This is a genomic window from Leptospira fluminis (genome assembly GCF_004771275.1).
Taxonomy (GTDB): domain Bacteria; phylum Spirochaetota; class Leptospiria; order Leptospirales; family Leptospiraceae; genus Leptospira_B; species Leptospira_B fluminis.
In genome coordinates, this window is the sequence record NZ_RQEV01000017.1 from 1 (window position 1) to 57,671 (window position 57,671).

General features: G+C 49.3%; 46 protein-coding genes (1 of these 46 running past the window's edge). 17 read left to right on the forward strand and 29 right to left on the reverse strand.

Going from position 1 to position 57,671, the window contains the following annotated elements:
- Nucleotides 1-719: 719 nt before the first annotated feature.
- Both EHO61_RS15530 and EHO61_RS15535 read left to right on the forward strand, forming a co-directional pair.
- The gene (locus EHO61_RS15530; RefSeq protein WP_135814487.1) at nucleotides 720-2,183 is read left to right on the forward strand and encodes an APC family permease; all 1,464 of its coding nucleotides are present in this window, start codon (nucleotides 720-722) and stop codon (nucleotides 2,181-2,183) included.
- 5 nt (nucleotides 2,184-2,188) lie between these two features.
- On the forward strand, nucleotides 2,189-2,608 hold the full coding sequence (locus EHO61_RS15535; protein WP_135814488.1) for a hypothetical protein: 420 nt from the start codon (nucleotides 2,189-2,191) through the stop codon (nucleotides 2,606-2,608).
- A 6-nt stretch (nucleotides 2,609-2,614) separates the two neighbouring features.
- Here EHO61_RS15535 and EHO61_RS15540 read toward each other — a convergent pair whose 3' ends face one another.
- The 3 genes from EHO61_RS15540 to EHO61_RS15550 form a co-directional block, all read right to left on the reverse strand.
- On the reverse strand, nucleotides 2,615-3,904 hold the full coding sequence (locus EHO61_RS15540; RefSeq protein ID WP_135814489.1) for a phthiocerol/phthiodiolone dimycocerosyl transferase family protein: 1,290 nt from the start codon (nucleotides 3,902-3,904) through the stop codon (nucleotides 2,615-2,617).
- A 26-nt stretch (nucleotides 3,905-3,930) separates the two neighbouring features.
- The gene (locus EHO61_RS15545) at nucleotides 3,931-4,995 is read right to left on the reverse strand and encodes a fatty acid desaturase (RefSeq protein ID WP_135814490.1); all 1,065 of its coding nucleotides are present in this window, start codon (nucleotides 4,993-4,995) and stop codon (nucleotides 3,931-3,933) included.
- 112 nt (nucleotides 4,996-5,107) lie between these two features.
- Nucleotides 5,108-6,247, reverse strand: a complete 1,140-nt coding sequence (locus tag EHO61_RS15550) for a helix-turn-helix domain-containing protein (RefSeq protein WP_135814491.1) — start codon at nucleotides 6,245-6,247, stop codon at nucleotides 5,108-5,110.
- Nucleotides 6,248-6,423: 176 nt separating this feature from the next.
- On the opposite strand from EHO61_RS15550, the gene EHO61_RS15555 reads away from it, so the two are divergent.
- Nucleotides 6,424-7,593: an acyl-CoA dehydrogenase family protein gene (locus tag EHO61_RS15555; protein WP_135814492.1), complete on the forward strand. Its 1,170-nt coding sequence runs from the start codon at nucleotides 6,424-6,426 to the stop codon at nucleotides 7,591-7,593.
- A gap of 11 nt (nucleotides 7,594-7,604) precedes the next feature.
- Here EHO61_RS15555 and EHO61_RS15560 read toward each other — a convergent pair whose 3' ends face one another.
- Nucleotides 7,605-8,309, reverse strand: coding sequence for a Crp/Fnr family transcriptional regulator (locus tag EHO61_RS15560; protein ID WP_135814493.1), 705 nt, complete (start codon nucleotides 8,307-8,309; stop codon nucleotides 7,605-7,607).
- A 214-nt stretch (nucleotides 8,310-8,523) separates the two neighbouring features.
- Between EHO61_RS15560 and EHO61_RS15565 the strand changes: the two genes are divergently transcribed.
- Nucleotides 8,524-9,438, forward strand: a complete 915-nt coding sequence (locus EHO61_RS15565; RefSeq protein WP_246032169.1) for an MBL fold metallo-hydrolase — start codon at nucleotides 8,524-8,526, stop codon at nucleotides 9,436-9,438.
- Nucleotides 9,439-9,464: 26 nt separating this feature from the next.
- On the opposite strand, the gene EHO61_RS15570 is transcribed toward EHO61_RS15565, so the two are convergent.
- Nucleotides 9,465-10,745 carry a glycosyl hydrolase family 18 protein gene (locus tag EHO61_RS15570; RefSeq protein ID WP_167884893.1) on the reverse strand — a complete coding sequence of 427 codons (1,281 nt, stop codon included), beginning with the start codon at nucleotides 10,743-10,745 and terminating at the stop codon, nucleotides 9,465-9,467.
- A gap of 381 nt (nucleotides 10,746-11,126) precedes the next feature.
- On the opposite strand from EHO61_RS15570, the gene EHO61_RS15575 reads away from it, so the two are divergent.
- Both EHO61_RS15575 and EHO61_RS15580 read left to right on the forward strand, forming a co-directional pair.
- A complete protein-coding gene (locus EHO61_RS15575) occupies nucleotides 11,127-11,468 on the forward strand; it encodes a hypothetical protein (protein WP_246032170.1) in 342 nt (113 codons plus the stop codon).
- Between the two features lie 29 nt (nucleotides 11,469-11,497).
- Nucleotides 11,498-13,480: a S8 family serine peptidase gene (locus EHO61_RS15580; protein WP_135814496.1), complete on the forward strand. Its 1,983-nt coding sequence runs from the start codon at nucleotides 11,498-11,500 to the stop codon at nucleotides 13,478-13,480.
- Between the two features lie 44 nt (nucleotides 13,481-13,524).
- Here the strand turns inward: EHO61_RS15580 and EHO61_RS15585 are convergent, their stop codons facing one another.
- The gene (locus tag EHO61_RS15585; protein ID WP_135814497.1) at nucleotides 13,525-13,899 is read right to left on the reverse strand and encodes a hypothetical protein; all 375 of its coding nucleotides are present in this window, start codon (nucleotides 13,897-13,899) and stop codon (nucleotides 13,525-13,527) included.
- A gap of 135 nt (nucleotides 13,900-14,034) precedes the next feature.
- Between EHO61_RS15585 and bcp the strand changes: the two genes are divergently transcribed.
- The 3 genes from bcp to EHO61_RS15600 all read left to right on the forward strand — a co-directional run bounded on the left by bcp (nucleotide 14,035) and on the right by EHO61_RS15600 (nucleotide 16,816).
- Nucleotides 14,035-14,514 carry a thioredoxin-dependent thiol peroxidase gene (gene bcp, locus EHO61_RS15590; protein ID WP_135814498.1) on the forward strand — a complete coding sequence of 160 codons (480 nt, stop codon included), beginning with the start codon at nucleotides 14,035-14,037 and terminating at the stop codon, nucleotides 14,512-14,514.
- Nucleotides 14,511-15,998: a leucyl aminopeptidase family protein gene (locus EHO61_RS15595; protein ID WP_135814499.1), complete on the forward strand. Its 1,488-nt coding sequence runs from the start codon at nucleotides 14,511-14,513 to the stop codon at nucleotides 15,996-15,998. Before bcp ends, EHO61_RS15595 begins: the two co-directional genes overlap by 4 nt.
- A 194-nt stretch (nucleotides 15,999-16,192) precedes the next feature.
- Nucleotides 16,193-16,816, forward strand: a complete 624-nt coding sequence (locus tag EHO61_RS15600) for a lytic transglycosylase domain-containing protein (protein WP_135814500.1) — start codon at nucleotides 16,193-16,195, stop codon at nucleotides 16,814-16,816.
- 9 nt (nucleotides 16,817-16,825) lie between these two features.
- Here the strand turns inward: EHO61_RS15600 and EHO61_RS15605 are convergent, their stop codons facing one another.
- The 3 genes from EHO61_RS15605 to EHO61_RS15615 form a co-directional block, all read right to left on the reverse strand.
- Nucleotides 16,826-17,683, reverse strand: a complete 858-nt coding sequence (locus tag EHO61_RS15605; RefSeq protein WP_135814501.1) for an MBL fold metallo-hydrolase — start codon at nucleotides 17,681-17,683, stop codon at nucleotides 16,826-16,828.
- Between the two features lie 79 nt (nucleotides 17,684-17,762).
- The gene (locus EHO61_RS15610; RefSeq protein ID WP_135814502.1) at nucleotides 17,763-18,623 is read right to left on the reverse strand and encodes a substrate-binding periplasmic protein; all 861 of its coding nucleotides are present in this window, start codon (nucleotides 18,621-18,623) and stop codon (nucleotides 17,763-17,765) included.
- A gap of 80 nt (nucleotides 18,624-18,703) precedes the next feature.
- Complete coding sequence (locus tag EHO61_RS15615) at nucleotides 18,704-20,668, reverse strand: acetoacetate--CoA ligase (RefSeq protein ID WP_135814503.1); 1,965 nt, start codon at nucleotides 20,666-20,668, stop codon at nucleotides 18,704-18,706.
- 87 nt (nucleotides 20,669-20,755) lie between these two features.
- On the opposite strand from EHO61_RS15615, the gene EHO61_RS15620 reads away from it, so the two are divergent.
- Entirely contained in the window at nucleotides 20,756-21,181 is a 426-nt protein-coding gene (locus tag EHO61_RS15620; RefSeq protein WP_246032171.1) for a hypothetical protein, read from the forward strand.
- 20 nt (nucleotides 21,182-21,201) lie between these two features.
- Here EHO61_RS15620 and EHO61_RS15625 read toward each other — a convergent pair whose 3' ends face one another.
- Complete coding sequence (locus EHO61_RS15625; protein WP_135814504.1) at nucleotides 21,202-21,609, reverse strand: 6-carboxytetrahydropterin synthase; 408 nt, start codon at nucleotides 21,607-21,609, stop codon at nucleotides 21,202-21,204.
- Between the two features lie 67 nt (nucleotides 21,610-21,676).
- Here EHO61_RS15625 and EHO61_RS15630 point away from each other — a divergent pair, with 67 nt between their 5' ends.
- On the forward strand, nucleotides 21,677-21,901 hold the full coding sequence (locus tag EHO61_RS15630) for a DUF1858 domain-containing protein (protein ID WP_135767907.1): 225 nt from the start codon (nucleotides 21,677-21,679) through the stop codon (nucleotides 21,899-21,901).
- A gap of 184 nt (nucleotides 21,902-22,085) precedes the next feature.
- On the opposite strand, the gene EHO61_RS15635 is transcribed toward EHO61_RS15630, so the two are convergent.
- The 8 genes from EHO61_RS15635 to EHO61_RS15670 form a co-directional block, all read right to left on the reverse strand.
- Nucleotides 22,086-22,604, reverse strand: coding sequence for an NADPH-dependent FMN reductase (locus EHO61_RS15635; protein WP_135814505.1), 519 nt, complete (start codon nucleotides 22,602-22,604; stop codon nucleotides 22,086-22,088).
- 216 nt (nucleotides 22,605-22,820) lie between these two features.
- Entirely contained in the window at nucleotides 22,821-24,557 is a 1,737-nt protein-coding gene (locus tag EHO61_RS15640; protein ID WP_246032172.1) for an FG-GAP-like repeat-containing protein, read from the reverse strand.
- A 480-nt stretch (nucleotides 24,558-25,037) separates the two neighbouring features.
- Nucleotides 25,038-25,829, reverse strand: coding sequence for a hypothetical protein (locus EHO61_RS15645; protein ID WP_135814507.1), 792 nt, complete (start codon nucleotides 25,827-25,829; stop codon nucleotides 25,038-25,040).
- Nucleotides 25,830-25,900: 71 nt separating this feature from the next.
- Nucleotides 25,901-27,421, reverse strand: a complete 1,521-nt coding sequence (gene rodA / locus EHO61_RS15650; protein WP_135814508.1) for a rod shape-determining protein RodA — start codon at nucleotides 27,419-27,421, stop codon at nucleotides 25,901-25,903.
- Nucleotides 27,408-29,354 (reverse strand): penicillin-binding protein 2, encoded by a 1,947-nt coding sequence (mrdA, locus tag EHO61_RS15655; RefSeq protein ID WP_135814509.1) that lies wholly within the window; start codon nucleotides 29,352-29,354, stop codon nucleotides 27,408-27,410. Before mrdA ends, rodA begins: the two co-directional genes overlap by 14 nt.
- On the reverse strand, nucleotides 29,355-29,858 hold the full coding sequence (gene mreD / locus EHO61_RS15660; RefSeq protein ID WP_135814510.1) for a rod shape-determining protein MreD: 504 nt from the start codon (nucleotides 29,856-29,858) through the stop codon (nucleotides 29,355-29,357).
- On the reverse strand, nucleotides 29,855-30,970 hold the full coding sequence (gene mreC, locus EHO61_RS15665; RefSeq protein WP_135814511.1) for a rod shape-determining protein MreC: 1,116 nt from the start codon (nucleotides 30,968-30,970) through the stop codon (nucleotides 29,855-29,857). Before mreC ends, mreD begins: the two co-directional genes overlap by 4 nt.
- 62 nt (nucleotides 30,971-31,032) lie before the next feature.
- Nucleotides 31,033-32,055 (reverse strand): rod shape-determining protein, encoded by a 1,023-nt coding sequence (locus EHO61_RS15670; RefSeq protein ID WP_010413872.1) that lies wholly within the window; start codon nucleotides 32,053-32,055, stop codon nucleotides 31,033-31,035.
- A 190-nt stretch (nucleotides 32,056-32,245) separates the two neighbouring features.
- Here EHO61_RS15670 and EHO61_RS15675 point away from each other — a divergent pair, with 190 nt between their 5' ends.
- On the forward strand, nucleotides 32,246-33,799 hold the full coding sequence (locus EHO61_RS15675; protein ID WP_135814631.1) for a Ppx/GppA phosphatase family protein: 1,554 nt from the start codon (nucleotides 32,246-32,248) through the stop codon (nucleotides 33,797-33,799).
- 8 nt (nucleotides 33,800-33,807) lie between these two features.
- On the opposite strand, the gene EHO61_RS15680 is transcribed toward EHO61_RS15675, so the two are convergent.
- The 6 genes from EHO61_RS15680 to EHO61_RS15705 form a co-directional block, all read right to left on the reverse strand.
- Nucleotides 33,808-34,209: a DUF6941 family protein gene (locus EHO61_RS15680; RefSeq protein ID WP_135814512.1), complete on the reverse strand. Its 402-nt coding sequence runs from the start codon at nucleotides 34,207-34,209 to the stop codon at nucleotides 33,808-33,810.
- Nucleotides 34,210-34,270: 61 nt separating this feature from the next.
- Nucleotides 34,271-37,042, reverse strand: a complete 2,772-nt coding sequence (locus EHO61_RS15685) for a 2-oxoglutarate dehydrogenase E1 component (protein ID WP_135814513.1) — start codon at nucleotides 37,040-37,042, stop codon at nucleotides 34,271-34,273.
- A gap of 12 nt (nucleotides 37,043-37,054) precedes the next feature.
- Entirely contained in the window at nucleotides 37,055-38,458 is a 1,404-nt protein-coding gene (gene lpdA / locus EHO61_RS15690; protein WP_135814514.1) for a dihydrolipoyl dehydrogenase, read from the reverse strand.
- A gap of 12 nt (nucleotides 38,459-38,470) precedes the next feature.
- Complete coding sequence (gene odhB / locus EHO61_RS15695; RefSeq protein ID WP_135814515.1) at nucleotides 38,471-39,703, reverse strand: 2-oxoglutarate dehydrogenase complex dihydrolipoyllysine-residue succinyltransferase; 1,233 nt, start codon at nucleotides 39,701-39,703, stop codon at nucleotides 38,471-38,473.
- A gap of 205 nt (nucleotides 39,704-39,908) precedes the next feature.
- Nucleotides 39,909-42,368, reverse strand: a complete 2,460-nt coding sequence (locus tag EHO61_RS15700) for a penicillin-binding protein 1A (RefSeq protein ID WP_135814516.1) — start codon at nucleotides 42,366-42,368, stop codon at nucleotides 39,909-39,911.
- Nucleotides 42,365-43,318 carry an MBL fold metallo-hydrolase gene (locus tag EHO61_RS15705; RefSeq protein WP_135814517.1) on the reverse strand — a complete coding sequence of 318 codons (954 nt, stop codon included), beginning with the start codon at nucleotides 43,316-43,318 and terminating at the stop codon, nucleotides 42,365-42,367. The genes EHO61_RS15700 and EHO61_RS15705 overlap by 4 nt, the downstream gene beginning before the upstream one ends.
- 101 nt (nucleotides 43,319-43,419) lie before the next feature.
- Here EHO61_RS15705 and EHO61_RS15710 point away from each other — a divergent pair, with 101 nt between their 5' ends.
- The 3 genes from EHO61_RS15710 to glyA are packed head-to-tail and all read left to right on the forward strand — an operon-like array spanning nucleotide 43,420 to nucleotide 46,390.
- Nucleotides 43,420-44,259, forward strand: a complete 840-nt coding sequence (locus EHO61_RS15710) for a rhomboid family intramembrane serine protease (protein ID WP_135814518.1) — start codon at nucleotides 43,420-43,422, stop codon at nucleotides 44,257-44,259.
- A complete protein-coding gene (locus tag EHO61_RS15715; RefSeq protein WP_135814519.1) occupies nucleotides 44,252-45,109 on the forward strand; it encodes a lipoate--protein ligase family protein in 858 nt (285 codons plus the stop codon). The genes EHO61_RS15710 and EHO61_RS15715 overlap by 8 nt, the downstream gene beginning before the upstream one ends.
- A 33-nt stretch (nucleotides 45,110-45,142) precedes the next feature.
- A complete protein-coding gene (glyA, locus tag EHO61_RS15720; protein WP_135814520.1) occupies nucleotides 45,143-46,390 on the forward strand; it encodes a serine hydroxymethyltransferase in 1,248 nt (415 codons plus the stop codon).
- Nucleotides 46,391-46,466: 76 nt separating this feature from the next.
- Here glyA and EHO61_RS17265 read toward each other — a convergent pair whose 3' ends face one another.
- The 3 genes from EHO61_RS17265 to EHO61_RS15730 form a co-directional block, all read right to left on the reverse strand.
- Nucleotides 46,467-46,634 carry a hypothetical protein gene (locus EHO61_RS17265; RefSeq protein WP_167880181.1) on the reverse strand — a complete coding sequence of 56 codons (168 nt, stop codon included), beginning with the start codon at nucleotides 46,632-46,634 and terminating at the stop codon, nucleotides 46,467-46,469.
- A 331-nt stretch (nucleotides 46,635-46,965) separates the two neighbouring features.
- On the reverse strand, nucleotides 46,966-47,706 hold the full coding sequence (locus EHO61_RS15725) for a LytR/AlgR family response regulator transcription factor (RefSeq protein WP_135814521.1): 741 nt from the start codon (nucleotides 47,704-47,706) through the stop codon (nucleotides 46,966-46,968).
- Between the two features lie 2 nt (nucleotides 47,707-47,708).
- Complete coding sequence (locus tag EHO61_RS15730; protein ID WP_210415355.1) at nucleotides 47,709-48,749, reverse strand: sensor histidine kinase; 1,041 nt, start codon at nucleotides 48,747-48,749, stop codon at nucleotides 47,709-47,711.
- Nucleotides 48,750-48,990: 241 nt separating this feature from the next.
- Between EHO61_RS15730 and EHO61_RS15735 the strand changes: the two genes are divergently transcribed.
- Both EHO61_RS15735 and EHO61_RS15740 read left to right on the forward strand, forming a co-directional pair.
- The gene (locus tag EHO61_RS15735; protein ID WP_135814633.1) at nucleotides 48,991-50,412 is read left to right on the forward strand and encodes a hypothetical protein; all 1,422 of its coding nucleotides are present in this window, start codon (nucleotides 48,991-48,993) and stop codon (nucleotides 50,410-50,412) included.
- A gap of 13 nt (nucleotides 50,413-50,425) precedes the next feature.
- Nucleotides 50,426-51,166, forward strand: a complete 741-nt coding sequence (locus EHO61_RS15740) for a FecR family protein (RefSeq protein ID WP_135814522.1) — start codon at nucleotides 50,426-50,428, stop codon at nucleotides 51,164-51,166.
- Between the two features lie 38 nt (nucleotides 51,167-51,204).
- Here EHO61_RS15740 and EHO61_RS15745 read toward each other — a convergent pair whose 3' ends face one another.
- Together EHO61_RS15745 and EHO61_RS15750 are read right to left on the reverse strand one after the other, a co-directional pair.
- A complete protein-coding gene (locus EHO61_RS15745; RefSeq protein WP_135814523.1) occupies nucleotides 51,205-54,279 on the reverse strand; it encodes an Ig-like domain-containing domain in 3,075 nt (1,024 codons plus the stop codon).
- A gap of 17 nt (nucleotides 54,280-54,296) precedes the next feature.
- On the reverse strand, nucleotides 54,297-57,671 hold the 3' portion of the coding sequence (locus tag EHO61_RS15750; protein WP_246032174.1) for a hypothetical protein. Its footprint extends 330 nt past the window's final position; only the last 3,375 of its 3,705 coding nucleotides appear in the window; its start codon lies off the right edge, out of view; its stop codon occupies nucleotides 54,297-54,299.

Genomic DNA, 57,671 nt, shown 5'->3' on the forward strand with positions numbered 1-57,671 from the left:
GAACTCTAAATCCCCGATCTTAATCTCAGCTTTTTAATTTCTCATTCGCAGTTATAATTGTTGTTAAGGAACTTTCTCTTTTCCCGAAAATTGCCAGACTCCGAAGGGCAAATTGCCCGTCTTTACCTGACGTTTCAGTTACATCGCAATGTTATTGCGACCGAGAAGACCAAAATACAAAATTAGCCCGCGGGGTCAAACCCTTTTTATACAAATTTTACCAAAAACCTCGAACCAAGGGAAAATTAATATGTGACATAATTTTACGATCTCCACAAGAGGATCTATTTGCGCGATTCAAAATACAGTATTATATTATAATAACATAAAGTTCAGCATAGCAAGAACGTCATAAGCGAACATGAATTTGCAGGAGAAAGGATTGGGCGACGGGACTAGGTGGTGCTAGTGGGGAAATTTGAAGGCCCCCGCCCAGGTTCGGGTGGAGGCGGTGGGCTCGTGGGCCAATTGTCGTCCGTTGCTCTATCATAAAAAGTTCCTTTCTGCAACTTCTTTTTTCCACTCCTTCTTGTGGGGACCTCCTGCAAGAATTTGCCCGAAAACTTTCTTGTCGAATTGAGAAATTTCTGATAAGCGATGAAGCGTGCGCAAAGGTGCGAAGGGGTACCACCGCACCGGCCCCCACCCAGAGCAGGGTGGGGCCCCCAAAAATTCCTTGTGGAAGGACCCAAAACGGGCATTGTGACCAAAACCCTTCGATGAAACTCAGTCGCTCTCTTAATCTTTACGATTCGATCTCACTGATGTTCAGCTCTATGGTAGGTCCCGGAGTATTCATAACTACGGGATACATCCTGAGCCAGACTCCGAATCCGAATATGGTGCTTCTTTGCTGGATTTTAGGGGGTTTGCTGGCCGTAGCAGGCGCAATGAGCTATGCGAAATCCGCGAGCATTTTTCCGTTTGCCGGAGGAGATTACGTTTATCTAAAAGAGGCGTATTCGCCGATCGTGGCGTTTTCAAGCGGATGGCTGGCTCTTTCCGTAAATTTCTCCGCATCCATATCCTTATCCGCCATAGCGTTTTCCAAAATGCTCTTTTCCCTTCTCGATCCGAGCTTGGACGTATATTTTTTCGAGGCGAAATTCCTCGGAATCACTTTCTCCATCGGAAACGCCCAACTTTTGGGAATGTCCGCGATTCTATTTTTTACGATCGTTAATTTTTTCGGAATCGCCATCGCGTCACGGATCCAAAATCTCTTTACTACTCTAAAAATCTTAGGCCTCGCCCTTTTTGTGGTTCTGGGATTTACATTCGGAAATTATAATCTTGATCACTTCACATCGTTTCCTCTGCTCCCGAATGAGCCGAAAGAATGGGGCTTTTTGCTGGCGGGCGTAATTCCGGTGACGTTCTCTTATCTAGGTTGGAACATGATCACCTACGTCGCCGAAGAGGTAAAAAAGCCGGAAAAAAACATTTATAAAGCCGTATTGATCTCCTGTACATTGGTAACTTTGCTTTATGTGCTGATCAATTTTTTGTATTTAAGCTCCGCTCCGACCTCCGTACTTACCGGAGATGAAAAGATAGGAGTGACCGCCGCAGGATTTCTGTTCGGACAGGAAGTCACTTATTTGGTCACCGCCTTCATCTGCTGGGTCTTCATGGGCGGAATTTCCGCATATATCATCGGCGGCTCCAGGATCTATTTCGCGATGGCGCGGGACGGTTACTTCTTTCCAAGCATGTCCAAACTCCACCCGAAGTACGAAAGCCCGTACATGTCTTTAGCTTTTCAATGTGGATATGCCTGTCTCTTCTCCTTGGTAAAGGAAATAGAGTCCCTCCTATATCTGATCACTTGCTCCACCCTACTTTTAGCGACGATCACGGCTTATACTCCGATCATATTCGAAAAGCGGAATTTTATAACGACATTCAAAATTCCGGGCTACCCGTATTCCACTTATCTTTACATAGCTTCGAACGTCGTGATCATCGCCGTACTCGTTTGGAGCAAACCCGCAGAAGCGCTCTGGGGAATAGGATTCACGCTCCTGTCCGTTCCCATGTATTTTTATTTCAAATCCGCCAAGAGAATTTCCGCAAGTCCGCTTCCTCCCCCCGTCTTCGATCCCCTACCCTCCGATCGGCAAATTTCTTCCCTTCTCCCGGAAAATGAACCGGTGCCTCTCGCCGGCGGAGAAAGAGTCTAGTTCGTGTGGTCTCGCTCGGAGCAAAATCAAGGCTTCGCATCCATGCCTATCTAGGAATCCTATCCGTCCTTTTGTTAACCGCAAAAGCCGTACTGTCCGTTTTGCCAGGATTCGGATTGGGAGAAGCTCTTCCTCTTTCGATCGGAAGACTCGGCGGGATCTTCGGCGCTCTTGCGTTTTTATCCGGCGGCGGCTTGGGAAAATTTCTTTCCGATCAAAGATCGAAGACCGCCGAAATCCATATGATTCTTATGCTGGCCGGATTAGCTCTACAAGTCTCTTCGCTGGCCGAGGAGCATCCTCACCCTCTTGCCGTTTTTGCCTCTTGGATCGGTTTGGCCGCGATGGGCATCGGATGGATTTACGGCAGAAGAATCTTCGATAGGACTAAGATACGTTTTCCTTGGGAATCCAGGGAAAAATGATCAGACTTAGTAAGAATACTTCAAAAGACAGCGATGAAAATTCGATACGTATCTGCGGATTTCCTCCGGTTCCCAGCGATTGGAATCATAGTTAATATTCAAGGTTAAGCGATCTCGGAACGTAGTCGCGGTGATGAATAGGGTCTGATTCAAGGAAGGATGGACCGTAAAGGAAATTTCCTTCAAATCCAAACCTCGAATTTCGGCAGGAGGAAGAACTCCGAGATTGCTCAGTACGCTCGTTTGCGGGATCCTTGACATTAAACTCGCGAAAATGCGCAAGCCGTCCTCCCTTTGTAAAAATTGTTCGGGCGGAGGGAGAAGTTCGTAAAATGCCCTCCCCTCCTTTCGGCTCAAACGATCGACCAGATCTTCTTTGATCCGTTTTGCCAGGGACCAAAAAGGAGTCCCTATCTTCAACTGCGTCGTCAATAGAGTGATATACAAACCCAGCGCCGAATCCGGAACGGATCTGCTTAGATACGGACGAAGATCGGCGGGAGTCGAAAGATTCAAAATTCCTGAAATATCGGAAGGAAAGAAATCGTAAAAGGAGTAAATTTGCGCCGCACCCAAGATACCGTGGAGAGAAATCCCCTTCTCCCTTCCTTTCGAAACCAACGCGCGAATCTCCTCCGAATCCAACCGGAAGTCCAGGATCTTCGGCTCCGGTTCTCCGAGCCTACGGGAAAAACGAGGCAAGCACACGGGTTTTTCCTCCAGCATCCTTTCCTTGGCTCTTCCTTCTGCGGAATAAAGATCCATCAAAGAAGGATGGTGATCCTGGGAACAATTCCCGCTCTTCTCCTTGGATACGGCAGCTTGCAAAACCTCCGACAGAAATCGACATCCCGAACGTCCGTCCGAAATGCTATGATGAAACACCAGAGCGAATACCCAATTCCGCTTTTCATCCGACTCATAAAAGATCGCACGAATCAAAGGAGCTTCTCCCGAGCGGAATCCGCGCATCGATTCTTTAGCGAGTCGGGTTTTCCAATCCGGAGAAATAGATTGCACCGAAAGAGGAATCTTAGATTCCGGAGTGGAAACAAAACAAAGATGGGGATCGACCCCGTACTTCCTCTCGATACCTACCCGAGCAAGCGGATGCCTTGCCTGGACGGAATCCAATCCGGACCGGATGTTTTCAGCGTTCAAATCTCCGACTCCCAGGGCCATACAGGCGAAGTTCATGGAAGATACATGATCGTATAACCAGAAGTTCGCCTCCGCATGGTCCAAGGACCGCACGAAGTCGCTGCGGGTTTTTTCAGGATCCGAAACGCTCAGCATAGGGAAATTTTCCTTTTTCGGAAAATTTACGCCGGTTCCAAAAATCCTACCGGATCTTTTTCGTATCTGTTCCCGTGAAGCATACTTTCGAAATCGTTAAATCGAATGCCGTATCTTTTCAAAACGGGCTTGAGATAAGGAGCGACCATCTGTCTCAGATAAAACGGCTGACTTACCACGAAATGATGGATTCCATGGGTGGCGCCGAAATTGAAACAAAAAAGGTGCAAAGGAAGAACCCACCAGGAATCCAAAACCTGCGTTTGCTGGTACAAGCCTTTTACGTCTCCGTAATAGTGCATGTTCGAAGATACGATCTGAATAGATGTTTGTCGTAACCAGCAGGGAATCAGATAAACCACTGCGGCCGTATTCAGGAAAGAATGAAGACTCTGGACCCAACCGCTTTCTTTTAGCGGATTTCCCAGAAGCCAATTCAATCCGGAAAATAAACCCCATATCAAAAAAGAATACCAAAGCAGTAGAAAAATCGAACGGAACGGTCCTTTGATCGGCGATGCCTTGATCTTCTTCAGATAATGGATCGCATCCTTACGGATCCGAGGCCCTTGCAATACCACGGCCATGATCGGGTCGACCATGACCAAGAACCTTCTCCAACCGAAAGGCATACCGTTGCTGATAAAGCGCTCCTCTATATCTTCCCTATTTCCGGAGAGTTTGTGATGGAGAAGATGGATTTCCTTTCGGAACCACGGATTGACGGTGTTCGCCCGAAAAAGCCAAACCACCCAAAACAGGAAATTCTGCATCCTAGGATTTTCCTTAAAATACAAGCTATGAATGAGATCGTGCTCCATCTCGTGCAAAAAGGAGGCCAGAATTCCGTTACCTATGATACAGACCCAAAACGGAATCAAGCCGGCGACATATAACCCGCCCAATACGATCATACCGAAAGCGGATCCGATCGTGATTCCGAATCCGATCTCGTTTTGGTATTTTAGAAAACCCAATTTTTGCCGGACTTGGGAATCCGTCCTTCGGATCCATTTTATGATCCTCTTCGCTTTTTCCTTATCGTTAAATCCGTCGACTGGACGATTCCTTTGTAACGCCACTACCGCCATGCGCGTCTCCTTTCAATTCGCTCACAGACACTATTGCACGAAAAAGTGCGTCCGTCGTTCCATTCTATAAACCGATACCGAAAATCCGGTTCCGATTGATAATACGGTTCTCTTAGGTAGTTTCTTTTTCCCGAAATTCGGACGGAGGAAGTCCGATTTCCTTTAAAAAAGCCCGATGGAAGGAGGTTTTACTTCGGAAGCCCACTTCGTATCCGATGTCCAAAATCGATCGATTTTTATCCTTCTTTAAAAGTTCGCAAGCTTCCCGAATTCTGTATTCGTTTACGAAGGCGGAAAAATTCTTTCCCATTTCCTGGTTGATCAACTCGGAAAGTTGGTGGGAAGAAAGCGCCATCTCCTCCGCGAGAGAGGCCAAGCTCAATTCCTCGTCTCGGTACAACCGATCTACTTCCATCGCAACTCTAAGATTTTCCCTCAAGGTTTGCAGATCCATTCCCTGCAATAGGGAGCGGGAGTATTTGCGTATCGCATCCCGCGCGACCTGTTGCAAATTCTGAAAGTAAGCGGGATATTTCCGACCGATCAGATAGGAAACGCAAAGACTCAAGGTCATCATATTCGCGCTCACCAATAGGAACAGAGGATTCTTTCCCCAAAGATACAGCGCTCCGACGGTATGATTTGCGATCGTAGCGAGAAGGATATATAACAACACCCTGGTCGTCCATTCTTCCCGGAGAACGGCGACTTTGAAAAGAATCCGGATTCCTTTAAGAAGTCCTAATATATAGCCGGCCAGAACCGCGAACGGGGCGTAAAAAATCAGATCTAAACTCGTCGATCGGGAAACGAAACGCTCGAATCCGTTTACCAGAGACTCCGAATCCGAAACGCAGATAGCGGCATACAAAACCCAAAACGCGACGGGAAGAAGAAAATGCTTTTTATCCAAACCGAAAAAGGATTCTTCCACTTCCGAATCCCGTATGATCCTGTGGATTCCGTAAAGCGCCGGACCAATGGATCCGAGAGCGGGAATATGCAGTAAAACGAATCTAGGAGAAAAGCGATAAAGGCCCGAAACCATTGCCAGTCCCGAACCCACCAGGATTCCCAAAAATAGAAACAAGAGGGACAGTAGCCGATTCAAAGCCGACTTGCGTTCCAAAACGCATTGACCCACGCAGAGTAGAAAACCCAAATACGTTCCGAATACCGCAAAAGAGACCAATCCCCAGGAAACATACTCGCTTCCGAATCGAGGAATGGTAAGGGACAGTACGGACTGCATGCAAAGTGTTATCCAACGACCCGGGAAGTTGTCAACCATCCTAAATCCGTAAACCGGAGGAAAAAGCCGTTCATCGTCCGAAAAAAAGGATCTATCCGAACGACATTCGGAAGACGGAATTCTTGTTGAAGGAAACGGATCCCTCTCGACTCTGGACCCGATTCGAGAGGACATTCATGGATTTTAAATTAACAAAGAATGAACAAGAGTTCATTGAATCGTTTCGAACGTTTTGCAAAAAGGAAATCGCACCGTTTGCGGAAGAGGCGGACAAAAAGAAGGAAATCCCCCGCTCTCATTTCGAAAAATTGGCGCAGGCCGGCTACCTCGGTCTTTTGCACGAAGAGGAATACGGAGGACAAGGCGCGGGAATTTTCTTAAGCACGTTGGCAATGGAGGTCGTTTCGGAATATTGCGGTAGCACGTTTTTCAGCGTAGGTGCGTCCGCCGGTTTGTTCGGTCTTCCTCTAAAACATTTCGGAACAGCGGATCAGAAAAGAAAGTACCTCCCGGACATCATCTCGGGGAAAAAAATCGGATCCTTAGGAATCACGGAGCCCGATTCGGGTTCCGACGTTTCGGCAGTCTCCTCCTTAGCAAGACTGACTTCGAAAGGGAAGTACCTACTTTCCGGACAGAAGACGTACATCACGAATGCCCCGGTCGCGGACTATTGTCTTGTCTTGGCGAGAGTTCAGGACGAGAGCGGACAGGAAAAAGGTCTTACTCATTTTATCGTGGATTTACATTCCAAGGGAGTAAGCCGCTCCGCCGCCATGGACAAGATGGGCCTGAGAGGCTCTCCTACCGGCGCTCTGTTTCTGGAGGAGGTGGAAGCTACCGAAGATGATATCCTAGGAAAATTAGGCAAAGGTTTTCGACAAACCATGCAGACTTTCAATGCGGAAAGATTGTCCTTATCTTCCTACTCCCTCGGAGTCATGAAGGCCTGCCTGGACGAGTCCAAGACCTTTTCCTCCACAAGAAAAAGTTTCGGGAAAAGCATTTCCCAACACCAAGGAGTCGCGTTCCTGTTGGCGGAAATGTACGCGAAACTGGAGGCCTCCAAATGGTTCACCTACAGTGTCGCCTGGGAAATGGAAGAAAGCGACTTGCAAGGAAAAGGGAACATGAGTTTATCCGGAAGATGTGCGGCCTGCAAATTATTCGCCACGACCTCGGCGAGAGAAGTAACGAATCTCGCGGTGCAAATTCACGGAGGCGCCGGATTTATGGACGAATACAAAGTTTCCAGATTGTACAGGGACGTAAGATTGGGGGAAATCGGCGGCGGAACCAGCGAGATCCAAAAATTGATCATTTCCAAGAGCATTCTAAAAGAATAATGCACTTTCTTCTATTTGTATCCTTCTTCGGAAACGGAATGCAACGCGATCGGGTCCAGGATTTCGATCCGATTCCTGTACCCGGTGATAAGGCCTTCCTGCTTTAGATTTCTCAACTCCCTAACCACCACTTCACGTACCGTTCCGATCGAGTCCGCAAGATTTTGTTGGGACAAAGTCACCGATAGGAACGGAGGATTTTCTCCACTCGTAGCGTTCACCAACAGATGACGTGCGAGCCTTTGCCTAACGCTTGTAAAACTTACGCCGTATAATTCCCGCAACGCCGCATACGTTCTTCTGGCACATTCTTTCGCGAATGTCCAGGCGAGTTCGGGGGATCGTTTTCCGTACTTTCTCAAATCCTCGAACGACAACGCCAAGATTTCGGAATCGGTCAAGGCCTGTACGAAAGTCTCTTCCGGTTGTCCGATCTTCTCTTCTTCGCTTAAAGCGCCTACGATTCCCATCATATCTCCCCTCTTCGTATAACGAACCGTGATTTGTCTTCCGGATTCCGCAAACAGGTACATCCTAAAAAAACCGGAAACGACGAGCCCTGCATATTCCGGATCGCCGACTTTTCTTTCCACAATCTGTCCCGCTTTGAATCTTACGGTAATTCCTCTTTCGATCAACGGTAGATACGTTTCCTTTTCCAAAGAGAAAAAGATGCTAGATTCCAAAGCTTGCAGAACTTCTTTCGGAAATTTCATTCTGTTTCACATTCCTTTTCGTATTTTTTCCGAACCGGTGGAACAAAAGTCCCAGGCGTTTTTCCGGAGTCCGTGTATCTTTCCTTTATACGATCGGAAATAGATATATTCCGAACTACAGAGGTTTCAAATGCCGAACGGTTTTCAAAAGAAGGTCGGGAGTACACTGGTCCTTGCCTGTCTATTCAGTTCAAATTGCTTTTTGGCGGCTCCTATGAAAAAGGAAGCCGACGCTTGGAGTCGTCCCAAATCGGATCGAAAATTCGGAAATTGGGAAGAAGTTTTTTCCCGGCCGACCCGCTTGGAAGTCATCGCGTTCCTGACCGGGTACGTATTCACGGGTCCTTCCATCTTAATCGATCGGGAAAATCCCAAAACGCCGGAGGATCAAAAGCGGGAACAATGGGTGCCCGCACTGAGCTATCTGGTCAAACATCCGGAAAACGGGTATTTTCTTTTGGATTCCGGAGTTCCGAGCATCGACTCCGAAAATCGTTGCGATTTCAGCCTGATCGGACCTTTATTCAATGCGCCGTGCCGTTCCGAAAAAGGGAGGGATTCCGCAGGTCAGTTGGATGCATTAAAAATTTCGAATCAACAGTTGAATTTCGTTCTGGTATCCCATTTGCACTGGGACCATATCGGAGGAATGGAGGCGCTTAGAAAAAGAGGACCGGTACGGGTATTGATTTCCGAAGAAGAGGCCGAGGACGCAAGTCGCGCCTTCGGAGTCTTTCACGGATATTCTTCCAAGGCGCTTTCCTTCGATTTCGATCTCTCCATCCTAAAAAAGGATCAGTTCTTCGAAATGCCGATTTTGGGTTCCGTTCACGATCTTTACGGAGACGGTTCCGTTTGGATTATCGCCGCCCACGGGCACACGGAGGGAGAACTTGCGGTCCTTTTAAACGCCTCAAGCGGCCCCATATTGTTCACGTTCGATTCTTCCCACCTAAAAGCCGGATTCGAAAACGAAATCCCTCCGGGGGCGACGGTGGACAAGAAAAAGAGCGTGGATATCATTCGTAGAATGAATCTTTTTTCCAAGACCTTTCCGCAGGTAAAGGTCGTTTACGGGCACGAACCCACCCAATGGAAAAAAGAGCCTACGATCAGTTTAGCAAAATAAGAATTTCGTAATTGAACTATAGTATCTCAGGGGGAAGGCGATTCTTCGGATCCTTCCCCCAATTTTTCCTCCAGATATCGATGGATTTCCGGATCGTTATCCTCTATCAACTGCCAAAAGGAAAATCCCCTAATTTTATATTTTTCTAATATATTCATCTTTTTCTCGAAGGATGTCCGATTCATGTAAAAAGCGACGCGATCGCAACCTCCCAGTCTATACCATAAGGAAGGGTCCGTGTAAACATGACCTTCGTGGCGATACAAATACGGGCGAAGATAGATCCAATCTCCCGCTTTTGCCTGGCTATGATAGATTTTTAATACGTCCGTCGGCTGCTCCATCCTAGGATTCCAATGTTCCCGGATAAACTTCGCTCGGGAATAATATACGGACTTGGAAGGAAGATCGCAATTCAACGGCCAGTCGTATCCGTACGTAGGAATCGCCATATAGAGTTTGTTCGCAGGGATCCTCTCCACGGCGTATTGTAGGATCTTATCGATCCACCAATCCGGAGCTTGCGGACCGGGTCCGGGAAATCCGTTTTTTCTAGGATGCAATTCGTAGGCCATTATCTTGACCTTGTCCGCGGTCCGTCCTAAAAATCCGTAGTCGTGAGTCAATTGGCCGCGATAGGCTTCGTAATAATCGACTTCTATCGGGGCTTTGAGGCCCGGACAAGCGAAACGTGTCTTTTGCTCCGCAACCGTTTTAGGATGTATGGAAACCGAAAGTAGTTTCTTTCTTTTGTGCAGCTCCTCTTTGAGAAGGACCAAAAATTCCTCGAAGGCCTCCTTCTTTTCGCAGGTCATGCCCTCGTAATCTATATCGATTCCGTCGTACCCGTATTTCTCCACTTCGCTTATTATATTTCGTATATGTAAATCCCGGACTTTTACGTTTCCGGCCAGGCCTATGGCGTCCGATATCTTTTCGAAATCGTTTTCCCATCGAAAAATCGTGGGAATGATGAGCGTATTCGGAGAGGCAAGCCGGAACCACATCATTCTCTCCGAGATTTCCTCCGGCTTCCATACGGACACGATCCTTCCGGTATTATTCCGTCCGCCTTCCAAATTGTACAAAAACGGATGCAGCTCGTCGTAGAGTCGTATGTATTTGAGCATGGCCCAAAAATCCTGGGACCAAGTCGAAGCGTAGATCCTGGTTTCTTTCTCTTTTTCGATTTTTCTGCCTTCCTCCCCAAGCTTTCGCTCTCGGAGGAAGTAGTAACCGCCCGCAAGTAGCAATACCAGGAGAAAAGCGGTGTAGTAGAATGGCTTACGCGTTAAGATCCGTTTCAAGAGAAGGTTATTGTTTTTGAAAAAACCGTATAGTGGCAACAAGAAAGGAGACTTCGCCCTTCTATCCGGGGGGACAGATTTTTTTGATTCGAGAGGAATTCGCCCGGCATTTCCCAAGGAGAACTAGCAAATCATTTACAGTAAAAAATTTTCTAAACTAATTGAATATTTTTGACCTCCGTTTTTCTGTGGCTTTACGGTGCCAATCCGGACATCTTTATGACTTATCGGATGTTTCCATAAGAGTTCGGAAAAGCGCCGTTGAAAAACGAAGTATCGAATCGAAAGAAACGATCAGGAGCGACAATGTTCATAGCGCGGGGCCTTTTTCTATTTTTATTCCTAATTTTCTCCCAGTGTTCCGGTGGGGGAGGTGGCGGAATGAATCCATTGATCTTCCTCTTGATGGGGTCCGGTTCGAAGACCGGAAGTATCGGAACGGGAGCCCCGCGAAACGTTCTCGTAAGCTGGCAAGCCAATCGCGAAAAATCCGTGAATTCGGCCGGAGGCGGTTATAAAGCGTGCTACGGAATCAATCCTTCTTACCAAGCAGCGACTGCCATTTGCTCCACGGTTCCATATGCAAGCGGATCTGCCGCTCCGACATCCGCTACCCTTTCCATTCCGGGCGGAAGCCACGTTTATATCTATGTTTTCGGGTATTCCACCCTCAACCCGAACGGAACTCCTGCGGCAACTCCGACGACGGTTTCAGTAAATTAAGTCTTTAGAGATTTTCAAAAGGTTTGAATATGAATATTAAAAATCGCGCTTTCGTCACTACCCTTCTCCTTCTCGTTCTCGGGCTTTTCTTCGTCGCCCAAAAGACCATTCCCAAATTAATCGATCGAGCCAAAAAACCCAAATATGTTCCGGGCGAAGTCATCGTTCGGTTCAAGCCCGGAGTCTCCGCCGGTGCGATGGCCCTCCAAAAAGGAGGTAAGCTCCTTTCTAACCTCGGCCATGCAAGAACCGCACACATTCAACTTCCTCAGAATCAATCGGTCGAAGACGCGGTTACCTCTTGGCAAAACGATCCGAATGTGGAATTTGCCGAGCCGAATTACATCTACCAAACCCAATCGCCGAACGACTCTTCTTATGGCAGCTTGTGGGGGCTCAAGAACACCGCCCAAACACTTACTGCGGGAAGCGCGGTGACTCCGGAATTTTATACGGATACTGTCGGAAACCCGACCGCAAATCCCGGAACATCCGGTAAGGACATCAGTGCGGAATCCGCATGGACCCTCCAGACGGACTGTAGTTCCGTAATCGTCGCCGTAGTGGATACCGGAATCAACTACAATCACCAGGATTTAGTGAACGAAATGTGGAGTCCAAGCGGGTCCTGTTTGGATGAAAACGGTGGTACCACCACCACAGGCGGATCCTGTCCGAATCACGGATGGAACTATGCAGGAACACGGACCGCGAACGATCCGATGGACTATACCGGTCACGGAACCCATGTTGCCGGAACCATAGGGGCCCAAGGAAACAATGCGGTAGGAACCGTCGGCGTCTGCCAAACAAGCAAATTGATGGCGGTCCGAGTCCTGGACGAAACCGGATCCGGTTCGACTTCGAATATCATTAACGGAATCAATTTTGCGGTCAACAACGGAGCCAAAGTCATCAACATGAGCCTCGGCGGAGCGGGATACAGTGCCTCCTTCTATTCCGCCATTCAGAACGCCCAAAACCACGACGTTGTCGTAGTCGTTGCAGCCGGCAATTCCGGACTAGACCATTCGGGAACTACCAATGGGATTTCCAACGCAACCTACCCTTGCGACTACGGTCTCCCGAATCTGATCTGTGTAGCGGCGTTAGATCAAAATTACAATATTACGAATTTCTCCGATTACAATACTGCCGGCTCCTCTGCTTCGACGGTGGCAGTGGGGGCTCCCGGAGCCAACATCCTGAGCACATGGCCGGGAAACGGTGCGGTATTCTCCCAATCGACTGCCGGCCAGGATTTTTCCACTTGGACCACCGGCGGAACGGATTGGAGAGTCAAAAGTTGCACGGTCGGAGGAAAAACATATTCTAATCTTATAATGTTCACTTCTTCGGTAGATACTTCCGACGCCTGCAACTTCTGGTCCGGCACTTCCTATTACCGGGAAACATCCACCGGAAATAGTCTCTACAAGACGTTTAGCCTACCTTTCACTCCCGTAGCGGTCACGTTGAGCCTGGACTATTTCGAATCCTTACTCGCAGGCGACTACTTCAATATCTATGCCGGAACAAACAACGGTTCCTTCCCGGCCACTCCGGTAAAAGCGAACAACGGAGTTACGGGAATGGATCCGGAGAGTCCCACATATAATATCTCTTCCGTTTGTACCACGACGACCTGTACGATCGGATTGAATTTCACTTCTTCCGGAAACCAAACGTACTCCTGCTCCGGAGGATGCGGAACTTTCGGTCTCGGAATCGGATTGGATTATTATAGCTTAACCGTACTCGGAAACGATACGACCCATTACAGCATTCTAAACGGTACATCCATGGCATCTCCTCACGTCGCCGGAATCGCTGCCTTGGCAAGAGCCTACAACACGAAATACACCTATGCGGATACGGTCAATGCCGTCCTATACGGAGGAACTGCCAACTCATCCTTGCAAGGAAAAACGAAGACCGGAAATTCCGCGAATGCTTACGGAACCCTGACCTACATCAATGCTCCGAGTGGAATTACCGCGACGGTACAATAGCTCTCAATTGCAACGGCGCTTTTCTTTAAAGATAAGCGCCGGGACTAGGGAGAAATCCCTTGTTTTTTCAGAATGTCCAAAGCGGTTTGTTTCAAGAGCGGGTGCACCGTGAAATCTTCCGGATCGAGAGCCTTAGTCTGAGTTTGGGGAAGTTTGAACTTATCCTGCCCGATCCATTCGGAGAGTGCCCATAACATGCGCTGGAAGATTTCGTCGATTCTCTTTTGATAACCCGCTTTTTTATAATATCCGTAAGCGAGAATCGGGAGTTTTTTCTCGAACATGAAATAATCCCCCAAGCGGATCAACCCGTCCTTATATTCCGTCTTCAAAAAGCATTCCCGGGCCTTCCGGATATCCCCTTCGTTAAAGGCCTGGTTGCCTTCTCGTATGAGTTCCATCCGCTCTTTAGGATCCATACTTAGAATATCGTCCGAAAAAAAAGTTTCGCAATCGATTTTTCCTCGGCTTTCCGCACCCGGAGCGGATCCTGGGGGAAACGCCTGCCGACGAATACCGTCCCCCGCAGGCAAAAATAGGGATACGAGAATCGAATGAACGAACTGAAAGAGGGCGGCAAAGCCCCCGCCTTTACGGGAACCGACGAGTCCGGACAAAAAAAGGACCTCAAAAACCTCATAGGGGAAAAAGGACTCGTACTGTATTTTTATCCTAGAGATTTGACTCCCGGATGCACGACCGAGGCTTGCGATTTTCGGGACAACTTTTCCCGCATCAAAAAGCAAGGATTTCAGATAGTCGGGGTCTCCAAGGATTCGATCAAGTCCCACCAGAAATTTATTGAAAAGCAGGAACTCAACTTTACTTTGATCTCCGACGAAGACGGGAGTATCTGCGAAAAATACGGGGTCTGGCAACTGAAGAAGTTCATGGGCCGCGAGTCGATGGGAATCGTAAGAACCACCTTTCTGATCGGCCCAGACCTGAAGATCTTGAAAATATATCCGAAGGTGAGCGTGAAAGGGCACGTAGATCAGATACTAGCGGACATTAAAGCGTTGGAGAAAAAATGAAATTAGAGAAATCCAAGATACAGTTTTCGATCGGAAAGAACCCGTCCAAGAATTTCTATAAAATCGTTCTTGTGGCCAAGGACCACCTGCCCAAGGAACTGGAAACGAAATTTCCCGACCAAATCAAATCCTCTATCTTCTCGGGAGAACCGGGACAATCTCTAACGGACGAATCGGACCGGACGATTTACCTGGGCGTCGGAGAATCCGCAAAAGCGAGCATCCGTGGAGTGGCCCAGTATTTCTTTTCCTTCGGAGAAAAACTCCGTAAATGGGATAGCGTAGGATTAGAGATCAAAGTTCCCCGCTTTCTCACCAAAAACCTTTCTCCTGCCGGACTAGTCTATCAGATCGCGAATTCCTTGGATTTAGGTGCGTTTCCCTTAAACGTACTGACTAAGGACTTTAAGGAAAAGAAACCGAAATTCGGCCCGGTAACCTTCCTGATCGAAGATCCGGGTGCGGAAAAGGCGGCCGCCCAAGGGCTGGAAAAATCCAAGGCGGTGAGTAAATACGTCAACGGCTGCCGGTTCATTTCCCACCTCCCCGCAAATCATTTCACTCCCGAGGAATTCGTTTCCCGTTCCAAAGAAATCGCAAAGGAAAACGGCCTGAAGATCACCGTCTTCGACGAACCCCAACTGAAGAAGGAAAAAATGGGAGGGATCTTGGCGGTTTCTCAAGGGTCCGACAAAAAACCGAAGATGATCCTTCTGGAATACCATCCGGCAAAACCGAAGACGAAAAAGAAACTGGCCTTGATCGGAAAAGGTCTCACCTTCGATTCGGGCGGAATCAGCATAAAACCGGCCCAAGACATGCACGAAATGAAATACGATATGTGCGGAGCCGCTGCGGTCATCCACGCCATCGGAGCCATTTCCGAGCTGGGCTTAGGTGTTCCAGTCATCGCAGCGATCGGTGTCGCCGAAAATATGCCGGATGCAGCCGCGGTAAAACCGGGAGACGTTTATACCGCCCACAACGGTCTGACTGTGGAAGTCCAAAATACGGACGCGGAAGGACGCCTTGTCCTAGGTGATGTACTATCCTATGTGGGAAAAAAATTCAAACCGGACTATATGGTGGACTTGGCTACTTTGACTGGAGCCATCATCATTTCTCTCGGCCATGAAGCGGCAGGAGTCATGAGTAACTCCGAAAAACTCCGGGAATTGATCGACGAAGCGTCTCATAGTTCCGAGGAAAGAACTTGGAACCTTCCCCTTTGGGACGAATACGGAGAAGACCTCAAAAGCGATATCGCCGACTTGCGAAACGTCGCCGGCCGCCCGGGAGGAAGTCTTTCCGCAGGAAAATACCTGGAACGCTTCGTGGATTCCGGAATCGAGTGGGCCCATATCGACATAGCCGGGACCGCCTGGAGGAAAAAAGCCTCCGGAACCCAGATCGGTAACGGCCCCAGCGGATATGGAGTCCGTTTGCTCGTGGACCTAGTGGAAAAACTGGAAAAACACAAGTAGAACGGATTTTAGCCCTGAGTGAAACTCCGATTTCGCTCAGGGTTCCTTCTACTTTCGTACAGATTCGTCCTTCCTTTAAGACATAAGAGGAAAACCGACCCTCAGTCTATTTTTAAGAATCCGCTTGCCTCTTGGTGCGGTGCAAAAAGAATGGTCCCTGGATAGTGCAATGCACCATTCAAGGACGTTCATTTATGAACCAGCCTAAGATTCGAAAACGACACATTTTCATTGCCGCCCTTCCCCTACTCTACCAATCACTGGCGGCGCCCATCGCCGGGTCCCTCACCGAGAGTTGGAATGCCAGAAGGACCAAAACCGAAGCCCAGTATGTAAAAGAATACATTCTGGAGCAAAGACCTTCCATCCCTGTTTCAGAATTGGACCTATTGACCAAGACCGTACTGCTCGAAAGCGCGAAAATCAAGGATTCCGCCTGCGGAATGAGCTGCGGCGAAGGGGAAAAAATCGGCTTATTGCTCGGACTCATCTGGGTAGAATCCGAATTTCACAAAAAAGCCCGGTCCAAGAAAAACGCAAGGGGCTATATGCAGGTCATGCCTGCGACCGGAGCCTGGATCGGTTCCCTGGAAGGCCGCAAAATACGCGAATCCGAACTTTTCGAAACGGAAGTGAACCTCTCTCTCGGCGTCGGCTACCTGAACCACCTTCTAGACAACCTAGACGGAGACGTCCGGAAGGCCCTGCTCGCCTATAATGCCGGCCCGGCTGCCGTCAAAAAATGGGGCGGGGTGAAACAATACGCGGAAGACGTATTCACCGTTCAATCGGAATACATGGGTTTCCGCGGACGTTAAAGTCGAAATTCACATCCAATCGATGCATTTCCGGAGTAGATGAGAAGTCTCCTCCGGAGTTCCGTGGAAGGGATTCCCGTGCCCCGGCAAGACCCATTCGAAGGAAAGTCCCGCCAGGGATTCCATGGATGATTTCTGTTCCTCCCAAGAATACCAACAAACCCCTCGAAACGCGATCAAACGTTTTCGTACGGGGTCATAGGCCAAATGATCTCCCGTAAATAAAAATGCATTCGAGTAGAGAAGGACGGTATGCCCCTTGGTGTGTCCGGGAGTCGGAAAAATCGTAAGGTCTTCCGCCAACCGAAACGGATCCCGTCCTGCGATCGTTATTTCCGGATTGCCCACGGCATCCGCATCGTCCTCGTGGATGATCCGTTCGCATCCGAAATCCTCGTGAAATTTCCCGTGATCCGCTACGTCGTCCCGGTGCGTAAGATAATGGTATCTGATTCCTCCCAAGGATCGGATTTTTTCCGCAAGAGAGGGAACGTACCTGGGAGAATCCACGAGCACGTTTCCTTCCGGCCGAAGGATCAGATAGGAAAAAGCTCCGAAGGAGGACTTGGAATGATAACCGCAGTGATACACGTTTCCGTGAATCCTTGCGGGAAAGGAATCCTTTGCGGAAGTCAGATCGTCCCTTTCCATCGTTCCGATAGAAGTTGTAGGACAGGAAACAAGCGCCTGCAATGCTCGAAAGGACTCCTCGGAATTCGAAGGTTGGTTTCGTACATAGGAGGCTCCTCCCTTTTCGGAAAAAACTTCCGGCGCCAAAATCCTACAGGTTTCGCAATCGATGCAGGAGGAATCCACATAAAAATTTCCCGGAACGTTTTCCGATCTTCTTTTCGTCAGGCTCGCCATATCTCTTAGACGGAGACCGGGCGACGATCGGAAATGGAAACGCCGAAACATAGAATCCGGCGGAATCTACGAAAAAATCCTACCGTACCCAATCTCCCGAATTAAAATATTTATCTTCGAGAGCTTTTAGATCTCCCTTTCTCTTCAATTCCGAGATAAAAAATTCGAAATTTCTCAAATAGACCAGGTCCGATTTGGGCAACAAGGCCGCGATATGATCCTCTTGCACCGCTTCCAACAAAGGACGATAACTGGACGCGACAGACGGTTGCAACAGAAGAATTCCCTTGATATGATACGCCTCCGCTACCAAACAATTCGCCGTGCCTTCCCGTACCGCCTTCCAGGCTCCGTCCAAACTACCGTATGTGAAGATTCTGGAATTCGGAAACGCGCGCAGCATGTATTCGTGACTCCCGGAAAAGGCCCGCACCGCAAAACTCACCCCGGTTAGATCACCGAGGTCCTTAATACTTCTGAAATATTGTGTGGTAATAATATTCCCTTCCGGCGGAGGAGGAAGAACCGATTTTCGAACCAGTGCCGAAGGTGTGGAAACCAGATACGGTTTACTAAGTTGAATCACTTTCGAGCGTTCTAAGGTGGTGGTTACTCCCGATAGAGCCAGGTCCGCTTCCCCTTTTTGAACCGCTTCCGCAAAATCCTCGAACTCCGGTTTCGGAATAAAAACGTATTTTACCCCCAGGAAATCGGCGTATCTCTTTCCCAATTCCGCATCGAACCCGGGAAAACCGTCTTTTGGGTGGTCTATATAAAAAGGGGCAAAGGTCCGATTTCCGGTCACCCGCAATTCGCCCCGCTTTTGTATGTCCAGCAATCTGGAGTCGGTAGAATCGCCTTGCGCCGCCAAAGAAACCGAGAACAGAAACAAAAAAAAAGTAACGAAGAGGCGAAACGGTTTAGAAAGATAGAAACTCATTCCGAAAAGAGCCCGCTTTTTCCTAACATTCTAATTCCGATTACATCAATGCACAAGGGAAAAACGTCTTCCACAAACGATCAATCTACCTGCAACTCCGGTAGGTTCGCGAAGAATTCCAGGCATTCCGGATTTACCAAAGCGTCCTTATTCGGTACATTCTCGCCCTGAACGGTTCTTTTTACCGCAATCTCCACCTTCTTCATATTTCTAGTATAGGGAATATCGGGAACCGCCAGGACCTTCGCAGGAACGTGACGCGGAGAAACCTTCTCCTTGATCTCCTTTCTTATGAAAGTTTCGAATTCGGCAGTAAGCTCCTTACCCGGAAGCATTTTCAGGAATAGAATCACCCTGACGTCGTCCTTCCAGTCCTGACCGATTACGACCGAATCCGCAATTTCGCCTATCGTTTCCAGTAGAGTGTACAAATCAGCCGTCCCGATCCTGACTCCTCCCGGATTCAGAGTCGCGTCGGATCTCCCGTAGACGACCATTCCGCCTTCTTCGGTGATCTCCGCAAAATCTCCGTGACGCCAAACCTCCGGAAATACGTCGAAATAAGCTGAACCGTACTTTTTGCCGTCGGGATCGTTCCAAAATTCCAAAGGCATGGAAGGAAAAGGTTCGGTGCAAACCAATTCGCCTTTCCCTTTCCGCATAGGTTTACCGCTATCATCGAATATTTTAACGGACATACCGAGACCTATGCATTGTAATTCTCCGGCGCGCACCGGTAAATTAGGATTTCCTAATGCAAAACATCCGTTCAGATCCGTTCCTCCGGAAATAGAGGAAAGTCTCAGATCCTTTTTCCAGGACTCGTAAACGTATCGAAATCCGTAGGCCGGCAGAGGGGATCCTGTGGAAAGCACCGCACGTAACTTGGATAAATCCTGCGTCGGTCGAAAACCCTCCTTTTCCAGACTTAGGATGTATTTCGCACCGACTCCGAAAACATCCGTTTGCAGCCCGGAAATCGTTCGAAACAAAACTCCGGGATCGGGATAAAACGGATTTCCGTCGAAAAGTTGGATCGTCGCTCCGATGGAAAGGGAACTTACCAACCAATTCCACATCATCCAACCGCAAGTAGTGTAGTAAAAGATACGATCGTCGGGCCGAAGATCCGTATGAAGGGCCAGCTCCTTCCAATGATTCAAAAAAACCCCGGGTCCCTGCACCATGCATTTCGGCAACCCGGTGGTTCCGGAAGAATACATGATATAAACCGGATGATCGAAGGGCAATTGTTCGAATCTAGGTTGTGTTCCTTGAAAACTACGTTCCGCGTCCGTGAGGGAAATCGAATTAGCCGGAAAATCGTCCATTTTGGGGGAATTCGAACGGACTTCGAGGGAAGGATAACAGGACACGAGGACGGCTTTGAGGTCGGGGAGTTCCTTGGTAATTTCCTTAACGATTCCTGCTAAAGGAAGGCTCTTTCCCTTGAATTCGTAACGGTCGGTAGTCACGAGAACCGTCGGGCGGATCTGGCCGAAACGGTCCAAAACCCCTTTGGCGCCGAAATCCGGGGAACAGGAGGACCAAACCGCCCCGATGGAAGTCGTCGCCAACATGGAAACCACGGTGTCCGGAACGTTAGGCATCAGGCCGGCGACCCTGTCTCCCGGCGACACTCCGAGGGAACGAAGATACTCCGCAAGAGAACCGACGCGGCCCCGAAGCTCGGAGAAAGTCATTTTCGTTCCGACTCCGCTTTCCCCGGTATATTGGATGGCGACACCTTCGTCTTCCCTTCGCAAAAGATTTTCCGCAAAGTTCAACCTTGCTCCCGTAAAAAACCGGGATTCACGGAATGTCCTTCCTCTACGGAACGCTTCCTCGTACGATTTGGAATGGAGAACGGGAGCATACTCCCAGAGCAATTCCCAAAAGCGAGGAAACTCTCTTACGGACCATGAATGCAAATCCCGATAGTCCGCGAATTTGCTTCCGACTTTTTCCTCCACAAAGGACTGAAAGCGGGTCATTCGAGAGGTCCGGATTTGCTCCGGATCGGATTGCCAAAGCGGTCGATTCATCTTTGGCATTGAATGCTTGAGAAAAATCCCGACAAGGTCAACAGGAATTTAGTTGAGCACCCAAGGTGAAAATCATAAGTATGTGACGTGGACCATTCCTCACCCGACTTTTGGATCCGTTTCGATCTTCCTACGATCCTGTTTTTAGCCGCGAGTATCCTGTATGCCGGCCACGGTTTTCTGCACCAATTGATCGTCGGAGGAGCGATTTCCGCGTTTCAACATCCGGACGAAAGACAATCCAGATTGATTTTGATGATTTGGATCGCTACCGGCGGATTCATGAGTTTTCTGGGACTATTGCCCGCCACCTTAATTCTACTTTTCGGCGCGGACCCCGCTCCCGTAAGAGCTGCGCTTTGGACTAACTTCATCGCGCTGGGATTTTTGGCCTTTCATTCGATCGTGTGCGGAATCCAGTATCTTCCGAAGCCTCTGCGCATCGGTTTTTATTTCACCTCGGCGTTCGCCGTCTGCCATCTATTGTTTCTGGTTACCTACGGAAAATTTTAAGCGAATCGGAAAACTTCCGATCAACCTTCCGAGGGCTCGAAAAAAGCCAGGTTCTCGGGACCTTCGTGTATTACGATCCGATCCACTTTTCCCGAGGATGCGTGCACGCTATCTTTGATGTGATGATAAAACCATCTGGCCATATTCTCGGAAGTGGGATTCGTACGGGTAAAATCGGCGTGCTGGTTGATCAGGATATGGTCCAGCTCGGATACGAGTTCCCGAAGCCTTTTTTTAGAGGTCAAGAAATCGAAACTAATACCGTCCTCTCCGATATTCCTTTTTCCGGAAAGATAGACTTCCACCTTAAAGGAATGCCCGTGAATCGGCTCGTCCGAACCGTCCGGGAAGTATTTGTATAAAAAATGAGAGGATTCGAATCTTTCTTCGATCCTGATATAGAACTTGCCCGTTTCCTGAAAAAACATGGTATTGACTAAGGATCCGGGAGTCTATATATTGGAAGGAAACCCGTACTAATAGGAGAATTTCCGTATGTCGGAAGCGGTCAAGCCAAGATTTTATAAGGAAATGACGGTGGGCGAAGCGATTGCTCTCCATCCGGAAGCAGGTCTAGTATTTTCCAGCTACCATTTGGGCGGCTGTTCCCACTGCTCGATCAACGAATTGGAAACCATCGAACAGGTTTGCATGGGGTATGGCGTCGAAGTGGAAGTGCTGATCGAAAGCCTGAACAATTTACTCGAAGACGAGGAATAAATCTCCGGAATGGGGCGGCCCCGCCGCTTCGCTCCGGTCACGCTACTCCGGGCTGCGCTATCGCTTCGGTCGCGGCCTTTCCGTCCATCTCTCACAAACAGCCTTCCGTCCCCGCGACTGCTTTGCACCCTACGTATCGTTGCCGCGTCCTGCCAAAGAACTTCTTTTCTAAATTTCAAATTGCCTATATACGAGTCCGTGGAGCTTCGAACAGGGATTCCAAGATATCTCGGACTCCGTTGGACCAAATCCCCGGGTCGTCGTCCAAAGAAAGCGGCTGCTGTTCGACAACATGTGCATTCATCGCGCGCAGAGTTTCCGACAAAGACCGGAGGGCAAAGGTTCCTCGGGACCGGATCGCATACGCGTTCGTAACCCCGACAGGTTTGTCTACAAGCTCTCCGGATCCGACCACCCAATCCAAAGCATTCTTCAAGACTCCGGGAACACCGTGTCCGTATTCGGGACAGGCGAAAATCACGGCGTCCGCTCTTTGAAGATGGTTACGCCAATCCTCCAAATGCTTCGAGCTCTCCTGCAATTCCGCTTCTCTGTCCGGACAAAACGGAGGAAGTAGATCCAAATCGGAAAAGATCTCCAGCTTAAAGCGCTCCCGGCCGAGCACTCCGATCGTCTTCAATAATTTCGTATTCGTGGAATTTCTCCGTAGACTACCGGAAACACCGAGCAAGTTGAATTTCATAGGAATTAGACTGGGAAGAAATCTTTTTCGTAAGACCTTCTACAAGGGATAGAAAGAAAATTTTTTTCTGAGGAAAGAGAAGAATTGTGATACCGAGGGCGACTCCCGCTATTGCAGGACCGAGCTACTATAGGAACGAAGGTCGTTTAATACGACCTTACTTAGGAAGCGACGATTATTGAAGTAGGATTATGAAAAATACGGAATATAATGGTATCATTCAATATAAGGAAAATTTGATTTAAACCCGCTCTCTATGGTAAAAACCGACAATCCGATCATTTGATCTTGATCTATTCGACTTTTGGCAATGGAATTCCCGAGGCTCTGTCCAAAGGAAACCGACAAAACGGATGTAACGACTCCTCCTGCACTTAAATTTTGATTTCCCGGTCCGGATGTTCCCGCACTTTTAAAGTAGTATACTTGTCCGGCCCCTCCCGGCGCGCTTACTAGGACATCGGACATCCCATCTCCGGTAATATCTTGAAGCGACGAGGAAACTCCAAAATTCAAACCCGACGACGCACCTGTAAGAACCGAAGTCGCCGTTCCCCCGGAACTCAAATCGATATTGGAAAACCCCGCCGAACCTGAACTCTGGAATAGATAAACATTTCCATAACCGGCGGATGCAAAATTCGATCCGATGAGCAGATCAAAATAGCCGTCGCCATTCGTATCTCCCGTAGAAACGGAATTCCCGAACGAACAATTCGTGCCACCATTACAAGTTGCGAGCGCAGGCCCGACAAAGGTGGCATTCGGCGTAGCAGAATAAGGAGTTACGGAGCCGCAATTCGAATGAAAAACGAAAGCGATCCCCTGATTCGTATTAAACGTAGGTCCCCCCACCCCAAGATCGGCACACGAATCTCCGTTAAAATCCGCGAGGACGAACGATCCGAGAGAACAGCCCGTACCGGAGGCACAACCTGGCGCAGGAGCAGTAGGGCCGACCAAATATTGCTGTGGAGCGCCCGGAATCGTTCCTGAATTGGAGATAAAAATATAGAGTCTTCCTTGTTGTGCATTATAGGTAGGCGCCGAAACGACGAGATCCGTATAACCATCGGCGTTAATATCTCCTATCGCGGATTGAAGGCCGAAATCGTCGTTGTTTCCGAAATTATAAGTAATGTCCGCAACGGCTCCGGTAGATAAATCTTTTGACGGAACACCGGCTATCCCTTGGCTATAAAAAATGTATCCTAGACCGCCTGACCAGGGACTGGTCAAGATCGCATCATCGTAACCGTCATTATTGACGTCCCCGCCCATCACAAACGAACCCAACCTGTTCCCGGTCGTATGTCCTTTTAGGAAACTGTTATATGTACCTCCCGAGTTTAGATTCTGACTGGTAATGCCGCCTTGCCCGGAGCTATGAAAAATATAAACGTGACCGAATGTGGTATATCCGGGAGCAGCCTGGCTTCCGATTACTATGTCCGCATAACCATCTCCGTTAAAATCACCGGTCCCAACTTTATCTCCGAAATAAGAACCGCCGGCAAGACCGTCTGTCACAATCGAATCTGGCGAACTGGATGGAATTCCTGTATTTCCATGCGCTAAAAAAACCAAGCCGTATCCTTGCACAGCGTTGCTCGGAACATCGGTGAGAATCACATCGGGGAACCCGTCACCGTCCGTATCATGGTTTGTTCCTTTTACGACATTCAAGACTTGCGGAATCGTACGATTTCCGACTCCGTCCATCGCCGTTACGGAAATCGTATGTTTGCTCCCCGTATTCCAGTGGGTCCCCGTGATCGCCTGGGCCGGAAGTTGGTATCTCCAATTCAAACCGTTGATCGCAGCATTTGTATACGGACCGCCGTCCAAGGACACGGACACCGAGGCGATTCCCGGACGAATTTGACCGACAAGAAAACCCGTCTGGATAATGGAATGATTAGCAAGATTGGAGATCGTAATCGACGGGCTCAAAGCGAAAAGAGCCAAGAATAACCGACTTACATCGGAATTGGGACATCGAGAATTGGGAATTTGAACCCAACATTCGACCATAGGAAGAAATATAGGATTCGACCAGCAATTTACGTTCGTAGAAGCGACTAAGATGAGAAAAAAGAATGTTAAAATTTTTTGATAAAAATTTCGCCGAATCACGAGCTTAAACCTACTCAAAACGCCGATCTCTCAGACGAGAGAAAAGAATTTCTTGCAGGAGTTCAATGAAAATTTGTCTTTTAGAGAATGTGAATATAAGAAATCGTTCGAAGCTTAGATCTCGCTTTCGGGAAACCGGTCTTTAAAAGGCTCTATTCTCTTTACTAAAGATCGAATTTGTCCGTTCATCTTAACAAGAATTTCGATAGTAGAACTTTTCTTCCCTGTTATATCTTCTGTTTAACTGTTATTTTAGTTTTTGCGAGTCTCAGGCCGAAACTACAATTCCGGAGGTTCCTATTCCTCTTCCGGAATATAATAATACCTGATCCCGGCCTTACGAAAATATTTTTGAATTCCTGCTTGTCCGATCCCGCCTTCCACTCTTTTCAACCGACGCTGAAACGTATCTTCCGGAATCCGAAACGTATCGCCCAAAGAATCGTATCTAAAAAATCGAAGCCCGTTGTTGTGCCGGATCATCAAAAGATTACCCGGTTCCGACTCCCAATGTTTCTCCTCTTCCCAGGAAAAATAAATCGAACGCCCGGGAAAGATCGGGTATTTCTTTCCCTCGTACAATACCTTCTCTTTCGATCTGTCGATATTTCGAAAAATCTTTTTAGGTCCGCTTTTTACGATAAAGAAAACGGTACCGCACCGAAACGTGAGAAACAGCGGAATTCCGGAAAACGTAAATCCTTCGATACTCGGAACTTGCGGCAAAGAACGAGAAGAGGAAGAAGCCTCCGCGATCCTTTCCAGTTTGGCCCGCATCGATTCGTCCAAAAAATCCACCAGATCGGCTTTTCTGATTTTATCCAATTGGCGGTACAGGATATCGAATTCCCTCTTTTCGTACGCCTTATGCCTGACAAAACCGTCCAGTTGCCTCTTTAAATTGGCAAGCCTTGCACGAAAATAAGGGGTATCATTGCGGGAGGCGATCGCAAACATTTCCTCCCAAAGAGATTCGAGTTCCCGAACTTCCGTATTTCGATCGAATGTGCTTTTTTCCACTTCTTCCAGGATGTACCGGAATTTGCGCTTAAGATCGAATAGAAACCGTGAATCTTTGACTCGTTCCATAAGAACCTCGCTGGGTTTCGGGAATCTAGGCTTGCTTTTGCCCGAACGTTTGATTCCGGACCGTTGTGGGTCTAGTTCGCATGTTTTCTCATCTTAATGGAAAGGATAATACCCGCAGCTGTCATGGACATGATCAAGTGGGAACCGCCGTAACTCATGAAGGACAACGGAATTCCGGTAACCGGCATCAAACCGATCACGATCCCGATATTGATCGCCATGTGATAAAACAACAAGGCCACGATCCCCGAAGCAAGTAGGGAACCGAACCTGTCCTTACTTTCGTAACTGATCTGGAGACCGCGAAGCGGAATAGAAAATAGGAAGAACAGAAGAAACACGGAACCGATGAAGCCGGTCTGTTCCGCCCAAGAAGCGAAAATAAAATCCGTGCTGGACTCAGGAACGTGCGGGATCTTTCCTTCCGTCATCTCAGCGTTTAAGAAACCTTTTCCAACCAGCTTACCCGAACCGACGGCCGGTTTCGAAGCTCTCAGTTGATACCCTGCCCCCTGCTTAAATTCGTCCGGATTCAAAAAAGCGGTCAAACGAATGACCTGATTCTCCCGGAAAGGGACGGTCTTCATCACTACCACGGCGGATAATATGCTGATTCCCACGATTCCTAAAGGTATATAATAAGTACGTAATGTCCTTGCTCCTCTGGCGATTCTGAGTAAAATCATGGTCACGCTCAAGGCAATCAATGCGATCCCCGTCCCGATCAGCAAGGCCTGGTTGGAAAAAAGTTTAAATACGAAGCTCGCCTCCAGATCGGTGACCTGATCCACCACCTCCCGCAAGGAAGCCAACGTTTTCGGGGTAAGATTCGCTCCCGGTATTTCCTTTCCGTCTAAAACTTGCCAGACCTTCCCCCCGAGACGGTTTACGACCGACAACAGATCCGTTTTGCCGGTTTTTTGCAGAAAAGCGGCTATGTCGTTCAAAAGAGTCAGTCTGGAATATTCGACATACATGGGAATCAGAAGGGAAACTCCCCCCAAAGTCAAAAACGAACTGATGTGCAAATAGTCCGCCCCTCCCAGAAACAGCATCGTAAAAAGGATAGGAAGAAAAGATACGGCGGTCCCGAAGTCCGGTTGCAGGAGAATCAAGGCCATGGGCACAAGCACGATGACGAACGGAAGGATCAAAACCGTGATTTTCTTCATTTCCTTTTCGCGCAACACCAGATATTGCCCCAAAAGGATCACCGTGGAAAGCTTGGCGAACTCGGAGGCCTGGATCCCGACCGGTCCGATCTTAAGCCAGGAACGGGCCCCTCTTCCAGAAGGAAGATATCCTATCCCCGGTATCAAAGTGAGCACAAGAAGAAATATTACAAATAAATAAATTACTAAAGCATAGGCCCCGATCAATTGGTAATTCACTCTGGATAGGAACCACATCACGGCCAGACCTACGACAAAATACAAGAATTGTCTCGCCCATTTGTGCCCGAAAAGACCGACCCCTTGGTCATCGAAGTTATATTCCTGGGAATACAGAGTCAATATACTGCAAAGAACGACGATCACCACGGATATTACGAGAAAATAGTCGATTCGGTCGATGGATCTATCTGACATCATTGGATTTCTCCGGAAGTACCGGAGCTCCAGGCTCCGGAGATTCTATTGCCCGTTTAAAACTACCCGGAGGAAACGCGGCTCGAAACATCTCTCTTGCGACGGGAGCCGCTCCTGCAGCCCCTCCGATTCCGTATTCCACGAAGACCGCGACCAGTATCTGTTCGCTTACCGGAGCGCTAGCCGGAGCATAGCCGATAAACCAGGCGTGATTGGACCCGGAGGCGCCACGACGTCTGGTCTGTGCGGTTCCGGTTTTACCTGCGATGTCCGGCAACCCAGGTTTATTCAAAACGTACGCCGCAGTACCGCTTTTTACCACCAAACGCAAACCGGCCTTAATCGCCTCTACGGTGGAAGGTTGGATGGGAATATCCCGAAGCAACTGGGGCTCCGTGCGATTGATGATGGAATTATCGACGGGATCCCTGATTTCGCTTACTATATAGGGCTGATAGATCTGTCCTCGATTCAATAGTCCGGCATAAAACAAGGCCATACCCAAGGGGGTAACGGACATGAACCCTTGCCCGATGGAAAGATTGATCGTATCCCCGTCGAACCATTTCGTTCCGTACGTTCTTTTTTTCCATGCGGAAGAAGGCACAAAGCCCTGCTTTTCGTCCGGCAAATCGATATTCGTCTTATTATCCAATCCGAAAAGTCTGGAATACGTGAGGATCGGATCCGATCCCAACTTATAACCTAAATTATAAAAATAAACGGAACAGGACTTTTGTAATGCGTGGGCCAAATCGTTCGTTCCGTGACCGCCCTTTTCCCAACAAAGAAAAATCTGGTCGGGAACCCCCGCAAACGTCGACTTCAGAACGAAACTACCGTTGCAACTATAAGTGGTCTCCGGAGTGTAATCCACCTTATGCCCGCTTTCCAAAGCAGCCAAGGCCACCAAAGTCTTGTAAGTGGAAGCCGGCGGAAACTTCGATTGGATGGATAGATTCAAGAATCCGCCGTTCCCGTCCACTCTACGATAATGAGAAGTCCTCTCGGAACGGTTTTTTCCGGAAAGCACGTTAGGATCGAAACTAGGGTTGGAGGCCATCGCCAATATTTCCCCGGTACCGGGACGGATCGCTACGGCAGTTCCTCTAGCGCCCTTCAGAGCCTTATATGCGGCAATTTGAATATCCTTATCAATAGTAAGAATTAAATTATTTCCGGGGGTGGAATGCTCTACGACCCGCTCTTCCTCGATATTTCCTTCGGAACTTCTCTTTTGGATTCGAAAACCGTCCGTCCCGCGAAGACGTTCGTCGTATTCCAATTCGAGACCGCTTTTTCCCAACCATTGGTAGGATTTGATTTCCCGGGTCAAAAGGTCCGCCTTCGAAGGCTTTCCGATGTATCCGGTAACGTGTGCCAGAGCCGGTCCCATCTTATAGATTCTACGCGGAGAAGGGACCAGAATCACGTATTTGGAGATCGTATCGAAGACCGAGATCCGTTCTTGCTGAGCTTTGCTGATGGCTTCCAAAAGAACGAACGGCTTTTTGGATTTGATATTCTTGGAGAACCTCGGCTCGATCAGATCCTCTTCGTAATAGGACATGGGAATGGAAAGTGTTCTCGCGAATTCATGCAAAAATTTCCGGACCCTGGAAGGATCGTACTTCAAAAGAGAAGTATTCAATACCGCATCCAAACTGGAATAATTCGAGACCAGGGCCATCGAAGTTTCCGGAGTCAGAAAGTTCCGATCGAACATTTCTCCCCGAGCGGCCGGAATCGTCTCGCTCTTACGGACGAACTTTTCCGCCTTTAAGGAATTGTCCGTTCCCTGGACGATTTGCAGGTTAAAAAGCTGGATCACGAAAGCGGCAAGAGTAAAAACCACGAATCCGGAAAACAAGTACAAGCGGATGCGAAAGCTACGCTCTAGTTTGAATTCTGTGGATGTGGGAGATCCTCCGAGCACTTAAGCCTCCGCTTGTTCCAGTCTGTACAGCTTTCCGAGCAAATAAAAGAACAACGGCGCAATGATCGCGTTGTAAATCGAAGTACTGAAGATAGAATAGCTTAAATTCTCATGAAAGAAAAGCGAAAATAGAAAATAGGTCGCGACCCTCGTGACGAGAGTGATCACCAAAGAATACAGCGTAATGGAAAGATAATTTTCGTGATACGCGGAACGGGCAAACTTACCGATCAGATATCCCATCAAGCAGAACGTCAAGGAATGCAGGCCGATTTTATAGGTCATGACGTTTCCTACGATTTCTCCCCCCAAACCGGAATCGGAGAGCAGGCCTCCGAAAAATCCGATCCATAGACCGGCCAGAGCCCCTTTTCGAAGCGCGAAAAAGAGTACGAATAGAATCATAAAATCCGGCTTATTTCCCCAGATTTCCAAGGTATTGGTACCGTTTAGAAAGTGGGAGATAAAGATCCCCGCGGCGATGACGACATATTCGAGGATCATTCCGTCTGCTCCTCGTCGGAGAATCCGGGACCTCTGTCGGATTTAGGTTGCCCTTGCTTTTTATTCTGAGGAGTCGGAGGAGGATTGCCCTGATTGGTCGGCGTTTTCGGCTCCCGTTCCTCCTTAGGATAATTCAATTCCCCGAAATACGGATTCTCGATATTGATATTCTGTCCTTCGGGCCAGGTCTCTGCCCATTTCTCGGGAAGCTTCATCAAAATGGTTACGGATTCCAACATGTCGAAACGTACGAACGGCTTCAGAAACGCGGTCTTAAAACTTCCGTTTCGAGGTCCTTCTTCCGTGATGATTCCGACGGGAATCCCCGGGGGAAATACTCCCGAAGAACCGGAGGAATATACGGCCTTACCGATCTTACTCAAGGACTCCGTATATTGGATCATCTCCGTGGGGCCCATCGGATAATCTCCGAAGACTCTCGGGTCGATCACGATACCGCTATCGATATAATTCATCAGAGCTTCGGTCCCTCTTCCGGAATTTCCCGAAAGGTTGGCCCAAAGATTGCTGTCCGGGATGGAGACTCCCATATTGAAATTGGAATTGACCAATGGTTGGACGACCGCCGAACCTCCGGTGACCGCAATCACCTTTCCGACTAACGCTTCTATAATTTCTCCCTTTTGATCCACCGTCCTGGCGGTGACGGGCATGTACGGTTTGATTCCCGCCTCGGAACCCTTGTCGATGATGATGGTTCTATAGATGGAATTCAAACGGACGGAAAGAACCTCCGCCTTTACGTTCGGATATTTTTGACGGGTATTAAAACGGAGTTCTCTCCGTAGCGTTTCGTTTTCCCGACCGAGGCGATCCAAATCCTGCGGGAGAAGTTTATAATCGTCCATGGCCGCAACACAGGCGTCCCGTTCCTGTCTCACGGTTTCGAAAGATTCCAATTTGGTATAGGCACCTTTAAAAAAGGAACCGATTCCATCTATGGAACCGGAGACGGTGTCCCCTACCCGTTGGAAACTCGCGATCCCTCGAACCAGTACGTTACTCTTAAACGTAAGAGAAAGAAGCGAAAATACGATGCAAAAGATTAGGGAAACCGCTTCCTTACTCTTGCTGACTTGGATCCAAAGCATAAACGATCTTGGTTAGGAATTCGCGGTCGCCAACGTTCGCCCGAAAGCGCTCGATTCGACTTTTAGCGGATTCCCGGTTTTATGTATTTCAGTTCGTCCAGATATTTTCCCGTCCCTAATACTACGCAGGTCAGGGGGTTTTCCGCACGGAAAACCGGAACTCCGGTTTCCTTAGAGAGGTAGGTTTCCAGCCCTCTTAGCAGGCAGCCTCCTCCAGTCAGGACGATTCCTCTTTCCACGATATCCGAAGCGAGTTCCGGAGGAGTACGTTCTAAAACCCTCTTGATCCCGTCCAGAATCTCGTCCGTGGGTTCCTTGAGAGCCTTGCGGATTTCGTTCGACTCCAATTCCAAGGTTCTTGGAAGTCCGGAAATCGCGTCCCGTCCTTTTACTTCCATGGTCTCGGTTTTCTTTTCGGGATAAGCGTTTCCGATGGTCAACTTGATGTCCTCGGCGGTTCTTTCCCCCACGACCAAGTTGTATTGGTTACGAAGGTATTTGATAATTGCCTCGTCGAACTCGTCGCCACCCGTCCGGATCGATTCCGCAATCACCATCCCGCCTAGGGAAATCACGGCGATTTCAGTGGTTCCCCCGCCTATATCCACGATCATATTTCCGGCAGGTTCGTTGATCGGAATATTCGCCCCGATCGCGGCGGCCAGCGCTTCCTCGATCAGGAAGATTTCCCGAGCTCCCGCTTGCTCTGCGGATTCGCGGACCGCCCTACGTTCCACCTCAGTGATTCCGGAAGGAACACCGATTACGATTCTGGGTTTTACGAAAGTGGTACGATTGTGTACTTTCGCGATAAAATACCGGATCATTTTTTCTACGGTTTCGAAGTCGGCGATAACCCCGTCTTTCATGGGGCGGATCGCTACGATTTCCCCGGGAGTTCTTCCCAACATTCTCTTCGCTTCCTGGCCGACTGCCAGAACCTTTCCCGTCGCGGCATGTACCGCTACTACGGAAGGCTCGGAAAGAACGATCCCCTGGCCTTTTACGTGAACCAGTGTGTTTGCGGTTCCGAGGTCGATTCCCATATCATTGGAAAATAGTCCGTAGAGCTTATCGAATATCATTACTTTCCCTTTCTGCCACTTTCAGGGCTTTCTCTTTGTATTATCTGCGAAGAACGGAAAAATCATCAGGATTTTTCGGCCGTTGATTCAATTCAATATTTCTCGCGCAAGTCGTACGGGCAATTCCAAAACAAAAAAAACGAAAAACAAATTGGAAACACTGCGGGGGGAGGGAAACATAGCGGAAATTATGGTCCGGGCAAATACCCTAGCTGCCATCGATCTCGGTACGAACTCATTTCACATGATCGTGGTCCGGGTCCGTGAAAATGGAACCTTTGAAGCCCTGGCCAGAGAAAAAGAAAACGTCCGTCTGGGGAGCGGCCTGGAGGAGGGCGGAGAAATCGACCCGCCGGCCTTTCGCAGAGCCATCGATTGTTTAAAAAGATTTAAGATTTTGGCGGAAAACAGCAAGGCGGAAATACGCGCCGTCGCCACTTCCGCCTTGAGAGAAGCCTCGAATCGGTCTGCTTTCCAGGAAGCGGCCTGGAAAGAGGCGGGAATCCGGATCGACGTGATCAGTGGCTACGAGGAAGCCCGCCTCATCTATTTCGGAGTACTACAAGGTCTCCCCGTTTTCGATAAAAAAATCCTCATGATCGATATAGGCGGAGGGAGCACCGAAGTACTAGTAGGATACCGGGGAGATATCCTGTTCTCCAAAAGCTTCAAACTAGGGGCCATACGACTTACCGAAAAATTCCTAAAAACCGATCCTCTCTCCGCCTCGGACATAAAAAAATGCAAGCTCTACATAGAGGAGATGATTGTGCCCTTCCGGAAGGTGATCCGGGACCTGCAACCGGAAGTAATCGTAGGATCGTCCGGAACCGTACAGGCGGTGGCAGGGATCACCCGCGCGTTCGAGGGGGAGCAGGAGGAGCGCCCCTTGAATCATTATACGTTTTCCGCCGCGGAATTTCGAAAAACGAAGAATCTCATCTTAGAGGCGGATACTTCTAAAAAAAGAGCCAAAATCCCGGGTTTCGATTCCAAGCGTTCGGACATCATCGTGGGGGGAGTTCTCATTCTAGAGGAACTGTTCCAGCAATTGGACCTCCGGGATATGACCGTGTCCGAACTCGCCCTCCGGGAAGGTATCATCTACGATACCATCCGAAAATGGGAGCATTTCCAGGACGACGAGCATTCCCGTCATTTGGACGATATTCGGCAGAAATCGGTGCACAACCTGCTGGTCTCCTTTACGAGAGAAGAAGAATACGCCAGGCATGTCGCCAAACTTGCGTTGGACCTTTTCGACCAATTGATCGGAGTACATAGATTAGGAAAAGAGGAAAGGGAATTGCTGGAAGCCGCGGCCCTTCTGCACGAAGTCGGACTCTTCGTTTCCCACTCCGCTTATCACAAACATAGTTATTATCTGATTCGAAATTCGGAAGCGATGTTGGGATTTACCTGGGGGGAAATCGAGATCATCGCTCTCACCGCAAGGTATCACCGAAAAAGCGGACCGAAGACGAAACATAGGGAATTCCAGCGTATCGGATTTCGGGAACAGGACATCGTGATGAAATTATCGGGACTGTTGCGGATCGCAAGCGCCTGCAATCGAAACCGGCAAGGATTGATCGAATCCGTTAAGTGCCTGAGTAGAAAAAACCAAGCGATCTTCTCCCTAAATGCCAAGCCCGGGTACGACAAAAGCCTGGAACTATGGGCTTGTGAGGAACAGGCGGATCCGTTCGAGTCGGCGTACGGTTTGGTTCCGCTGTTTCAGTAAAAGATCCCTCACACAGGAGAAGGGACTTGTTCTACCCAGAGGGGCCTACTTCCCACGATCTCTCCGCCTATCTTCAGAAGCAAAATGTACCTTCCCTCTTTCGGAAATACCGCGTGCGGAATCGGAATCCCCATCTCCACCGGCTCGGAGCCGTTATTGACTCGGATCGTTCCCCCCACGCCGATCACTTTTTCCGTAGTATCGGCAAATTCGAGTTCCAAGGAAAATTCGTGATCTCCCGGAGTTAAATTCGTAACACAGATATAAATTCCCCAAGGCGGAAAAACCACCGGAAATTGCTGGGCAAAGAATTTAGTAAAGGTCCCGATGATTCCTCGCTTCCCGTTATCTTCGGTGATGACACGGTCCGCAAAAATCAGGGCCAAAAGTACAGGTTCGCTAGGAGGCATGCTTTTGATTCGAAAACTTTCGGAATCTATGGTTCTACATTCGATTCCGAAATCGCCTCGCCTAATTCAGAAACGCATCTTGGACGAGCTGGTCCTGTTCCTGCAGGTGCACTTTCATATGTCCCGCGGCAGGGCTAGGAGATTCCTTACGGCCGGCGTATTTCAAACGGACTCCAGCGGGCAACACCGCCTCCAAGTGATCTCGAACGAAGTTCCATGAACCCTGGTTTTTAGGTTCTTCTTGGCACCACACGAAAGTCTTGGCGTTCTTATAAGTCTTAAGGATCGCCTCGATCTCCTTGGCCGGGAAAGGATAAATCTGTTCCACCCGTACCAGCGCGGTGTTCTGAACTTTGTTGTCGTCCCGGTATTTCAACAAATCGTAATAAACTTTTCCGAAGCTGAATACGATTTTTTCCACCTTATCCGGCTTCAATTCGCCGACGTCCGGCAACACTTCCCGGAATGCTCCCTTAAGCAGGTCTTCGATAGGGGAAAGCGCTCCCGGAAAACGAAGCAGCGACTTCGGAGTGAATATGATCAAAGGTTTCCGGAAATTGCGCAACATTTGGCGACGGAGCAGGTGGAAATACTGTGCTGCGTTCGTACAATTCGCGATCTGCATATTGTTATCTGCACACAATTGCAGGAATCTTTCGATCCTGCCGGAACTATGCTCCGGCCCTTGTCCTTCGTAACCGTGAGGGAGAAGAATCGTCAAGCCCGACATCCTTTGCCACTTCACTTCGGAGCTGGAAAGGAATTGGTCGAAGATCACCTGCGTATTGTTCGCAAAGTCTCCGAACTGGGCCTCCCAGATCACTAATGCGTTCGGGTCGGAAAGAGAATAACCGTATTCGAATCCGAGAACGGAGAATTCGGAAAGGGAGGAATTCACGATTTCCGCCTTGGCCTGTTTGGCGGAGATATGGTTCAAACCCACGTATTTTTCACCGCTATTGATATCGACCAGGACAGCATGACGATGAGAGAAGGTACCACGTTGGCTATCCTGACCGGACAACCGGATTCGGAAGCCGTTTTCCAGAATGGATCCGAAAGAGAGAGCCTCCGCCATTCCCCAATCCAGGGAAATTTTACCTTCCGCCATTTCTTTTCGGCTCTGCAGAAGTTTGACCAGTTTAGGATTAGGAGCGAAGCCTTCCGGAACCGTAGTGATCGCATGAACGATCCGATCCATCTGTTCCGCCAATACCGAAGTGGCCGTTCCGCTATCCAGTGGATCCTTGGAATAACGGGCCCAGACGCCGCGCATCGTATCGACTTTCATCTTGATGTCCTGTTCCTTAGCTCTTTGGAAGGAATCCTCCAAACCTTGCTGGGAACCGTTTTTGATAAAGTCGACTTCGTCTTTGGTGATATCCCCGTCGGTCAATAATTTCTTTTCGTACAATTGAGCGGTGGGCAGATGGTTTTTGATAACCGAATACATTCTCGGTTGGGTAAACGCAGGTTCGTCCGTCTCGTTATGACCCAGTCTTCGATAACAGATCAGGTCGATGATAAAATCCTTTTTGAATTTCTGACGGTATTCCATCCCGAGTTTCGTGACCCGATACACCGCTTCCGGATCGTCTCCGTTTACGTGCACGATAGGAATCTGGTATCCTTTGGCTAAGTCGGTGGCGTAGATAGTGGATCTGGACTCGTCCGGTAAAGTGGTAAATCCGATCTGGTTGTTTACTACGATGTGGAAGGTGCCCCCGGTGGTATAACCTTCTAAATTCATCAAGTTGATGGTCTCCGCCACCACTCCTTGTCCTGCAAATGCGGCGTCCCCATGAATGGTGACAGGCATATATTTGGAACGTTCGGCATCCTCGTATTGTTCCTGACGAGCCCTGACCGATCCGGTCACGACGGGATTTACCGCCTCCAAGTGACTCGGGTTGAACGCGAGCGAAAGTTTCACTTCCTTTCCGGAAGTCGTCATCTTACTGTTGGAATACCCGAGGTGGTATTTGACGTCGGCATAGCTGACAGCGCCTTTTTCGGCTTTTTCTTCGAACTCCGCGAACACGAGAGAAGCGGGCTTTTCGATAACGTTAACGAGTACGTTTAAACGACCACGATGGGCCATCCCGATCACGAGACCGTCCATCTTGAAATGGCCTGCTTCTTCCACGATCGTATCCAGCATCGGGATCATGCTTTCCCCGCCTTCCAAGGAGAACCTCTTCTTACCCACGTATTTTTTCGCGAGAAAGGTTTCGAAGTGATCGGCTTGGAAGAGTTTTTCGAAGAGTCGGAGACGAATACTTTTCGGAAGCGGAGCGTGGAATTCGGAGGATTCCACTTTCTTTTGCAACCATTCCCTTTCCTCGTCGTTTACGAGATAGTATTGCTCGAATCCGATGGTGCTACAGTAGGTCTTTTCGAACCAACCGATCACGTCCTTCAACTTCGCTCTTCCGAGGCTGGGATTATTCGTCTCTACGACCGTATCTAGATCGGAGGAAGTAAGATTACTCAGCTTGGCGTCGATGAATTTGCGGTCCGGTTTGGAGATACCGAGCGGGTCCAGGTCCGCGGCGAGGTGTCCCTGTCTTCTATATGCGTTTAACAGGTTGATGATCCCCATCTCGCGGAAGGTTCCGGCCTGAGCATCGGTAAAGGAAGTAGCCACCGCGGATTTGCCGTTTCCGTTCCCGTTCATTCCGTTTCCGGGGTTGACGCCGTTGGTCTCCACTTCTTGGAAGAAAAGGGACCATTCCTGGTCCAAAGAATGGGGATCTTTCTTAAACTTTTCGTAAAGTTCTTCGAGAAGCGCTCCGTTCTCCCCGTATAAAGCCATTAACTGTTCGATTTTCATAATGAAAACTCCCTAAGCGTGAATCGCCCACTTATCTACGGCCATAGCCGCTTCTTTTACAATTTCGGATAAGGTAGGATGCGCGTGGAAGGATCTCGCGACGTCCTCGGAGGAAGCGCCGAATTCCACGGCAACCGCGAGCTCGGCGATCATATCCGAAGCTCGGGGCCCGAATACGAAGGCTCCCAGAATCTTATCCGTTTTTTTATCCGCCAATATCTTGACTTGGCCCTCGGCCTCGTTCATCGCTTTGGCTCTAGCATTCGGCTTAAATAAAGACTTGCCCGTTTTATATTCCACACTGGCCGCCTTCAATTCCTCTTCTCCTTTTCCTACCCAGGCCATTTCGGGCCAGGTATAAACGATATAGGGAACCGCGGCATAATTCACATGACCGGACTGCCCGGCGATCAGCTCCGCCAATGCAACCCCTTCTTCTTCGGCTTTGTGCGCCAACATGGGTCCGTCGATCACGTCTCCGATCGCATAGACTCCGGGAACATTCGTTTTGAAATGGGCATCCACTTTGATCCGCTTCCGCTCCGTAAGTTGGACCCCCGCCGCCTCCAAACCTATCCCATCGATATATGGGCGGCGACCGACGGCTACGAGCACTACGTCCGCATCCAGTTCGGATTCCTTTCCGTCGGGGGCAGCAATCTTGACTTTCGCCCCGGATTTTCCCGGAACGGCGCCCAGCACCTTGTGCTCGAACAGGAATTTGAATCCCTGCCCTTCCAAACTGCGCTGCAATAGATTCCCGAAAGACCGATCCACATTGGTAAGCAATCCCGGCAGAAGTTCCACTACCGTAACTTCCGCTCCGAGCCTTCCCCAGACGGAACCCAATTCCAACCCGATGACCCCGGCCCCGATAATGACCAACTTTTTCGGAACGGAACGGAGATCGATCGCGTGATCGGAAGTAATGATGCTTTTTCCGTCTACCGGCAGACCCGGGATATCGATGGGAACGGAACCGGTGGCCAAAACGATATGCTTTGCGGAAAGGGTTTCTTTTTTTCCGTCGACCAGAGAGACCTCGACTTTTCCTCCGCCTAGAAGTTTGCCGAATCCTTCGTAACGAGTGATCTTATTCTTGTTCATCAAGTAGTCGACTCCGTCAGTGACTTCCTTGACGACCTGGTTTTTTCGTTCCATCAAACGGTTCAGATCGAGGGAAACTTTTCCGACTCCGATACCGTGGTCTTGGACTTTATGGAGAACCTTATGGTATTCCTCCGAAGAGTCCAGTAACGCCTTAGAAGGAATGCAACCAACGTTCAGGCAGGTCCCTCCCAGCGTTTTCCTTTTTTCGATGATTCCGGTTTTTAAACCCAGTTGAGCGGACCGGATTGCGTTCACATATCCTCCGGGTCCAGCGCCGATCACAAGTACGTCGAATTCTTCGGCCATTCCTTTTATCCTTTAAACTTCCAACAGCAAGCGGGTAGGATCTTCGATTGCTTCTTTTACCTTCACGAGAAAGGTCACGGCTTCCTTACCGTCCACGATTCTATGGTCGTAAGATAACGCCAAATACATCATCGGACGAATGACGATCTGATCGTTTACCACCACGGCGCGTTTTACGATATTATGAAGTCCTAAAATCCCACTCTGTGGCGGATTCAGAATCGGAGTCGACATCATGGAACCGTAGATTCCGCCGTTGGAAATGGTAAAGGTTCCGCCTTCCATTTCGGAAAGCTCTATTTTGCCGTCCTTCACCTTATTAGCAAGACGGGCAATTTCGGATTCAATCTGCGCAAAACTCAAAAGATCGGCGTCTCGAACGATCGGAACAACAAGCCCTTTCGGTCCGCCTACGGCGACACCGATATCGTAATAATTCTTATATACCGTATCCGTTCCGCGGATCTCCGCATTAATGGCCGGAATCGTCTTTAGGGCGCCGATAACCGCTTTGGTAAAGAAACTCATAAAACCTAAACCGATATTATGAGCATCTTTAAATTTATCTTTGTATTTATTTCTAAGATCCATAACGGCGCTCATATCCACTTCGTTAAACGTAGTTAGGTGAGCAGCGTTATGTTGTGCGTTAACCAATCGATTCGCTATGGTTTGCCGGAGCTTCGTCATCGGAACGACGTTTTCTCTCGGAAGATTTCCTCTGCTTGCAGCAGGAACCGCTTTCGGAATTTCCTTGGCAGGCGCGGCTACGGCAGCAGGCGTAGAGGAAGATTTGTTCGCGATCGCATTCAGCACGTCTTCCTTGGTGATTTGGCCGTTCTTTCCGCTGCCGGAAATGGAAGCCGGATTCAGTCCGTTATCATCTATCAGTTTCCGGACGGCAGGAGGAAGAGTTTCGTTGGTGGTTCCCGTATTCGAGGAGGTAGGTGCCGGAGTCGTTTTTGCTGGTTGCGAGGAGGAGGAAGGAGGAGTGCTTGAGGCGGTGGCGGCTGGATCAATGAGTCCGATGACTTCCTTGATTTTGACCGTGTCCCCCGGCTTCTTATTGATCTTTTGGAGGACACCCGCCGAAGGGGCCGGGACCTCCATGGTCACCTTATCGGTTTCCAGTTCTACCAGGACCTCGTCCTGTTCTACTCGTTCGCCTTCTTTTTTAACCCAATTTGCTATGGTTGCTTCCGTAATGGATTCGCCCATTTCGGGAACCTTGATCTCTATCGACATCTTGATCCTGCGGAGGCAGTTATCTGTCCCATTCTGAGACCGCCTCCATTTCACTTTCCGTAAGTCGAAAAATTCTGTAAAGCGGTTCTTGGCAAAACCGCAGATTGCGGAAAATAACCTTCTCCTAAAGAATTCGACGCTCCGATTCTATCAGACGAATCGGATTTTTCGAAAGCGAACCGGAGAATTCAGGAGGAAAGAAACTTCAATCGGTTTTCGGTTTGAATTTCCGTTCGGTTTTACCGATTTCTTCGTCGCTGATCTGGTATTCCTGCTGTAGAAATTCTCGGAAATCGATGGATCTATGGTGATCCCTGTCTCCGTCGCATTGTCGGTTTCCTTGCACGGATTTGGTAACTCCAGCGACGGTGATCGGCTTTAAGGTTAGATTTTGAGTGAGAGGACAGACCCCCGGCTTAGGGGTGAGTCCGTTATAAGCACAAGTACCGCCGTTTTGGACTTCTTCCGGAGCCGGATCTTCCCCGTGTTCGTTTCCGAATTCCGGGTAACCTTGCCCGCCGTAGAAACGATTGTACATTCTTCCCCAAACCGGAACCGCTAAGACGGAAGCGGCCTGCCCTCTTCCCAAAGAGATGGAACTTTTATCGAAGCCCATCCAGATCACCGTAGTCGATCTAGGATCGAAGCCGCAGTACCAAGCGTTGGTAAACGAAGAAGTGGATCCTGTCTTGCCGGCCGCCACCCCTCTATAATTCCCTTTTTCCGGATTTCTGAGTCCGTCCGTGGCGGTCCCCGCCATCGCGACCATCATCAACATTTTTCTGAGGATATAAGCCGTCCCTTCGCTGATCACCTGAATGGAACCGTCCTCTCTTTCCTTTTCCAATTCTTGGCGGACCTTTTCCTCTTCGTTATAAATTACGTTTCCGGACTGGTCTATGACGTAACGTACGGCAAAAGGAATCACATTCCGCCCTTTGTTCGCGACGATGGAATAACCCACTGCCATTTCATATGGCGTCAACTCCGCGATCCCCAAGGCGAGAGCCGGACTGGACGGGAAGCGACTCTTATCAGCCTTTGTTAAACGAGAAGCAAAATCAATAACCGCATCCGCCCCGGTCCTGAGTAAAACCTGAACGGAAACGATGTTTAAAGAAAGGGAAAGCGCTCGGGATAAAGGAACCATTCCCTGAAAATCCCCGTCGAAGTCCTGAGGAGACCACCCCTCCCCCTCTTCCGTGAGGGTCGTAAGAGGAGCGTCCATAATTCCGGTTCCAGATCCCACGGCTCGTTCCGCGATTGCTGCGCCGTAAACGAAAGGCTTAAAGGAAGAGCCCGTCTGACGACGAGCCTGAACCGCTCGGTTGAACTGGTTCTTGGGCGTGAATTCGTATCCGCCCACCATGGTTTGTATGTAACCGTTCGTATGATCTATGGTGATCGCAGCGCCTTCCACGTGAAGGTTCTTGCCGAATACGGCCGAGCGTTTCTGAAACTCGGTAAACGCGGAGGATTCGTTTTCCGCTTCCGGAGTAAAAAACGCCAGAAGGTCGGCTGCGTCGATCAAATCCCTTTCGAGGGCTACGCGAAAATTCGCCTTTTCATCCAGCTTACTGACGAAAGGTACGCCGACAGGAAAAACCGTGCCCAACAAACCGTACAATCCGACGAGAGACCGATCGGCGCCCCCTGCGTAATTCACGGTGACCCCGGAGACCAGATCGTCGTGCTTTTTCAGCACCTTCCGAAGTTCTTCCTGGGCGATCTCCTGTTTACGTATATCCAGCGTAGTATAGATTTTTAGACCGCCGTTATAGAGCCGGTCTTCCCCCAATACTTTTAACAATTTCTGTCTAACGAATTCCGTAAAATGGGGAGCCCGATTCAGTTTCGTTCCCCAGGTGGACTGGGAGGGAGACTGGGTAATCACTACGGGCCAGTATTTTTCCCAAAATTCGTCGTGTATCGTCCGGACCTTGTCTGCGGGAAGGAAGCCTTGTCCCGCCATCAATTTCAGCACTTCTAGGTGCGCCCTCTTTGCCGCAGCCGGATTTTTGTATGGGGAATACTCGACCGGAGCCTTAGGCAATCTCGCCAGAAGCGCGGCTTCGGCTACGTCCAAATCCGTCACATCCTTATGGAAATAAACGTCTGCGGCGGAAGCCAAGCCCGTGGTTCCATGCCCGAGATAGATTAAATTAAAATAAATCTCTAATATTTCTTCCTTGGAATACTCCTGCTCGATCTGGAGGGTAAACAACGCCTCCACGAATTTTCGAATAAAGGAGCGTTTCCTGTTTTGCAGGACGGTTTTGGCCAACTGTTGGGTCAAAGTGGATCCGCCTTGCTTGATTCTACCGGAAAGCACGTTCACGATCGCTGCACGACCGATCGCCATAAAGTCGATCCCGAAGTGGTTGAAGAAATTATTATCCTCGACGGAGAGGAAAGCCTGGATCACATGAGGAGGAATGTCCTGGTATTTCAGGAGTTGCTGCTTGTGACGATACAATTCGGCGAATACGATCCCGTTATTATCGTACAAACGGGTCGGAGTGGTAGGCTGGTAAGAAGCCAACATAGCCAGCTCGCCGCCTTCATCCACTTCGGAAAGGATGTACCCGAAAAAAAGTCCTCCCGCCAAGGCGATTCCCAATAGGATTTTCGTAGTACGATGGATTCCGTCGCTAAAAAGATTCATACGAGTTCGAATTTCAGTCCTTCCGAGGCTAGGACGATGTTCAGGTCCTTAGCGCCAAGATTCTCAGCATGGGTTTTTGCGTCATCCAAGATGATGCCTAAAATTTCGTCGGAATAGGCCGGCTCATGGTGGGTCAATGCCAAGGTTTTGACCTCCCAGCCCACCGCGCAGTTGACCGCCATCGTGTACGAGGTATGGCCCCAGTCGAATTTCTGAAAAGATTCGTCCAGGGTATACTGGGAGTCCATAATGAGAAGGTCGGCACCCTGAAAGAAAGGTTTTTGCTCCGAAATCAGAGGCAAATCCTCGCCGGTATACTCGGCGTCGGTGGCGAAGATGAAACTCTTGCCGCCCTCGGTAAATTTGTAAGCGGTCGAACCTCCCGGATGCTTGAGGGGAAGCCATTCCACTTTCATGCTTCCGATCCGGACCGCTTCCCCCCGGGAAAGAAGGCGGAAATCGCATTGGTTCGAAAATCGGTCAAAGGAAACGGGAAAAAACCTGGAATCCTGCTGGGATTCCAGACGATTCTTGAAATCCTGCAAGGAAGAATATAGAATAAACTTATTTCCTGGGATGTACAGGGGCTTAAAGAACGGAATTCCCTGGATATGATCCCAGTGAGTGTGGGTAAAAAATACGGAGCATTCTCCCTTCCCCTTGCCGAATTCCTCCAGGATCATTTCGTCGCCCAGAATCCTGGCTCCCGTCCCCATATCGACCAGTACCATAGCACCTTCCGAGGAACGGACGCTCAAACAAGTGGTATTTCCTCCGGTGACACCTTTCAAATATTCGGGAAGAGAGTCCAGCCAGGTCGCCGGAGAAGAAAAAGCTCTGCCTCCAGACGACTCCGCCATCTTTAGAATCGTCAAAATCTTTTCCCTATATTCGGGTGTTCCCATGGGGGAAGGGATGGAACCCCGAACGCCGTACAGACGAATTTCCACTCTAATAGGAACAGTTACCAAACCGGCCGCAGACTGTCAAAGGAAACAAAAATCGGGATTTAGGTTGTCTATCGGAAGGAACCGGGAAAACTAGGAGGGGTATGGCATACTACTCCAGCGGATTCGGCATAGAAGTTACTCCCGTCGTTCGAAGACTTCTCTTCTTGAACGTGGGAGTTTTTGTTTTGGAATTTATTCTGAAGCTGGCCTCTTCCGGGACTCTCGGGCTTTTTCTGGGAATCTTCGGACTAGTCCCGGAATTCGTTCTCCACAAGTTCTTCGTATGGCAAGTCTTGACGTATGCCTTTCTCCACGATCCGAATTCCATCTTCCACATTCTCTTCAACATGCTTTCCCTTTGGATGTTCGGCTCCACCTTGGAAGCATACTGGGGAAGCAGGAATTTTTTGAAGTTCTATCTGGTATCCTGTATCGGCGGAGGGATCCTCCCCTTGGTAGCCCACAGCCTAGGATTCGCTCAGGGAACCATCGTCGGGGCTTCCGGCGGACTCTACGGACTTCTCATCGCCTTTGCTCTGATTTGGCCCAACCGGGAGCTTTATTATTTTGCGATCTTTCCGATCAAAGCGAAGTATTTCGTCCTGATCCTTTTAGCTTTGATCGGTTTTACCTCTTCCTCCAGCGGAGTGGCGGTAACCGCACACGCGGGAGGCGCCCTCTTCGGAGCTCTGTATTTCTTTTATAACAATAAACTGAAATACAAATTCAACTTCGGACTTCCCTCCTTTTCCCTTTCGCGCTGGCTGCAAAAAAGAAAAATGAAGAGATGGCAGGAGGAAATGGTCAGCCGGGAAAAAGCCAAGGACGAAGTGGACCGACTCTTGGAAAAGATTTCGAGGGACGGAATGAACTCTTTGAGCAGAAAGGAAAAAAAATTCCTGAAAGAGGCCTCTTCCAAGTATTACCATCCCGATGAATGATTCTCTCTCTACGGGAAGGAGAACATTTTACTTCGACCAGACTTCTCTCCGAACCCCGCATTTTAATTTGGCTTTGGAAGAAGCGCTGGCCTTGCGGCTAGTCGCGGAAGGATATCTGGGTGGCATCCGTTTTTGGGAAAATCCCAGATCCATCGTGATCGGACTTTCGGAAGATCCGATTCGAACCGTAGGTCAGGAAAACTTGGATGTATTTTTCGGATATGCCGAGCGTGTTCCCCTCTCCGAAAAACCGGAGCCGGGCTCGCCGCCGTACGTGGCAAGAAGGGCCAGCGGAGGAGGAACGGTGGTCCACGAACCCGGCTGGAATCTGAATTTCAGCCTCTTCGTTTCGATCCGGGAAAAGCCGGAACTCTTTCCCGTGGGAAATTCGTATTCGATTCTATTAGGAATCGCTTGCCGCGCCTTGTCCCTCCAAGGAATCGAAAGCAAGGCGATGGGAAAATCCGACCTCGCGACGGAAACGTCCGAAGCCTGGAAAAAAATCTCGGGCAACGCCCAATTTCGAAAAAAGGAATGCATCGTGCAACACGGCACCTTGATTCTAGATCCGAGATTGATCTCCCTCGTGTCGGATCTACTTCCTCATCCTCCCGAGGAACCGGAATACCGGGAAGGAAGGACGCACCGGGATTTCGTGACCTCTCTTCCGCCTGAATTCTCTCCGGTAAAATTCAAGAGAGACCTTTCCCTTTTATTTGCGGATTATCTGGGGGTGGAAAAGATCGGTACTAGGGCAGGCAGGTCCTTTCGCAAAAGCGTGTTTCTCGAAGCGAATCGATTGTTTCGGGAAAAATACGCCTCCAAAGAATTCATTACTGGCGAACGTTAGATCCGGCCGGCCACACATCCTACCGAGGACCCGATGAAATATCTTCCAGAACAGGACCCAGAAATCTTTAAAGCGCTTCAGGCGGAAGACAAACGCCAGGAAGAAAACCTGGAAATGATCGCCTCCGAAAACTTCGTTTCCCGCGCCGTGCTGGAAGCGTACGGCTCCACGCTTACGAATAAGTATGCGGAAGGATATCCCGGCAAAAGATATTATAACGGATGCGTAAACGCGGACGCGGTGGAAACCGTCGCGATCGAAAGGGCGAAGAAGCTTTTCGGCGCGGAATACGCGAATGTCCAGCCTCACTCCGGAGCCCAGGCGAATATGGCCGTCTTCCTCGCCACATTGGAACCGGGAGATTCCTTTTTAGGAATGAACCTTGCTCACGGAGGACATTTGACTCACGGTTCTCCGGTAAATATCAGCGGTAGGTATTACCGTCCCATTCCGTACGGAGTGGACCCTAAAACGGAAACCATCGACTACGATTCGATCGCGAGTCTTGCCAAAGAACACAAACCGAAATTGATCGTAGCGGGAGCTTCCGCTTATCCCAGAACCATAGACTTCGCGAAATTCGGAGAGATTGCAAAGAGCGTAGGCGCCAAATTGATGGCGGACATCGCCCATATTTCCGGCCTGGTCTCCACGGGAAACCACCCTTCTCCCGTCGGAATTTTCGATTACGTAACCACCACCACTCACAAGACACTTCGCGGTCCGAGAGGAGGCTTGATCCTTTCCAACTCGGAAAACGAAAAAGTGCTGAATTCCAGGGTTTTTCCCGGAATCCAAGGGGGGCCTCTCATGCATGTCATCGCAGCCAAAGCCGTTGCCTTCGGAGAAGCCCTCCTCCCCGAATACAAAACGTACATCCAAACAGTAATGGCGAACGCGAAAGTCCTAGCGGAGGTCTTCGTAAAACGGGGCTTCCGAGTAGTAAGCGGAGGAACTGACAATCACCTGGTCCTATTGGACGTTTCCGTCAAAGGACTTACAGGTACCCAAGCCGCAGATGGATTGGATGAAATCGGTGTAACCGTGAACAAAAACGCGATCCCTTTCGATAAAAATCCTCCGGCAGTGGCATCGGGGATTCGTTTAGGAACTCCCGCTCTGACCACCCGTGGACTAAAACCCGCCGACATGGAAAAAGTGGGACACCTCATATGCGACTTTCTGGACCATCCGGAAGATTCCAAGAATGCGGAAAAAGTCAAAGGTGGAATCAAAGAAATCGCTCAGCAATTTCCGATGGATCGATTTAGGTTGGAATAGAAAAAAAGAAAAGAAGAGAAGAGAAATGGAAAAGGCGTCCTTGTGGGCGCCTTTTTTAGGAATAAATTGACCTATATTATTTTGCTTCCTTGCATTCGGTTCTCCATTTGAGAACTCCGGCAACATCGGCCTTCGTGGCTGCTTGGCATTCTTCGTACGAATTGAAACTTCCCATAGTGGAGTATCCTCTAACCGAATACAACCAAAGAACCCAAACACTTAACACCAGCATAAATCTCTTCATAAACATTGTCCTCCGAACAACAATCGTTTGAATTTAGGTCAAATTCCTTTTCGCACCGGCTTGCGTTCGCCGTGGTGTCCGAGTGTTGGAGGCTTGATCGTTGCAAACCCGAATCGGTAATTTAAAATAATACGACGCAGCGTCGTCCTTCCTGCTTACTAAAGTTTTGAAAAATTTTTACCGATGAGAATGATTTACGAAAAGAAGTTAAAAATTTCTTTCCAAATCTACATCGTAAGGATTAGTCGATTAATAATCGAAAGGATTAGGGCAAACTAACCCTGACATGAGAAAAAGGAATCGTCGAAAGCCCGATCGATAGATCCATAATTTATTTCTTAAATAATTTCCTAATTCCGTCGGTGAATTCCCGACCCACAGGCAGGTTCGTTTCGTCCTCATTATTTAAAAAAAGTGAATATGCCCCGCCCGGCTGCGATCTCGTGGCGGCGACGTAACTCTTATTTACGATATACTTTCTATGAATGCGGAGAAATTCCTCTCCCGGGAGTTCCTTCTCGAAATCTCCCAGCAATTTAGGAGTTTCGAAATCCCCGCTCTTCGTATGAAGGATGGAGTGTTTTCCGTTGGCGGTCAGATAAAAAACGTCCGAAGAGAGAATCCTATGCACGAGTCCCTTTTCCCGAAAAACCAACACCGGATCGGGATTTCCCGGAATCGAGAGTTTGGACAAGGAACGCAACTTAAGCTGCTCCAATGCACGTCCCATACACGCATCGAATCGTTCCTTGGTATACGGCTTCAGAAGATAGTCGCAGGCCCCGACCTCGAAGGCACGTAGCATGTGTTCTCGATATGCGGTGGTAAAAATCAGAACGGGAATCGAATCCCCCATTTCCTCCAACAATTGCAGACCGGTCTTTTCGGGTAGATTGATATCCAAAAAGACAAGATCGAATTCCCCCTTTTTCAGGAGATCCAAAGCCTGGACACCGGTACGAGCGATTCCTGCCACCTCGCAATCTTCCCAATCTTCCAGGTATTTTCGGAGGAGATCTCTCGCGGGAACCTCGTCCTCGACCACGAGTACTTTGTAATTAGGGGACGTCATTCTTAAGTCTCGTATTCCAGAAGTAGAATATTGTTTCCGGAGTTCTTCTTAAAAGCCAAGGCGGCAGTTCCGAAATTGTATTCCAATCTAGACCGTATGTTTTCCAGAGTGCGGGAAAATTCCGATTTTCTTCTTTCAAAGGAAACTCCGTTCACGTTCACCGATTCTCTTCCGTTATCGATTACCGTAATACGAACTTTTCCCCCGGACGCTTCCGCACACAATTCCAACCTTCCGGGTTCGGACAACAATTCCAGTCCGTGTTTGAAGCTGTTCTCCACCAGGGGCTGGAGAGTCAACGGCGGTATGCGCAATCTGGAAAAATCCCCTTCCCTGGTCGTGCATATCGTAAGATTATCCGAAAATCGGAGCCTTTGCAATTCCAGATAGTCCACCGTAAATTTCCACTCCTCTTCGAAGGGTATCAGTCTTTCGTAGATCCGATCGCAAAGAAATCGATATGTGTCTGCGAGAAGGATCAACGCGTGGTCCGCTTTTTCGGGATCCGTCACAAGGAGGGAGTGAACCGTATTCAATGTATTGAAAAGATAATGCGGATCCATCCTACTTTGGAGGGTTCTGTATTGGATATCCTTGAGTTCGGTTTCCGTCTTTTTTTTCCTCTCTATGAGCATCTGCATGGATTTTTCCAAAAAGGAGATGAACAGCGCCAGAATGAGGCTTCCGAGAAGAATGTTATAGGAGCCTCCATGATTCCGTCCCACGCCTTCTCCGGACAATAGGATCGCATGTAAAATTCCCCCCGCGGCGACTCCGAAGACGGCGGCAAAACCGGAAGCGAGAACTAAAAACGCACCCGTGCTAAACGGTCCCAACCTTCGTCCGTTGATGAACTCTACGGAAAATTCGACGATGGAACAGACGGAATGAGTGGTGACTTGGGTCGCCAAAAAAACTTTCCAGAACGGGGAAGAAGAATTGTGGGCGACCAAAAGGGAGTTCATGGTACCCAGAACGGTATTGACCGTGAACCAGAAAACGATCTTGAACGCCCGGATCCTAAAATCCATCTTCTTACCCATTTCCCAATTTCTTTCCCGAATCGATTTAACGTCGATTCCGTTTTTTGCCGTTTATTCCTCCCTATGTAACCTCGATTCCGAAAAGCGAATTTTAACGGGAAATGAGGTAGACTCGGGCTTTTTGGACAAAGTCTAGTAGACAGAAGAACGGAACTACGATTAGGTTATCGAAAAATAATTTCCTTTCTCGCCGATATTCGACGGGGAATCTAGGGAGCCGCCCTTGAAAGCAGGAAGCTCGATTCGATTAAGGTCCGTGTTCTTATTGTTCTTTGTTTCGACGGCTATGAATGCAGAAGAAATCGTTACCACGAAAAAGGACGAGCCGGACGGGTTCTACGGTCTGAAGGTGGGGGGAATCGTTTCAGGTTCTTACGGCCAAAGATACAGGGACAGCGCTTCCGGTATCTCCAACGCTTATCCGAACGACGAGACCGGTTTTTCCACTCCTTGGACCTTATTAATGATCAATAAGGAATGGAAAGAAACCGGAGTCAGTTTGGAACTTTGGGGAGAATTGCTCAGGGCCAGCCAGTTTTCCGCTAGCACTCGAGCGGACGGAGGAACGAAATCGAATCCTTATACTCTCGGAATCAGACACGCTCTCGTCCGAAAGACTTGGGACACCAAACTGGGGACCTACTCCCTTACATTTGGAATGCAGGAACTTCCTCATACCTATACGCAATGGAAGAATTATTGGCAATGGAGATATGTGGACAAAGGCCCGTTGGAAAGTTTGGGATTCGCCCAAGCGCCTGCGGATATCGGGTTCGGGGCCAACGGAAAATGGGACGCTTTTTCCGCGCACGTCATGCTCTCCAACGGGGAAGGATATCGTCAGAGCCAAAACACGGATTCTTCCGCGATAGATCTTTCTTCCAGAATTTCGTACGAACCGAAGATAGACGAAGACACCCGCTTCGGGCTTCATTTTTTCAACCGGAACGCGAACTTTACGGGTGCCGCCGGGACGGACTGTAACGAAGGAACCACTTGTATGCCTTCGGATAACAATCCTTCTACGATTTTGCGGAAGGACCTTCGCGCTCTCCAAAGCACTTCCTATGCGGTCGAGGCCGATTTTGATAAGAGAAAATTCATCAACTTCGGGATCGGCTGGATTTGGAAGAAACAAAATGGAGGCGCCATCGTGGATAGGGCCCATCCCACGGCACTACCATTGGCTCCGGGAGTGGATTCGACGGGAGACGCGGGATATGCTTGGTTGGCTTTAGTTTGGGATTCCATAAAGATCGTGGGAAGAATGGAAGGAGGAACCGGAAACAACGGAGTCATGTCCGCGGATCGATCCAAAATTTCCCAAATTTTTCCCGGGGTCCCAGACTCCGCATCTTGGTCCCAGGTGCCGGGCAGTCCGGTCAGGAGCTCCTCAGGCTACGAGTCCCACACTTCCTTCCGCAAGGGTTCCGTTTTTGTGGAATGGATTCTCTCGGATACGATCAAACTTTCCGTCGGCTATTCGGAATTGAGAAATCGGGACGTGAACGGAAGTCGCCAGCAAGTATATATAGACCAAAGCGGATTAGCCCGCACCCAAGCGGATTACTTAGGACAGTACGCATCGACTACCGGAATCGGTATTTCGTCTTACGGCCAATTGGATAAGGAATGGGCGTTTTGGACGACGGTGGAATTTTAGCGGAGAAAACGGTATGAAACGCAAACTATGGATCGCAATTTCTTTAGGATTGACTCTCGGCTCGTTAGTGCTTCTGAGCCAGGAGAAAAAGGAACAGGAAGCCAGGATCGCCTTTCTGGTAGGAAACGTACAGTTACAGAAAACGGGCAGCGGACCTTGGGCTCGATTGAAGCAAGGAGATCCGGTGGGAGAAGGGGACATTCTTTCCACCGGAAACGGATCCAGGGCGACCGTACTGTATAGAGGCTCCGAATTCCGAATTCTACCCAATTCCAGACTCAAACTTTCCTCACTCCATTCGGAAGCCAAAAGCGGAAAGATGGATGTTTTAAGCGGATTCGCTTGGTTTCACGTCGTGAATCTGAACGGAAAAAAATTCGACGTCTCCACTCCTACGAATACGGCAGGAGTAAGAGGCACTTCCTTTTCGGCGTTTTACGAACCTAAATCCAAGGACTCCGGATTCTGCACCTGCGAAGGTAAAGTGGCTTTGACCGGCAACGGTGAAAAAGGGGACGGGACCTTACAGGAAAAAGGATTCGGAGGATATTACTCCGGAGAAGGCGGAGAACCTAAGAGAACCTCCTACGAAGGAATCATCATAAAATTCAAATCCATGCCCCCGTTTAAAGAGATGATGAAGAAGAATATCTCCTTAAAAAACTGCCTTTCCTGCCATATCCCGCAAGGATGGACGGCTACGGATCCGGTTCCTATGGACGAAACGTACGGAGCGTCCGCAAACTCGCATTAACCGACTTGGGTAACGAATCAGCGAATGCGAATTTTACGTCACGGACAGGTGATGGTGGACCCTGGGTTGGTCGCGTAGACGCCTTGGAACTGTAGCCCTGCGAACAGGAACGGATACGTCTGCGTACTCGGGATCGCTTGGGTCAACAGTTTAATCTTGTCCGTAGTCGTATTTAGATTACAGGTTTGCGTCGCGTTACTCGGGTTGGTCAGCGTGGCCAATCCCGCCTTCGAAGGCAATGGAATCTGTCCCAGGATATTATTCACCAAGGGAATGATCAGAGAAGGAATCAACGGATTCACCACTGTCAGCACCCCTTGCGGATCGATACCGAACGGATTGTATTGGCTTCCTTCCAGAATATCCAACGTATACGACATGCTGGCCGGATCGACCACCAGACTCAAGGCGTTCAAGTTACTATATCCGCTGATTCCCGTAGGCTGGACGAACGGAGTGAACTTGATGGTACCTAAAGCCTTAAAGCTGGCCCTGGCGGTGTTGATCAGATACTTGGGTCCGCTTGCGGGAACTCCGTAGATCCTCAATTCCAAATCTGTAAAGTTGACCTCTAATTGCGGAATGGCGGAACCGGAAGGAACAGGCTTCAGACTTCCGTTTGGTGCATGGATGGCCCATAGGTCGATTTCCACACCGTCCGTACCGTTTACAGTAATGGTCTGGGTTGGGTTGGACGGATTCAGACCCGTCAAACTCGGAAAGCCCGGAGCCAGAATATTGATAATGGCCGACGCCTGGAGCAGGGTCTTGGTCAATTGAAACAGGGCCCCGTTTCCTGCATAGGTTTGGATCTGGTTGATGAACGCGGCGTTCAAAGCCAGGTTAAAGGCCCCGTTCTGCCAAAGACTGTAGGCCGCTTGTGTGACCGTATCCGCGCTCAACCCCAAGAGCAAACCCGGGGTCGCATTGCTCTGTCCGAAGAGATAGTTCTTCGCGTTTTGGATTGCAGTGGCTCCGGCGGTTCCCGAAGGAGCAGTGCTCACGAACCCGACGGCGGCATTATGACCGTGGTAATTCGCATTCGTGGAAGCCAGACGAGAGCTGGACTTTGCCACCAAAGCCACATTCGCGGAAGCCACGATCCCCTTGTTGGATCCGGAAGACTGCACTGCCGCATCCGAGGCGACCTGGAGGGAAAGAATCAAAGGAAAATTCGCGAGCGGAGCAGGAAGATAACTCGGAAGGTCCAGCTCCAACCCGGGGTTATTCAAGGATTGTAGAACTGCGTTCAACGCATTTACGGAAACCCTTTCCACGATATCCGTAAGAAGCGCTTGGGTGATTGACGGAGTCACCTGGGGAACGGCGTTCGTCGCGATCATGTTCGTGATCGGACCTAAGAAAGATCCCAAACCGCTAGTGGAGCCTTGTAGACTCATGGAAGCGGTGTTCAGGTTCTGCCACCATTCCGATACGTAAAAGTTCCCGGTGATCGGATCGTTCGGATCGAAAGGATAGACTCCGTTGGGAGAAGGACTTCCGCTCGTATAACGATTGATCTGAACGTTGATATTCCCGCTCGTATCGAACCAAGTGGTCGCCTTCGCTCTCGCCAATCTCGGAGTATACGGACCGCTTCCGTTTACCGTGGAATTCGTCGTAAAATAGAAGTCTTGGCCGTTACCGATGAGACATGCGAGTACGGTACAATCATGGGTCAAGCCGATGACGGCGAGATCGATCACGGAATATTCTCCGTAGATATCTATCCCGATCGACCCGGTTCCGGTAACATAAAAGGAATCCGTAATATTCGTGGTTCCGTCCGGAGCGGTAGGAGGAATAGATATGCCGGGAATGAACACGTCCAAATACATCGGAAGGTTACCGAGACCTAGTACGCTCGCGACCACGTTAAACGCTCCCCCGTTGGGATTTCCTCCGCAATACCCGTCCCCGTATTGTCCTGAATTATCGCCGTAATTCCTAACGTAGGTGATCTGACCCTGGTAGTAGTTGATGCATCTGGAGGAAAGAGTGGTGGCGCTATTCGTGGAAGGGTTTCCGGCGAAATCGTTGAAGCTCATTCCTCCGATCTTGAAGTCCGCGTGCGCGAACTTTTGCAGGATCTGGCCGAAAAGAAGCATCGTCTGGGCCTGGTCCATCACGGTGGTCGAAACTCCGGTCAGTAACCCGTACGGATTGGTATTTACCGGACCGTAATTAAAGGAGAAGTAACGATTGAAAATTTCTCCGCTCGCAGTGGTGATCTGATAATAATAGGAGTTCCCTCCGATAAACGCGTAGAGCCCGGGAGTGGAAGTCAAACGCGCATCCGCAATCAGATCCAGATTGGAAACCAAAGGAGAAGACATGGAACAGGTCCCCGTACAGATCGTGTACTGGTCCGTGGAACCCATATGGTTCAAGGTAATGGATTGGATAGGATTCGTACCGGAAATCGGATTCGTAAAACTGCTGTTTACGTAAAGATGCGCGTTGGTAGGAAAGGTGATGTCCTTTCCGCCGGAGTTCCCCCAACCTAAGGCCACATTGGTATAAGCGCCGGCAGTGCCGGTGGAAGTAACGAAATAATCCGGCTCGGTGGTAAACTGGATTTGGTAAGGAAGTAGCGCCGTTCCGGAAGAAGTGGCCGAATTCGCGGTAAGAGTCAGAGTATACGTCGTGTTTGCGGCCAGCTCCTTGTACGGATCGAAGATCAATCTCGTTCCCGAAGCCCAATGGAATATTCCCCCTTTTCCCGGTCCTGGAAGAGCCACGTTACTCCCATTCACGATGGAAAGGTCGGACTGTACGGTAGCCTGGTTCATGGATTTGGAAAAACGGATTTCCAGACTTTTATAACGGTTCACATTCGTATAAGAACTGATGAAAAGAATCGCGCTCGGTCCGTTATTGCCGAAATTCGCGGGGAGAGAAGCGGGGGTATCCAAAGCGGAATACACGCTGCTACTCACGCCCTGAGGGAGAGTTCCTCCTTGGTCCGTCACGATCCCCATGGCACCTAAAAGGGAACCGAACACTCCGCCTCCGGATTTCTTACCGGCACAGGATAGAGCCAAGGCGGCAAGCAGAAACAAAAGAACTAAAGGATTGCTGAAGGCGATTTTCTTTTTTTCCAAGCGTTTCATAATCTTCCCTCTCTCGATCATCTTACAGAAAACATAACGTTCAAATCGTCGAAGTACGTCGACGTGGGCTGGCCGGTGTTCCAGTTATCGTAGAAATAGTCTCCTACCGGACTGAACTTCCTTCCGTTTTGGTAGATATCCGCCAAATCCCCGATCAGTGTGCCCGCAGAATAGAGGAAGGAAGTATTGTCATAGGCCTGGGTCTGGATCAATTGCGAATTCAATAAATTCTCGAAATCCTGAAATAGATCTTTCACCGCGTATCGCGAATCCATATAAGCGTTCGCTTCCAAATAGGAGAAGAAAGCCCCTTGAACCGCGAGATAGTAACCTGTTCCGTACAGATTCTTACCGTAAGGCGCGATCGCGTTCAGCATGGGAGGCAGACTCTGAGTCAGCAAGTTCGTAACCGTATAAGTCCCCGTATGATTCGGATGAATGAATAACGATGCCACTACATCCAAGGTGTTCTGTATATCCGTAAAGGAAGGCTGGATATTGATGAGCAAATCCAAAAGAAAATCAAGGGACTTGACCACGGACCACCCTGAGGCACTGGACATATAATCCCTAACGTTACTCGCGAAATTATCCACGTCGCTCCAAGTAGGATCGTAGATATTCGTGGATCGCGCCGCATAATACGTCGACCCGCCGCCGCACACGACGGTGGGATCGGGATTGCAGAAGAGCTGCGGATTCGGATATTCCACGATATGGTCCCGGAACCAGTAGAGGACCCCTCCTTGGATATCGAACTTAGTAGGACAATTCGTCTGGAAGGAAGGATCATCCGTGGCTCCCGCGCATTCCGAAACCAGTAGGGTTTCTCCCATAATGTTTTCCAAAGCCGGCGAAATCAAAGCGAAGGCATCCGCGTGGGAAGCATCTCCGAGCTGGGCCAGAAACTGGGAAAGCCCGGAAACCAAACGGGTCTTGCTGATCAGGTTCAGCATCCCGTCTTGGAATCTCCTCGTATTCTCTATCAGAATACTGATAAACGAACGATATGTATCGTCCGGTTGGTAATCCGACGCGCCGCCCCCCGAGTTTCGGATCCCGTAAGCGATTCCGTTCGTCCGGATCTGATAAATGGAAGGAGGACTCGGATTAGTAACGCTTCCGTTCGTCGTGTCAGGACCGTAAAAGGCATACGGACGGGAAAGCAGTTCCGCCAAACGGGAAAGGATGGACACCGGATTTACCGGAGTCGCCGTCGTTTGACCGCTCACCTTATCCAACACGGATTTTGCCAGAGCCGCGACAAAAGGAGTAAAACGGTTCCGGTACGGCCAATACACGGTATCGTTCGCATTGAAAAGATCCGGAGTGATGGGAGCCGGAGAAGCGGAAGTCGTATTGATGGAAGAACTCGTGTCCGTGCTTGCGGGCGGCAAGAAACCGAGCATCTGCAGAACGTACCCGTTCTGGGAAATAACGGGAGGAATCAAACCATAGCTGATGGTAGGCTGGGGAACGAGCAATGACCAAAGAGCGGAATATACGACCGTGGGTCCCATGTTTCCGCTACTCGCCGGAACTCCCGTACCATCGGCTCCGTAACCCCATCCTTCCACAAGCATGGCGGAATCTCCTGGAACCGAGGAGAAGTATTGCAGATCCTGCTTCGTCGTGCTGTACACCTTCAGCATCTTCGTGCTGTCCGGAGAATTTCCGGTCGTACTCTTCCATTGTCCGTTATAGTTTCCGCAAGTACCGGAGGAAGCGGTCGCCAAAGGCCCGCAATTCGGAGCCAAATTCAGCATACCTACGAGACCGTTTCCTACCGCTGTGACGAACAGGGCCTCCGCAAAAGCCACTGTCGCCGCCAACTTAGCACGGACCGGTAGTACGACTACGAATCTCTTTTCGTACAATAACCATTGTAGATTTTTATAAAATGCCTCTTCATCCGAGGATACGGCTCGTTGCGCGTCGGTTTTCGCGATTTCGGGAATGGTGTACTGCCCCGCTCCTGCAGCAGGATCTGGATTTGTGCAAGTATAATTTCCAGCCGGCGGAGTAGGATAAGTATTGGGATACGTACAGGTCCAAGTGTTATATGGAGCAGCTGGAGAATAAGTCACATGATTTGAATGCGTTACCCAATCACAACTAAGAGCCGGACTACTGTTAGAATATCCTCCCATGGAAATACACTTGTTCGTGGCATTCGGGTTCAGTTGGATATCGTAGCGATGCGTTTTCCAGGAAGGTTGGTAATGGTTCTCCGCGAGATTCGAATATCTCGCGATCGAACCGTCTGGCGAAAGGTAATTTCCTCCCGCATCCCTGCGATTTACGTTATAATAAGGCCCGTATCCTCTATACGTAACCTTCACTAGCCAGTCCAACATCCAGGGAAGAGTCTTGTTAAAGACCTTGTCGTAAGAACCGGCGCTCGCGGAAAGATCGATGGGATTCGTACTCGGCACCTGAGTCGCTCCGCGGGAAGCATCCTCCATCAAGGAAAGCACGCGCGAATTCATCCCGATCAGATAAACGGAACCGTCTCTGTAGACGTTATTGCTCGTTCGACTCTGTTCGGAGATATTCTTAAAATTGAAGGAATCGGAGGAGGAAATAACGGACATCATGGCAAAGAGCCCGTCTCCCAGAGTGATTTCTCCTCCCGTCATTCCTGTGATCCAATCGTTCGTAGTGGTGCTCGGATCCCAAGTATAGCCGTAATTGTCCGCCAAATACAGGATGAGAAACAAAGTCTCCAACGCGGACACAGTATAACTGTTGGCATTGTAAGCCCTATCCAGACCGTTTCCGTCCACACGGATCAGGTTCCCCAAAGACTGCTCGATCGGCCCCGCTCCGGAAGAGGAAACGGAGGAAAGCAGACTCGTAGGAAATCCTAACGAATTCAGATTCGTGGCGGAATCCTTTAGAAAATCGAATCCAGTATAAGGAGCGCCTAACGCAGGGTTTTTAGCGGGAACTACTAAATCCCGGAATACCTGAAAAAAATCCGTCAGCACCACTCCCAATTCGGAGGAATGAAGAGTACCTCCCGGAGCGTTATATGCCGCTTTAGAACTATAAACCGTCGGCTGTCCCGCTACGGCGACGGTGAAGTAATTATTCAGATTCAGAATCAATTGTTTCAAAGTCGTAGCCGGCGTGGTCTGGTTCATGAATCCCGCCTGGAAATTCATCATGTCCCCGACCCCGTACACGATATTGATAAAACCGTTTTTCAAGGAATGGGTAGGATCGCTCAGCACGGAAGGAGCAAAGAATCCGTCCAACAATCCCTGCACACCCGATCGAAAGTTCGCATTCGCGGTCAGCGCCTTGTAAAGAAAGTCCTCCGCTTTTTGAAGGAAATTTACCGTCGTTTGCTTTTTCAGCGTATTGGCGGTGGAAGTAATGGATTGTTG

Bases quoted from the DNA above. Each gene is read 5' to 3' on its own strand.
- EHO61_RS15530 (WP_135814487.1), top strand. From the start codon at position 720: ATGAAACTCAGTCGCTCTCTTAATCTTTACGATTCGATCTCACTGATG.
- EHO61_RS15540 (WP_135814489.1), bottom strand. From the start codon at position 3,904: ATGCTGAGCGTTTCGGATCCTGAAAAAACCCGCAGCGACTTCGTGCGG.
- EHO61_RS15545 (WP_135814490.1), bottom strand. From the start codon at position 4,995: ATGGCGGTAGTGGCGTTACAAAGGAATCGTCCAGTCGACGGATTTAAC.
- EHO61_RS15550 (WP_135814491.1), bottom strand. From the start codon at position 6,247: ATGCAGTCCGTACTGTCCCTTACCATTCCTCGATTCGGAAGCGAGTAT.
- EHO61_RS15555 (WP_135814492.1), top strand. From the start codon at position 6,424: ATGGATTTTAAATTAACAAAGAATGAACAAGAGTTCATTGAATCGTTT.
- EHO61_RS15560 (WP_135814493.1), bottom strand. From the start codon at position 8,309: ATGAAATTTCCGAAAGAAGTTCTGCAAGCTTTGGAATCTAGCATCTTT.
- EHO61_RS15565 (WP_246032169.1), top strand. From the start codon at position 8,524: ATGAAAAAGGAAGCCGACGCTTGGAGTCGTCCCAAATCGGATCGAAAA.
- EHO61_RS15575 (WP_246032170.1), top strand. From the start codon at position 11,127: ATGAATCCATTGATCTTCCTCTTGATGGGGTCCGGTTCGAAGACCGGA.
- EHO61_RS15580 (WP_135814496.1), top strand. From the start codon at position 11,498: ATGAATATTAAAAATCGCGCTTTCGTCACTACCCTTCTCCTTCTCGTT.
- EHO61_RS15585 (WP_135814497.1), bottom strand. From the start codon at position 13,899: ATGGATCCTAAAGAGCGGATGGAACTCATACGAGAAGGCAACCAGGCC.
- bcp (WP_135814498.1), top strand. From the start codon at position 14,035: ATGAACGAACTGAAAGAGGGCGGCAAAGCCCCCGCCTTTACGGGAACC.
- EHO61_RS15595 (WP_135814499.1), top strand. From the start codon at position 14,511: ATGAAATTAGAGAAATCCAAGATACAGTTTTCGATCGGAAAGAACCCG.
- EHO61_RS15600 (WP_135814500.1), top strand. From the start codon at position 16,193: ATGAACCAGCCTAAGATTCGAAAACGACACATTTTCATTGCCGCCCTT.
- EHO61_RS15605 (WP_135814501.1), bottom strand. From the start codon at position 17,683: ATGGCGAGCCTGACGAAAAGAAGATCGGAAAACGTTCCGGGAAATTTT.
- EHO61_RS15610 (WP_135814502.1), bottom strand. From the start codon at position 18,623: ATGAGTTTCTATCTTTCTAAACCGTTTCGCCTCTTCGTTACTTTTTTT.
- EHO61_RS15615 (WP_135814503.1), bottom strand. From the start codon at position 20,668: ATGAATCGACCGCTTTGGCAATCCGATCCGGAGCAAATCCGGACCTCT.
- EHO61_RS15625 (WP_135814504.1), bottom strand. From the start codon at position 21,609: ATGTTTTTTCAGGAAACGGGCAAGTTCTATATCAGGATCGAAGAAAGA.
- EHO61_RS15630 (WP_135767907.1), top strand. From the start codon at position 21,677: ATGTCGGAAGCGGTCAAGCCAAGATTTTATAAGGAAATGACGGTGGGC.
- EHO61_RS15635 (WP_135814505.1), bottom strand. From the start codon at position 22,604: ATGAAATTCAACTTGCTCGGTGTTTCCGGTAGTCTACGGAGAAATTCC.
- EHO61_RS15645 (WP_135814507.1), bottom strand. From the start codon at position 25,829: ATGGAACGAGTCAAAGATTCACGGTTTCTATTCGATCTTAAGCGCAAA.
- rodA (WP_135814508.1), bottom strand. From the start codon at position 27,421: ATGATGTCAGATAGATCCATCGACCGAATCGACTATTTTCTCGTAATA.
- mreD (WP_135814510.1), bottom strand. From the start codon at position 29,858: ATGATCCTCGAATATGTCGTCATCGCCGCGGGGATCTTTATCTCCCAC.
- mreC (WP_135814511.1), bottom strand. From the start codon at position 30,970: ATGCTTTGGATCCAAGTCAGCAAGAGTAAGGAAGCGGTTTCCCTAATC.
- EHO61_RS15670 (WP_010413872.1), bottom strand. From the start codon at position 32,055: ATGATATTCGATAAGCTCTACGGACTATTTTCCAATGATATGGGAATC.
- EHO61_RS15675 (WP_135814631.1), top strand. From the start codon at position 32,246: ATGGTCCGGGCAAATACCCTAGCTGCCATCGATCTCGGTACGAACTCA.
- EHO61_RS15680 (WP_135814512.1), bottom strand. From the start codon at position 34,209: ATGCCTCCTAGCGAACCTGTACTTTTGGCCCTGATTTTTGCGGACCGT.
- EHO61_RS15685 (WP_135814513.1), bottom strand. From the start codon at position 37,042: ATGAAAATCGAACAGTTAATGGCTTTATACGGGGAGAACGGAGCGCTT.
- lpdA (WP_135814514.1), bottom strand. From the start codon at position 38,458: ATGGCCGAAGAATTCGACGTACTTGTGATCGGCGCTGGACCCGGAGGA.
- odhB (WP_135814515.1), bottom strand. From the start codon at position 39,703: ATGTCGATAGAGATCAAGGTTCCCGAAATGGGCGAATCCATTACGGAA.
- EHO61_RS15700 (WP_135814516.1), bottom strand. From the start codon at position 42,368: ATGAATCTTTTTAGCGACGGAATCCATCGTACTACGAAAATCCTATTG.
- EHO61_RS15710 (WP_135814518.1), top strand. From the start codon at position 43,420: ATGGCATACTACTCCAGCGGATTCGGCATAGAAGTTACTCCCGTCGTT.
- EHO61_RS15715 (WP_135814519.1), top strand. From the start codon at position 44,252: ATGAATGATTCTCTCTCTACGGGAAGGAGAACATTTTACTTCGACCAG.
- glyA (WP_135814520.1), top strand. From the start codon at position 45,143: ATGAAATATCTTCCAGAACAGGACCCAGAAATCTTTAAAGCGCTTCAG.
- EHO61_RS17265 (WP_167880181.1), bottom strand. From the start codon at position 46,634: ATGAAGAGATTTATGCTGGTGTTAAGTGTTTGGGTTCTTTGGTTGTAT.
- EHO61_RS15725 (WP_135814521.1), bottom strand. From the start codon at position 47,706: ATGACGTCCCCTAATTACAAAGTACTCGTGGTCGAGGACGAGGTTCCC.
- EHO61_RS15730 (WP_210415355.1), bottom strand. From the start codon at position 48,749: ATGGGTAAGAAGATGGATTTTAGGATCCGGGCGTTCAAGATCGTTTTC.
- EHO61_RS15740 (WP_135814522.1), top strand. From the start codon at position 50,426: ATGAAACGCAAACTATGGATCGCAATTTCTTTAGGATTGACTCTCGGC.
- EHO61_RS15745 (WP_135814523.1), bottom strand. From the start codon at position 54,279: ATGAAACGCTTGGAAAAAAAGAAAATCGCCTTCAGCAATCCTTTAGTT.